This window comes from Burkholderia aenigmatica, from assembly GCF_902499175.1.
GTDB classification, from domain to species: domain Bacteria; phylum Pseudomonadota; class Gammaproteobacteria; order Burkholderiales; family Burkholderiaceae; genus Burkholderia; species Burkholderia aenigmatica.
Map to the genome: position 1 here is coordinate 57,672 of NZ_CABVQC010000011.1, position 56,460 is coordinate 114,131.

The window sequence follows — 56,460 nt, forward strand, 5'->3', positions numbered from 1 at the left end:
AGCAGGCGCGGCTCGCAATACAGCGCCCGCGCGATCAGGAGCCGCTGCATCTGCCCGGCCGACAGGAATTTCTGCGTATCGCCGAGCGGCGTGTCGTAGCGATGGTCGAGCCGCTCGATCTCGTCGTGGATGCACGCGAGCTTCGCCGCGTCGAACATCGCGCCGATCCGCGGCGCGGGCGCGAAGTTCGTGATGTTGTCGCGGATCGTCCCGCGAAACAGCTGGTCGGACTGCGTGACGGCCGCGAGATGCTTGCGGTACTGCCGCAAGTTCACTTCCGCGAGATCGACGCCGCCGACGAACAGCGTGCCGGGCTCGGGCCGCACGAGCCCGCAGATCAGGTTCAGCAGCGTCGTCTTGCCGCTGCCGGTGCGGCCGACGATCGCGATCTTGCTGCCTGCGGGCACGTCGAGCGCGATGTCGCGCAGGATGGGCCGGTGACCGCCCTTCGGCGTGTACGACAGCGCACGGATCGACAGTGCGCCGTCAAAACCGTCGACCGGCCGCACGACCGCGTCCGGCGCGGGCTCCTCGGTCTCGGTCTGCAACACGTCCGCGACACGGTCCATATGCACCTGCAACACCTTGCGGCGCACGTAGAGCTGGATCGAGTCGATGAACTTGTCGGCGAACAGGTTCTTGTACTGGATGAATGCGTAGATCACGCCGATCGTGCTCTGCCCATGCATCACGAGCCACGCGCCGTAGGTGACGATCACCAGCTGCTCGACGTGCACGATCCCTTTCGAGATCGCATCGAACAGCAACTGCAACCGCTCCTGCTGGCGCATCGCCTGCAGCTTCTGCGTGAACGCGTTGACCCACAGGCTGCTGCGCGCGGTCTCGGCCGACAGCAGCTTGATCGAGTGCGCGGAGCGGATGTTCTCGATCAGCAGCGCGTCGGCTTCGGCACCGCGTGTGAGAATCTGCGACATCGCGTCCTGCAGTTGCGGCTGGATCGCGAGCCGGCTCAGCGCGAACAGCACCATCCCGGCCAGGCTGATGCCGGCCAGCGCCGGGCTGTAGTACAGCATCAGCACGAGCGTCAGCGTGCAGGTGACGATATTGAGCAGCCCCCCGACCAGCCCGTCGACGAGAAAGCGCCCGACCTCCGACACCGACGACACGCGCGAGATCGAATCGCCGGTGTTGTGGAACAGGAAGTACCCGATCGGCAGCCGCGCGAGATGCCCGACCATGTTCGCCGACAACTGCTGCGACACGATGTTGCGCAGGTAGCTCTTGATGTTGCCGACGAGGTTCGCGTAGAGCGTGTCGAACAGGAACACGATCGCGAACAGGATCGTCAGCAGGTACAGGATGTCGACGTCGGTCTTCTTCAGCGCCTCGTCGATCGTCAGCTGCACGTACGACGGGCCGAGCAGCAGCAGGAGCTGCGCGGCGACGCCGCCCGCGATGCCGATCGCGAGGCTCTTGCGGATGCCGGTCAGCCCTTCGAGGTAGTCACGCAGACGGATCCGGTCGGCCTGCCCCGCCCGCGTGAAGCCGATGTCCGGATTCAGTTCGAGCGCATAGCCGGTGATGTGCGTGAGCGCCTGCGCGAGCGGCAGCTTCGTCTCGCCGAGTGCGGGGTCGACGATGTGCACGCTGCCATAGCCGACCTTCGTCAGCACGACATAGTGGTTCATCCCCCAGTGCAGGATGCACGGCGTCTTGAGCGCGTCGAGTTCGCCCGCATCGAACTGCAGCCCGCGCGCACGCAGGCCGAGATCGTTCGAGATCTCCATCAGGTCGAAGAACGACAGCCCGGAATCGATCCGGACGGGATAGCGGTTGCGCAGCGTGCGCAATGTCGTTTCGCGCCCGTGCCACGACGCGATCATCGCGAGGCAGGCCAGGCCGCACTCCGTCACCTCGTCCTGCAGGACCGGACGGACTTTACGCGTATTGAAGAGCATGGTCGGACACCCGGGGCGCGACGACGCGCCGCCCGGGCCTGCCGGTAGCGGGCCCGTGGCGGGTCGTGCGCGAGTCGCATGGGCGCAGCCGGCATGCTGCCGGCTGCGACGGAAGATCGGTGTTACCGGCCGCTTGGCGGGCCGCTCAGCGCGACGAGCCGAGCGACATCCGGAACTGTTCGACGGCGCGGGTCTGGTACTGGGTCATCAGGCCCTGGAGCGTGGACCCGATCGACTGATTGACGAGATCGACCGTATAGGCAGCCGAATTGGAGTAAAGCGACGCGCCGCCGCGAATCTGGCGGGCCTGTTCTTCCGTGATGTCTCGCATTTGTTGTGGCCTTTATATTTTCGGAATGCCGCCACCGTCAGCCAATTGCAATCAAAATGGCCGTTAACTTTATTACGGGGATAATCCGGCACTCCTGCCTCCTGATAATCGCCCGAACCGGAAATAATGCATTTCCGATTCGATTTTTCCACTGCGGCGATCGATTCTTTTCCTTCTGTTTCGCAGCATTTCGCGCGGGGGGCGCCTCCCCGCGCACGGCGGTTACTTGCCGGTGTTATTGAACGTCTTCGGGTTCTGCAGGTAATTGCCGAGGCTCGGCAGGAACTGGCCGAGCGCGGTCACCACCGGCGCGGCGTCAACAGCGAGGCTACCCAGCGAGCTGATCGCACCGCCGCCATGCACATTCCTGACCTGTTCCGTCGTCATGACCTTCATCATTCTCTCCTCGTAAAAAATAAAGATGATGCAAAGAACCTTCATTGAAAGACAAACGGCTTTTAATCCCTAGCGACTTGTTAATCTAATAATCACTGCGATTACGAGCCGAAATCAGGCTATCATGCGATCGCATCGGAATTCAATGGAGGACACACTCTTACAGGTGCGTTTTCCGATGCGTCACGGATGGCAGGCATTCACGCTGTTTGAATTTCAATTTCAAAACGTTTAAATCCCGCCGCAATGCGTTGCGGCACGGGCAGGAGACGGAGACGGCCATGTTTGAAACGAGGCGCGCGAATCGCGGATCGGCAACACCGAGTGCGGGTAATTCCCTATCAAGTTTTTCGACTAGGTGGAATCCCCGACTTGCAACCGTGACATTGTTCGCTGTAACGATAATCGGAGTGTCCGCAAACGCGCACGCGTTCTGCCTCGACACTGCCTTCCAGTACGCGGTCGTGCACGATCCGCGCTACCTGCAGGCGCGCAGCGAATACGACGCGGCGCGCCAGAAATTCCCGGAAGCACGCGCGCAGATGCTGCCGCAAGCCGCCGCGCAACTCGAATGGGGACGCTACGGCACGCACGCGAACCTGTTCGGCATCGATGTCAGCGGGTCGAGCAATGCCGCCTACGGTTCCGCGCAGGTCACGCAGGCGCTGTTCAACGTGCCCTACCTGTACGACATGCGGCGCGCGACCGAGTACGAGGAATCGTCGAAGCAGAAACTCGAGGTGGCGAGACAGGACCTGATCCTGCGCGTCGCGAATGCGTGCTTCGACCTGCTCAGCGCGCGCGAGAAACTGCAGTCGGCCGACGACGAAGTGAACGCGCTCACCCGGCTCGAAAGCGATACCCGACGCATGGCGCAGCTCGGGATGAAGACGATCGGCGATACGGCCGAAATCGAGGCGCGCCGCAGCCTCGCGCAATCCGACGAAGCCCTCGCGCAAACCGACGTCGACGCGCGCCGCGCGCGCTACGAGACGCTACTCGGTTCGACGATCGATTTCTCGCGCTGGCCGCGGCTCGCGATGCGCGGCTCGTCGCCGCGCATTCCGTCGGGCGAGTACGCGCCGCAGGACAACCCCGCGTACCGGCAGGCGTATCGCGACGTCCAGGTCGCGCGGCTCGCCGCGAAGCGCGTCAGCGCCGAGCACTTGCCGACCGTCGACCTGTTCGCGTCGTATTCGCGCGGGCTCAACCCGAACCTGCGCGGGCTCACCGATCGCTCGGACTTCCATCAGAGCGCGATCGGCGTGCAGGTGACGATCCCGATCTTCTCCGGCGGCAGCGTGTACTACCGGCAGGTGGAAGCCGAGCACGTGACCGAGCAGTACCGCAACCGGCTGCGCGAGGTCGAGGAGCAACTGGGCACCGATCATCGCGAGGCGCTGTCCGCGCTCGAATCGGTCGGCAAGCGCATCCGCGCGCTGCAGCAGTCGCTACAGGCTGCCCGGCTCGCGTACGATTCGTCGATGAAGGCGCATCAGGTCGGCTACAGCACGACGTACGAAACGCTGAACCTGCGGCGCGATATCTCGGGCATCCGGCAGAAGCTGTTCGACAGCTATCTCGATGCGCTGAAGCTGCAGTTGAAGCTGAAAAGCGTGCTCGGTACGCTCGACGAACAATCGCTGATCGCGGTGGACAGCTTCCTCGAAAGCAACGCGGCAAACGACCGTGGTTGAATGCGGTTCGATGCGCGTCGGCACGCGATAAAAGGTTGTATGCGCAACCTTTCTCGCTAATGCCGATGTTCCGGCCGGTCGATCCATCGACGCCATCGCGATGCGGTATCGTCCCGTCGTTCGAGCGAACTTGCGTCCGACCCCGCGCGATCGCCCGACGCAATGCACGATCCCGATCGCAAGCCGCGTCGGTCGCTGCTTGATCGCAACGTGCAGGGGTATACGCGATGTTGCGTCCAAAAGAAACTTTGCCTAGAGTGCATCCCATCGATCCGGCGGACAAAGACGTCCCACGATCGTGCGCAGCGCGTGCCCGCTAGCCCGCGCTTCGCCGGCCCGACATCGGGCCACCCATCCGCATTCCCGTTATCCGACAGCGTTGTCGGATGAACGGACCGGCAAAGAAGCCCTTGCCTCGCTCGTCGAGGCAAGGGCTTTTTTTTGCCTTTCAAAAACGCACGTCTTCACCCGAACCAGGAGCACACCATGCGTCATGGCGATATTTCCAGCAGCAACGACGCCGTCGGCGTCGCCGTCGTCCAGTACAAGATGCCGCGCCTGCACACGCGCGCCGATGTGATCGCGAACGCCCGTGAAATCGCGGAGCGCGTGGTCGGCATCAAGCGCGGCCTGCCCGGCATGGACCTCATCGTGTTTCCCGAATATTCGACGCACGGGATCATGTACGACGCGAAGGAGATGTACGACACGGCCTCGACGATCCCTGGCGAGGAAACCGACATCTTCGCGGCCGCGTGCCGCAAGGCCAACGTGTGGGGCGTGTTCTCGCTGACCGGCGAGCGCCATGAGGAACACCCGGACAAGGCGCCGTACAACACGCTCGTGCTGATCAACAACCAGGGCGAGATCGTGCAGAAGTACCGCAAGATCATGCCGTGGGTGCCGGTCGAAGGATGGTATCCGGGCGACTGCACGTATGTCGCCGAAGGGCCGAAGGGGCTCAAGATCAGCCTGATCATCTGCGACGACGGCAACTACCCGGAAATCTGGCGCGACTGCGCGATGCGCGGCGCCGAGCTCGTCGTGCGCTGCCAGGGCTACATGTACCCGGCAAAGGACCAGCAGGTGCTCGTGTCGAAGGCGATGGCGTTCATGAACAACTGCTACGTCGCGGTCGCGAATGCGTCCGGGTTCGACGGCGTGTATTCGTATTTCGGCCACTCGGCGATCGTCGGCTTCGACGGCCGCACGCTCGGCGAATGCGGCGAGGAAGAAAACGGCGTGCAGTATGCGGAGCTGTCGGTGAGCCTGATCCGCGACGCGCGCCGCAACATGCAGTCACAAAACCACCTGTACAAGCTGCTGCACCGCGGTTACACGGGCAAGATCGGTTCCGGCGAATCGCCGAACGGCGTCGCACAATGCCCGTTCGAGTTCTATGCGAACTGGGTGAACGACCCGGACGGCACGCGCCAGGCCGTCGAACGCCTCACGCGTGCAACACCCGGCACGCCCGAATGCCCGATCGAAGGCATTCCGTCCGAAGCGCCCGCGCACCGCTGAACCCGCGCCCCGCCCGGCCGTTCGCGCCGCATGCGCGAACGGCTCCGTCTCACTCTGGAGCCTTCATCATGCTCGGTGTCGCTCTCTTCTTCATCGGCGCGGTGCTGGTCGTCAACGGCGTCGCACTCACCGGCCGCATCGAACCGCGCGACGCGGCCGGCCTGAACCTGCTGGTCGGGCTGCTCGCGCTGCTGATCAACCTCGTCGGCCTCGTGCAGGCCTCGGAGCCGCAGCAATATTTCTCCAGCGCGGGCGGCCTGCTATTCGCATTCACGTACCTGTACCTCGCCGCCGTCCAGTGGCGCGGGCTGCAAGGCGCCGGCCTCGGCTGGTATTGCCTGTTCGTCGCGATCAGTGCGCTCGTCTATGCCGGCACGTCGCACGACGTGCGTTTCGGCGCGATGTGGCTGCTGTGGTCGAGCCTGTGGTTCCTGTTCTTCGTCGCGCTCGGGCTGAAGCGGCGCGTGCGCTTCCTGCCGGGCTACACGATCGCGATCGGCGTCGGCACCTGCTGGCTGCCCGGCATGTTGATGATGACGGGGAGGTGGTAATGAGCGCACGCGATACGCCGCTGGCCACCGATCCGCTCGCCGGGCACCGCATCGCCGACGCACCGTTCTACCAGGCGGCCGGCGCCGAGGCCGACTGGTTCGAGACGGCCTGTCGCCATCACCTGCCGGTCCTGCTGAAAGGGCCGACCGGTTGCGGCAAGACGCGTTTCGTCGAGTACATGGCGTGGCGCATGGGCCTGCCGCTGATCCAGGTCGCGTGCAACGACGACACGTCGGCGGCCGACCTGACCGGCCGCCACCTGCTCGACGCCGACGGCACCTACTGGGCCGACGGGCCGCTCACGCTCGCGGCGCGGCATGGCGCGATCTGCTATCTCGACGAGATCGTCGAGGCGCGCCCCGACGCAACGGTCGTGATCCATCCGCTGACCGACTCGCGGCGCGTGCTGCCGCTCGACCGGCTCGGCGAGGTCGTGCATGCGCATCCGGATTTCCATCTGGTGATCTCGTACAACCCTGGCTATCACGGCGAGCACCGACGGCTGAAGCCGTCGACGCGCCAACGTTTCGTTGCGATCGACTTCGGCTATCCGGATGCCGCGCATGAAGCCGACGTCGTCGTGCGCGAAAGCGGTGCCGACCCCGACACCGCGCGCCGGCTCGTCGATCTCGCGCAGCGCACGCGCGCGTTGGCACAGGCGGGCAACGGGCTCGACGAAGGTGCGTCGACGCGCCTGCTCGTCCACGCGGCCCGCCTGATCGTCGCCGGGCTCCCGCCGCTCGATGCGTGCCGGATCGCGATCAGCGACGCGGCGACCGACGACGCCGACACGCGTGTCGCGTTGCAGACGATGGCCGCCGCGCACTTCGCGACATGAGCGCACTGCAACTCGCCCGCTTCCTGCACGGGATGACCGCGCACGAGACCGACGTGCGGCTCGACGATGCGACACTGCGCACGACGCTCGGCCATGCCGCGCTGCGTGTGCCGCGCGCGTTGCCGCCCGAGGCGCGCATCGCGGCGGCCGCGCACGCGCTGGCACACTGGCTGCATTCGCCGCCGGGCGAACCGGCCGACACGCTGACGCCGATCGGCATCGCCGTCGCCGGGCTGATCGAGGATGCGCGCGTCGAAGCGCTGCTCGCGCGCAGATGGCCGGGACTCGCGACCTTCTGGGCACCCGCGTTCGCGCCGATCGACCGAGAAGGGCTCACGTTCGGCCGCCTGTGCGCGCGGCTCGCGAAAGCGCTGTTCGATCCGTCATATCGCGACGGCAATCCGTGGGTCGACAAGGGCGTGCAACTGTTCAACGAACGACGCGATATGCTCGACGACTACCGTGCGTTTCGCACGGTCGCATCGCGGCTCGCAAACGATCTCGGCCAGATGCGCGTGCGTTTCGAGCCTGACGACGGCGCATGGCTGCCCTATCGCGACGACAATGCGTGGCTGTGGGCACAACCGGCCGCCGTCGCGGCCGAACAGGCAGGCAACGAAGGCGTCGAGATGTCAGCCTCGACCGGCGGCCACAGCGACGAACCCGACGACGAACCGCCGCCCGCGCCCGATGCGCCGCGCTACCCCGAGTGGAATTGCCACACGCAGCGCGAACGCCGCGACTGGGCGACGATCGTCGAACGCGCGCCGGCCACGTCGGTGCCACCCCGTGCGCTTGCCGCGCTGATCGAAGCCGACCGGCGCACGGCGAAGCGGGTGCCGTCTCCTCGTGCAGCCGAGCCGATGCGACGCGTCGGCCGCCAGCTCGATGGCGACGCGCTCGACGTCGATGCCGTGATCGCCGCACGGATCTCACGTCGCGCCGGGCACGCGCCCGATCCACGCGTGTTCCGTCGCCGCGTGCCGCAAGACGCGCGCGGGCCCGTGCTGATCCTGCTCGACCTGTCGGCGTCGACGGCCGCGCAGGTTGCCACGCTCGAAAAGCGCGCGGCGTTCGTGCTCGGCGACCTGTTCGACCGGCAGCGGCGGCGCTGGGCCGTGCACGGCTACACGTCGGACGGCCGGCATCGCGTGTATTACGCGCGCTTCAAGGATTTCGGCGACGCGTTCGACGCCGGCCGCCGAGCGGCGCTGCTCGCAGCCGACAGCGGGATGAGCACGCGCACGGGCGCGGCATTGCGCCATGCGCTGGCGTTGCTGCGCTGCGAAGCCGCGAGCGCACGGGCCGCCGTGCTGATGATCGGCGACGGCGAAGCCGCCGACATCGACGTGTTCGACCCGCGCTACCTGGTCGAGGATGCGCGCCACGCGGCACGCCAGGGCCGGCAGCGCGGTGTCGCGATCGCCGGTTTGTCGTTCGGCGCGCCGCCCGGGTTGTCTACAATACTTGGCGTCGGCCCGAGCTGCGTCCACGCGGCGAACGGCGACGCCTTGCCGGCCGTCGTCGCACACGCGGCCGGGCACCTGACCGCGTGACGGCCCCACCCGGAAGAAACAGGAACGACCGAATGAACAGTGTGAAGGTTGGCGTATTGTTCTCGCAGAGCGGATGCACGTCGCACCTTGGCCAAAGCCAGTTGCGCGGCACCTTGCAGGCGATCGCCGAGATCAACGAAGCGGGCGGCGCGAACGGCTGCGAGATCGTGCCCGTCGTGCGCGATGCCTGCTCGGACCCGGCCGTCTACGCGCGGCTCGCCGAAGCGCTGATCGCCACCGAACGCGTGAATGTGCTGTTCGGCGGATACATGTCGAGCAGCCGCAAGGCGCTGATTCCGATCGTCGAGAAGTGGGACAAGCTGCTGTTCTACCCGACGCTCTACGAAGGCTTCGAGTTCTCGCCGAATGTGATCTACACGGGCGCGGCGCCCAACCAGAACAGCGTGCAGCTTGCCGCGTTCATGACCGCGCAGTTCGGCGCGCGCGTGTACCTGGTCGGATCCGACTACATCTATCCGTACGAGTCGAACCGCATCATGATCGACCTCGTCACGCAGCATCCGGAAGGCCAGATCCTCGGCGAGGTGTACATGCCGCTGGTTGCGTCCGAGCAGGATTTCGCGGCGGTGGTCGAGGACATCCGCGCGAAGGCGCCCGACTTCGTGTTCAGCACGCTGGTGGGCGACAGCACGGCCGCGTTCTACCGCGCGTATGCGCAAGCCGGCCTCGACGCACGCAAGATGCCGATCGCGAGCCTGACGACCTCCGAGATCGAGCTCGGTCAGATGGGCGCGGCCGCGGCTGGCCACTACACATCGTCGCCCTATTTCCAGACCATCGATTCGGACGTGAACCGGCGCTGCATCGCGCAGCTCAAGGCGCGCTTCGGCAATGACGCGAGCGCGTCCGCACCATGGGAAGCCGCGTATTTCCAGGTGCACCTGTTCGCCAATGCGCTCGCGCATGCCGGCACCGATCAGCGCGACCGGCTCGTCGAACATCTCGCGGATGCGGAATTCGATGCGCCGCAGGGGCGCGTCAAGATCGACCGGCTCACGCAGCACACGTGCCTCTACCCGCGCATCGGCTGCGCGACGGCCGACGGCAACTTCACGATCGTGCGCGAAGCGACGCGATGCGTGCATCCCGATCCGTACCTCGTCACGCATTCGCTCGGCGACCGCGTGCACGCGCCCGACGAACAGAAGGCGTAACCGACGATGCGCGCCCGCACCCCGATCCGTTCGACGCCGCGCCTGCTCGCCGAACTGCGCTCGCTCCGCGTGATGGTGTACTACCCGGACGACGACAACGGCCTGCTGCTCGTCGAGCAACTGTCGCGCATCGGCTGCCCGAGCGAACAGCGCTGGCCGCCGCCCACCGCGTTACCGGAGAGCGTCGACCTCGTGATTCTCGCGGTCCGGCCCGACCTGCTGCACCTGTCGATCCCGTGGCTGGAGGACGACGCACGACCGCCGCTCATCGCCGTCACGACCTATGAAAGCCCGACGATCCTCGAACTGATGCTACGCATCGATGCACAGAGCGCGGTGACGACGCCGGTGCGCTCGTTCGGCCTGTTGAGCGCGATGGCGCTCGCGTGCCACCAGAGCCGCCGGCACGACGAATACCGGCGCCGCATCGCGCAGCTCGAACAGCGCGTGATGTCCGTGCGCACGCTGCAGGAAGCGAAGACGCTGCTGATGCAGCACAACGCGATCAGCGAAGAAGAGGCCTATCAGCAGATCCGCTCGCAGGCGATGGAGCGGCGTATTTCGATCAACCAGCTCGCCGAGCAGATCGTGCAGGCGCATGCGCTGCTGAAGCGGTAACTCGAGCGCGATTGCCGGACGTCAGTCCGGCGGCGGCAACACGACCGTATCCTCCGGCCCAAGCACGCGCCCGTCCTGCGAACGCAGCTCGAGCTTCCTGACCGGCAGCCCGGTCTTCCGGTCGACGAGCAGCACGTGCGCCTCGTCCGGTTCGAAGAAGAAATCCTCCCCCCACTGCCGCAGCGCGACGAGCAGCGGAAACAGGCCGCGCCCTTTCTCGGTCAGCACGTATTCGCGATGCGCGCCGCCGTCCGCGGCCGGCACGATGTCCATGATCCCGTGTGCGACCAGATTGCGCAGGCGCGCGGCAAGGATGTTCTTGGCCAGCCCGAGATTCTTCTGGAATTCGCCGAAGCGGCTCAGCCCATCGAACGCGTCGCGGACGATCAGCAGCGACCACCAGTCGCCGATCGCGTCCAGCGGGCGGGCTACGCCGCAGGGGGAGTCTTCATGCGTGGTTCGTCTGTTCATCGATGCATGCGGTGACGCCGTACCGGGAATGCGGTCGGAACGGCGGTCGTTCCCGTTGAAATGAATGGTTGCAATATAAAACCCGTCACGCGAAAGATCAATCGCACGAAGCCCGACTGTTCGCGATCGACGAAAAGAACGATCGATTCGAGCCCGATTAGCAATCAAGCCTCTACGTTCGGCCTACAAAATCCGGTACTGCTCCGTTCCAGTGCGCCATCTCGCACCAATGACACAGTCATTCGGCAATTGGAACAGCCACTTTTTTGGTTGCAATTTGAAACCACATATCCTACGCTTCGATTCGGTTTCAACTTGAAACCAACCTATCCGAAGGAGCGTTCGATGATCCGGTCCGATGCCACGTTCGATGGCACCTTTCCATTCGCCCCGCATTTCTACGACGCATCCGGCTTCCGGATGCACTACGTGGACGAAGGCCCGCACGACGGCGAAACCATCCTGTGCCTGCATGGCGAACCCACGTGGGGCTATCTGTTCCGTCATCTGATTGCGGCGCTGAGTCCGACCCACCGCGTCGTCGTCCCCGATCACATGGGCTTCGGCAAAAGCGCGACGCCGCAGGACCGCAGTTACTGGCTGCAGGACCATATCGACAATCTGGAGCGTTTCGTGCTCGCGCTCGGCCTCGATCGCATCACGCTCGTGATGCACGATTTCGGTGGCCCGGTCGGCATGGGGCTCGCCGCACGGCATCCGGATCGCATTCGGCGCATCGTGTCCGCGAACGGGCCGACGCCGTTCGGCCAGCCCGATCTGGTCGAACGCCTGACCGCGAACGGTCGCGATGCGCCGTGGTTCCAGTGGATCATGCGCGCGGCGGCAGACGATACGCTGGAGACGGTGCTCGGCCAGCTCGGCTTCAACATCCTGAGCACGCTGAAGCTGAACGGGTTCGAAAATCACGCGATCGTCAACGACACCTGGATCGCCGCATACGGTGCGCCATTCGCGCAACCGGCGGACTGTCTCGGCGCGATCGGATGGGCCCGTGGATTTGCCGCCGGCGCGCACCGGTTCGAGGAGCCCGATGCGGCGGCGCTGCGCGCGATACGCGAAAAGCCCGCGCTCGCGATCTGGGGAGACGCCGATCGAACGCTCGGCGCCGAACACTTCCTGCCGCTCTTCACGGCACTGTTTCCGTCCGCGCCCGTCGAGCGGCTGACGGGCGTCGGACATTACTGCTTCGAGGATGCGCCCGACGCCATCGCGGCACGCATCGCCGAATTCATCCGGACCACCGGCTGAGTGTGTTCCGCAGCCGGCTGCACGACACCGGACTGCGGAACACGACGTGCGCGGCCGCCTTCGCAACCGCGCACGCCCCCCTTCACGTCAGTGGATGATCCGCGTCACGCCACGCCCGCGCGGATCGGCCATCGCCTCCGGCGTCTTGCCGTCGATCTTGATCACCTGGATGTCGCCGCTGAAATCCTGCCCCTTCAGCGTGTAGCCACGCGCCTCGATCTGCTTCGCGAGTTCGCCTTCGATCGGGTGGTACGGCTCCCAGAAGATCGTGTTCGGCGGCAGCAACTGGTGATGAAAGCGCATCGCGCCGACGGCCTCCTTCAACGGCATCTTGAAGTCGTAGATGTTGTTGATCACCTGGAAGATCGACGTGAAGATGCGCGAGCCGCCCGGTGTGCCGATCACGAGCGATACCTTGCCGTCCTTCGTCATGATCGTCGGCGACATCGACGACAGCGGGCGCTTCTTCGGTTCGATCGCGTTCGCGTCGCTGCCGACCACGCCGAACATGTTCGCGACGCCCGGCTTCGCGGAGAAGTCGTCCATCTCGTCGTTCAGCACGATGCCCGTGCCGTCGGCGATCACGCCCGAGCCGAAATAGCCGTTGATCGTGTACGTGTTCGACACCGCATTGCCCCACTTGTCGACCACCGAGAAGTGCGTCGTTTCAGCCTTCTCCGGCATCGTCGTGCCGAGGCCCGGCTGAACGCTCTTCGTATCCGACGGCTCCTTCGGGTTGACTTCGCCCGCGCGCTTCGCGATATACGCGTCGTCGGTCAGCTGCGCGATCGGCACCTTGTAGAAATCGGGATCGCCGAGATACTGCGCACGATCGGCGAACACGCGCTTCTCGATTTCCGCGACGAGGTGGATGTACTGCGGCGAGTTGAGCTTCACACCCTCGAAATCCTGCTTGAGGTCGGCCTTCATCTTCAGCAGTTGCACGAGGCCGATACCGCCCGAGCTCGGGGGCGGCGCGGTGATCACGTCATAGCCGTTCCACTTCGCCTGCACCGGCTGGCGCCACACCGCGCGGTACTGCGCAAGATCCTCGGTGGTGATCAGCCCGTTGCCGTCGCCGGTCTTCATCGATGCGGCGATCAGCTCGGCCGTCTTGCCCTTGTAGAAACCTTCCGCGCCATCGTTCGCGATGCGCGTCAGCACGTCGGCGAGATCCGGTTGCTTGAAGTTCACGCCGGCCTTCAGCCCGGAGAAATACTTGTCGAAGTTGGTCTTGCCGCCGAACTCCTTCGATGCGTCGACGCCGCGCTGCGCGAGCTGCTCGTCGACGACGAAGCCGTCGCGCGCATAGTGGATCGCCGGCGCGAGCACCTGCTTCCACTTCAGCTTGCCGAAGCGCTTCTGCGCTTCCCACATGCCCGCGACCGTGCCCGGCACGCCGACCGCGCGCGGGCCGTACAGGCTCATGCCCTTGACGACGTTGCCGTCCTTGTCGAGATACATGTCCTTCGTCGCGGCGAGCGGCGCACGCTCGCGGTAGTCGATGAAGTACGGCTTGCCGTCCTTGTAGATCGTCATGAAGCCGCCGCCGCCGATGTTGCCGGCTTCCGGATACGTGACGGCAAGCGTGAACGCGATCGCGACGGCCGCGTCGATCGCATTGCCGCCTTCCTTGAAGATCCGCTCCGCGGCATCCGCGCTGTACTTGTCGGCCACCGCGACTGCGGAGCTCGTCAGGACGGCCGGCTGCGGCCCCTTCGCATAGACGGGCGCGTTCGGCAGGAAACCGATGCCGGCCACCGTCGCGAGCACGACAGCGGATGTTTTGAAGCGATTCAGCGTAGTCATTGCATGTCCCCCATGTGGATCTCCTTCAGGCAGGAAAAGCACCTGTTCCGCTCATGGCCGCTGGCACGCCGACGGCCATCTCCGGTTTCGTAGTATAGGGGGACAAAAAGGGTCGAACACGTGACGTGCAACGAAAGCGCAGTCGTTATGTGCGCGCGGTCATGCCGCAGCTTTTCAACCTGCATGCGGATCGGTCGAAATTGCACGCAGTGCGCGTCCGCCGTGTCCATCCGCCGTGTCCGTTATCACGCAGCGCACAAAAAAACCGAAAGTTGCGAACTGCGCGGAAGGCCACGCGGCACGTGCAAAAAAATCTGCAAACGTCGCTCCCACTGCACGAGCCGATCTGCGAAGATAGCGCCCCGTTTTCGCGCTGCATCATTTTTTCTTGCACGCGCCGCTTCACGTTTCTTCATCTCGCTTCCTATGGCATCACGCAATGCACATCATGCGTCCGGCTTCGCAGCCGGCGTCACCGCCGCCGCCCTCGTCGCACAAACCGGCGCCACGGGTCCGTGGCATGTGGGCATGTTCGCCGCATTCGCGGCGGGCGTCGCGGGCGGCACCGCGCCCGACTGGCTCGAAGTCGCCTGGTGGCGCCGCAAGCGCCGCCTGTGGGTCACGCATCGCACGATCACGCACTGGGGCATCGGCTGGATCGCCCTGCTTGCGCTCGGGTGGCACGGGCTCATCCATCAACCGCATCCGCTGTGGGCCGCGCCGCTGTTCGGCTTCGCGTGCGGCGGCGTGATGCACCTGCTCGCCGACTGGCCGAACCCGCTCGGCGTGCCGTGGATCTGGCGGCGTCACTCGCTCAACCTGTGGAACAGCGGGAATTGCGACCTGATCGTCGTGGCCGCCGCATGGGGCGGCACGCTGTGGCTCGCGCAGTCGTTGTGCTCGCGTGCGCCGCTGCTCGAACACTGGCTCGGCTGGCTGCATCGCGTTTAGTGGCAATTCGGTGCAATTCGGCACGCTATCGGCGTACCGGCTCGCATGCAACTTTCTGTTCGTTGAAAGTGCGATGCGGGCCCCCATTTGAATCTGAATTCCCGACACACCTGCCCGGCACGCACGCGCGACGTCTGGCACACTGACGATTCGATTCGTGCGTGCGCCTTCTGCACTTGCCCCCCATTTCAACGCTCCGATGGACGTCACCGCTACCCGCCTTGCCGCCAGTGCGCTCGACGTGTTCCACCCGGCTGTCGCCGCGTGGTTCCGGCGCACGTTCGCCGCGCCCACCGGCGCGCAGGCGCTCGCGTGGCCGCACATCAAGGCTGGCCGCTCGACGCTCGTTGCTGCGCCGACCGGCTCAGGCAAGACGCTCACCGCGTTCCTGTGCGCGCTCGACGATCTGGTGCGCGATGCATTGGCGCACGACGGCACGCTGCCCGACGCGACACTCGTCGTGTACGTGTCGCCGCTGAAGGCGCTGTCGAACGACATCCACGTGAACCTCGACGCGCCGCTTGCCGGCATCGCCGAATCGCTCGCGCAACTCGGCCTGCCGGTGCCGGCGATCCGCACCGCCGTGCGCACCGGCGACACGACGCAGGCCGAGCGCGCCGCATTGCGCAAGCGCGCGCCGCACATCCTCGTGACGACACCCGAGTCGCTGTACGTGCTGCTGTCGTCCACGTCGGGGCGGCAGATGCTGTCGAACGTGCGCTCGGTCATCGTCGACGAAATCCATGCGCTCGCGTCGTCCAAGCGCGGCAGCCATCTCGCGTTGTCGCTCGAACGTCTCGACGCGCTGGCCGGCCGCGCGCTGCCGCGTATCGGGCTGTCGGCGACGCAGAAGCCGATCGACGCGGTCGCGCGCTTCCTGGTCGGCGGCCCGGCCGACGCGCCGCGCGACTGCACGATCGTCGACACGGGCCATACGCGCGAGCGCGACCTCGCGCTCGAACTGCCGAACGTGCCGCTCGAACCCGTGATGGCAACCGACGTGTGGGAACAGGTGTACGACCGCATTGCCGGGCTCGCGGCCGCGCATCGCACGACACTCGTGTTCGTCAACACGCGGCGCACCGCCGAGCGCATGGCGCGCCATCTCGCCGACCGGCTCGGCAAGGAAGCGATCGCCGCGCATCACGGCAGTCTCGCGAAGGAGCACCGCTTCGACGCCGAGCAGCGCCTGAAGCGCGGCGAACTGAAGCTGCTCGTCGCCACCGCATCGCTCGAACTCGGCATCGATATCGGCGACGTCGATCTCGTCTGCCAGGTCGGTTCACCCCGCGGGATTGCGCCGTTCCTGCAGCGCGTCGGCCGCTCCGGGCACCACGTGGGCGGCGTGCCGAAGGGCCGGCTGTTCCCGCTGTCGCGCGACGAGCTCGTCGAATGCGCGGCGCTGCTCGATTGCGTGCAACGCGGCGAGCTCGACACGCTGCGCATTCCCGAAGCACCGCTCGACGTGCTCGCGCAGCAGATCGTCGCCGAAGTCGCGTGCACGGAATGGCAGGAAGACGCGCTGTATGCGAGCGTCACGCGCGCGGCGCCGTACGCACGGCTGACGCGCGAGCGCTTCGACGAAGTGATGAAGATGCTCGCCGAAGGCTTCACGAGCCGGCGCGGCGTGCGCGGCGCGTACCTGCATCGCGACATGGTCGGCGGCACCGTGCGCGGGCGCCGCAACGCGATGATGACCGCGACCACGTCGGGCGGCACGATCCCCGACATGGCCGACTACGCGGTGCTGCTCGAACCGCAGGGCCTCCAGGTCGGCACAGTCAACGAGGATTTCGCGATCGAGAGCCTCTCGGGCGACGTGTTCCAGCTGGGCAACCAGTCGTACCGGATCATTCGCGTGGAAACAGGCCGCGTGCGCGTCGAGGACGCTCAAGGCCAGTCGCCGAACATTCCGTTCTGGCTCGGCGAGGCGCCGGGGCGCAGCGACGAGCTGTCGGCGGCGGTCGGCCGGCTGCGCGCACGGCTCGACGGACTGTTCGCCGACGGCGAGCGGCAAGAGCATGCCCGCGGCGGTAAACGCACCGACGACGATATTCGCGGGAAGACGGCGGCTGAAATCAAGGCGACGACCCAAGCCAGGACCAAGGGCGGTGCAACATCGACGCGACGTGTTGAAGCCGAGGCCGAGGCCGAAGCCGAAGCCGAAGCCGAAGCCGAAGCCGAAGCCGAAGCCGAAGCCGAAGCCGAAGCCGAAGCCGCGATCAGTGTACGAAACGACGTCGCCCGTGCAGCCCCTGCCAACCCGGCCGACAGCCGCCTCATGCCGGCGTTGCGCTGGCTCGTCGACGATCTGCGCCTGTCACCAGACGCCGCGCACCAGATCGCCGAGTATCTCGCCCGCACGCGCGCCGCACTCGGTGCGCTGCCGACGCAGGACACGCTCGTGATGGAGCGTTTCTTCGACGAATCGGGCGGCACGCAGCTCGTGATCCATTCGCCGTTCGGCAGCCGCATCAACCGCGCATGGGGGCTTGCGCTGCGCAAGCGCTTCTGCCGCAGCTTCAACTTCGAACTGCAGGCAGCCGCGACTGACGACGCGATCATCCTGTCGCTGTCGCTTGCGCACAGCTTCGCACTCGACGAAGTGTGGCGCTACCTGCGTTCGGCCAGCGCCGAGCACGTCCTGGTCCAGGCCCTGCTCGACGCACCGATGTTCGGCGTGCGCTGGCGCTGGAACGCGACGACCGCGCTCGCGCTGCCGCGCTTCACGGGCGGCAAGCGCACCGCGCCGCAACTGCAGCGGATGAAGAGCGAGGACCTGCTCGCGACCGTGTTTCCCGATCAGGTCGCGTGCCTCGAGAACATCGTCGGCGAGCGCGAGATTCCGCATCACCCGCTGGTCGACCAGACGCTCGACGATTGTCTGCACGACGCGATGGACACCGATGGCTGGCTTGCGCTGCTGCGCCGGATCGAAAGCGGTGCGATCGAACTGGTCGCGCGCGACCTGCCCGCACCGTCGCCGCTCGCCGCCGAGATCCTGAACGCGAAACCCTACGCGTTCCTCGACGATGCACCGCTCGAGGAGCGCCGCACGCAGGCCGTACAGTCGCGCCGCTGGAGCGATCCCGAATCGGCCGACGATCTCGGCGCGCTCGACGCCGACGCGATCGACGCAGTGCGCGACGAAGCCTGGCCGCTCGTGCGCGACGCCGACGAAATGCACGACGCGCTGCTCACGCTCGCGTGCGTCTCCGATAGCGAAGCACAAACCCGCGAAGGCTGGTCCGACCGGCTCGCGGAACTCGCCGAACGCCGCCGCGCAACGAAACTCGTCGCGCCGGGCGGCGCTGTACTGTGGGTGCCGGTCGAACGGCTCGTGTGCCTGCGTGCACTGCATCCCGACGCGCGTATCGCGCCGGCGCTCAAGGTGCCGGCAGCCTGCGCGCAGCCGTGGGAAGCGGATGCCGCACTTGTCGACGTGATCCGCGCACGGCTCACCGGTTTCGGCCCTCTTGCGCTCGACGCGATCGCGACACCGCTCGGCCTGCCGCCTGCGTCGATCGCGACAGCACTCGCGGCGCTGGAGCGCGAAGGCTATGTGATGCGCGGCCGGTTCACGCCAGGCACGACGACGGACGAATGGTGCGAACGCCATCTGCTGGCGCGCATTCATCGCTACACGGTGAAGCGGCTGCGTCGCGAGATCGAGCCGGTCGAGCGCGCCGATTTCATGCGCTTCCTGTTCCACTGGCAGCACCTGACGCCCGACACGCGCGGCACCGGCCGCGACGCACTCGCGGCCGTGGTCGAACAGCTCGAAGGCTACGAGGCCGCCGCAAGCGCATGGGAAGATGCACTGCTGCCCGCGCGGCTTACCGACTACACGGCAGGCAGGCTCGACGAGCTGTGCCGCTCCGGCAAGCTCGTGTGGACGCGCATCGGCGCGCCGGCGCGCGCGGCCGGCACGCCCGTGAAGACGACGCCGATCGTGCTGCTGCCGCGCCGCCACCTTTCCGCGTGGCAGGCGCTGCGCGACCCCGATGCGCAACCGGCACTGTCCGCGCGGGCCACCCAGGTGCGCGACGCCCTCGCCGCGCACGGCGCGATGTTCTTCGACGCGCTGCTCGACGAGCTGCGCATGCTGCCGGTCGAACTCGAACAGGCGCTCGGCGAACTCGTGTCCGCCGGCCTCGTGAATGCGGACAGCTACGCGGGCTTGCGCGCGCTGCTGAAACCGGTCGTCAAGCGCAGCGCGACCTATGCGCCGCGCACGCGGCGCGGCGGCGCACTGATCGGCGGCATGGACGACGCGGGTCGCTGGGCACTCGTGCAACGCCACGCGCCGCCGGACGATGCGCCGGCACCGAAACGCGGCCTGGCCGCGACCGACCCCGACGCGCTCGAACACATCGCGTGGACGCTGCTGCGCCGCTACGGCGTCGTGTTCTGGCGGCTGCTCGAACGCGAAGCCGACTGGTTGCCGAACTGGCGCGAGCTCGTGCGCGTGCTGCAACGCCTCGAAGCGCGCGGCGAGATTCGCGGCGGACGCTTCGTCGCCGGGCTCGCGGGCGAACAGTTCGCGCTGCCCGAAGCGATCCCGATCCTGCGCGAACTGCGGCGGCAACCGGGCGACGGACAGTACGTGTGCGTGACGGGCGCCGATCCGTTGAATCTTGCCGGCACGCTGCTGCCCGGCGACAAAGTGCCCGCGCTGGCCGGCAATCGCGTGCTGTTCCGCGACGGCGTGCCGGTCGCATCGCTGGTGTCGGGCACATTTCACTACGCCCCCGAACTGTCGCCCGCCGCGCGCGAGGATGCCCGCCTGCGGCTCGCACGCCACCACTGACATTGGCTGACACGCGGCACCGCCCGGACTACTGATCGCCGGGCTGCGCTACCGCCAGCGTTCGGGTAGCATCGAACGATTTTCCGCGCGGACGCTCGCGCTCGAACACGACAAGACTCCCGGAGACTGCTGTCCATGCCCTCGCATGCCGATTCGCCCGCCGCTCATCACGCGGGCTCACTGACGATTTTCCAGGGCGCCGCGCTCTATATCGGCGCGGTGCTCGGCACTGGCGTGATCGCGCTGCCCGCGCTGGCTGCCGAAGTCGCGGGCCCGGCCTCGCTGCTCGCATGGGCCGCGCTCGTCGTGCTGTCCGGGCCGCTCGCGGCCACCTTCGCCGCGCTCGGCGCACGCTATCCCGACGCAGGCGGCGTCTCGACCTACGCCCGGCGCGCATTCGGGCCGAAAGCCGCGGCGATCGTCGGCTGGTGCTTCTACTTCGCGGTACCGGCCGGCGCGCCGGCTGCCGCGATGTTCGGTGGCGCTTACGTCGCGGCCGTCACCGGCGGCGGGCACACGACCGTCGTCGTCACGGCTGCCGCGCTGATCGCGACCGTGTCGGCCGCGAATGCATTCGGCGTCACCGTGTCGGGCCGCATGCAGCTCGTGTTGTCGGCACTGCTCGTCACGCTGCTGCTGGCCGCGGTGCTCGCCTCCGCGCCACATGCGCGCACCGCGAACCTGCATCCGTTCGCGCCGCACGGCTGGCTCGCGGTCGGCCAGGCCGCCGCGCTGCTCGTGTGGAGTTTCGCCGGCTGGGAAGCGATCACGCATCTCGCAGCCGAATTCCGCCGGCCCGCGCACGACATGCCGCGCTCGGCCGGGATCGCGGTCGTGGTGGTCGGGTTCCTGTATCTGTCGGTCGCGGCCGCGAGCGTGACGGTGCTCGGGCCGTCCGCGGGCGCATCGGGTGCGCCGCTCGCCGAGCTGATCGCGGGCGGCATCGGTGGTCATGCGCAGGTGCTGGCCGCCGTGGCCGCGCTGCTGCTCACGCTCGGCACGATGAACGCGTATTTCGCGGGTGCGGCCAAGCTCGGCGCGGCGCTTGGGCGCGACGGCGCGTTGCCCGCGTGGCTCGCGCATGGCAGCCAGGTCGGCGGCGTCCCGCGCCACAGCCTCGGCGTGATCGCCGTGCTCGCAGCCGTCGCACTGGCCGCGACGACGCTGTCGGATGTCGGGCCGAAGCCGCTCGTGCTCGTTACGTCCGGATGCTTCGTGATGGTGTATGGACTCGGCGCGGCCGCCGCGCTGAAACTGCTGCCGCGCGGCGGGATCGCCTACCGCTGCGCATGGATTTCGCTGGTAGCGGTCGCCGGGCTGTTCCTGACGACCGGCTGGTACATCCTGTGTCCGCTGCTGCTCGCGGGCGGTGCGCTGCTCTATCTGCAAGTGGCCGCGCCGCGTCAGTGACGCGGCATGTGCGCGCGGGCCGACATTCGCCCGCTTGCGGCGACACGCCCGCGCGTCACGGCCGAGCCGCGGGCCGGATTGCCGGCCATTCCGCCGCACGCATTACGCGTAGCGATGCAGACTCGACCGCACGCCGCTTCTTCACGCCCGTCAGGCCGGCACCAGCTCGAAGCTGAGCCGTTTGCCGAGCGCGGCGGCCGCGCTCGCGAGCGTCGCCAGCGTGAGGCTCGTGTCGGTTTCGTCGAGCAGACGGTTGAGCGCGGCGCGGCTGGTTTTCATCCGTGCGGCCATCGCGGTTTTCGTGATGTGCTGCGCCTTCATTTCCTGCCCGATCTGCCAGGCGATCACGCGCTTGATCGCGGTGGCGGTGGCCGCTTCGAGAGTGCCATCCTCCTCGAGGAAGGAATCGAAATCGCTGCCGATATGCGGGTTGTTCGTGGTCGTCATGGGGTACTCCAGTGCATGGCGTTGCCGGCTGCCTGCCCGTCGGAGACGGTGCGTTCCAGCGCAACCGGGAAATTCAGATGGCGCGCGTCAGCGCTTTCAGGCGCGCGACGGTGATATCGAGATCATCCGACGGCGTGGCCCGCGACTGCTTGAAGAAACCGTGCAGCAGGACCATCGTTTCGCCGACGACCGTGAACAGCACGCGGGCGCTCCGCCCCGGCAGCATCACGCGAATCTCCCATAGATCCCGCGCCATCTTCCGGACCAGCGGCATGCCGAGCGGCCAGCCGAGTTGCACGGTCTTGATCTCTTCACCGATCGCTCTTCGCTCCGCTTGCCCGAGCGCCTTCAGCCATTCGCGCACCGGCTCGTTGCCACGGGCCGTCTGGAAGAACCGCACGCCGAGCGTGACCTGGATCTGCTGTCTCGTCATCGTCTTGACACCAATCGTACCAAAATCGGTACGATATGCCAAGCACCGCGAGGTCGGCTACTGACCGAATGGCCAATCCGGCAGCCGGGTACCGGGCCGGGCCGCGCTTGCAGCACGGCCCGATGGGTCAATTGTCGCGACGAGCCGGCTTGCGCGCCGCGCGTGACGTCCCGCGTGCGCGCGTCTCGCCGAACCGCGACCGCGCGATATCGCGCACGGCGTCGATCAGCGTCCGCGCGACCGGCGACGGCTGCGCATCGGTACGCAGCACCAGCCCGACCGGCTCGTCGGTGCCTGCCGCCGGCAGCGGCAGGCGTGCCAGCGCCCCGGCCGACAGGTCGTACTCGGCCGCATAGAGCGGCACGAACCAGACGGCATCGTTTTCGAGCGCGAGCGCGCGCGCGACCGATACCGACAGCACCTCGATGAACGAATCCAGCGGCGGCGCGCCGCAGGCACCGAGCAGTTGCTCGGCCGACTGGCGAATCAGCGTGCCGAACGGCGGCAGCACGACCGGATAGCGCGCGAGTTCGGCCGCCGGCGCCGCGCTCGACAGCAGCGGATGCCCGGCGCGCACGACCGCGACGAGCGGCTCGTTGTACAACTGCTCGAACGCGAGCCCGATCATCCGCTCCGGCTCCGACAGCCGCCCGATCGCGCACTCGATCGCACCGGATTTCAGGCGCTCGAGCAGATCGGCGTTCGCGGCCGTCGCGATCCTCACGACGACGCGCGGCCAGCGCTCGGCGAGCGCCTTCATCAACGCGGGCGCGAGCGATGCCGCGACGGTCGGCAGCATGCCGATTTCCAGCGTCGCCGCGGCAGCCCCGCCCTCGCGCGCGAGCAGCCCGACACCCTGCCGCAGCGCCAGCACACACGCGTTCGCGTGCGGCAGGAACAACTGCGCCTCACGGGTCGGCTGCGCGCCCTGCCGGCCGCGCTCGAACAGCTTCACGCCGAGGATCGCCTCCAGCTCGGCGATCGTCTTCGAAACGGCCGGCTGCGTAATCGACAGGCTTTCGGCCGCCTTCTGCACGCCGCCCAGCTGCGCGACCGCGAGAAAACACTGCAGGTGCCGGAACTTGACGCGGCCGTCGGCGATACGGTTATTCATAACGGGTGGTTATGCGATTGACGATGAAATGCCATTTTGCATAACTTTCCGAATAGCCCCAAGCACTCGACGCTGTGTCACGCGTGGCGCCGCAGCGCCTGGAAACCGGCCGGCTCCCACATCCGCTTCGCGATCAGCAAGCTGGTGCCGTGCTTCTGCGCGAGCGGTGCGGACGACGATTCCGCATGCAGCGCGGCCGCCTTGCTGCGCAGCCGGCGCAACTCCAGTTCGAGCTCCGCGGACGCGGCCTCCGTCAGCATCCCCTGCGAGAACGTCATCGTTTCGCCTTCCCCGTCGAAGCGGCTGTCGAGGAAATCGCCGAGCGCGTGCGCATGGAAATAACGGCGGATCGGCCCGCCCGGCAGCCAGTCGAAATCGCGCGCGACGCGCACGCGAATCCGGTCGCCCGGCAACAGCGCGACGACGTTCATCCGGTCGAGCATCAGCAGGTATTTCACGCATTCGGCCTTCGTCACCTGATAGGCCGACACGATGTCCTGCACGGTCCAGTAGTTGATTGCGCAGACGGCAACGAGCAGCAGCTTGTCGTCCGACACGAGCAGCGCCTCCTGCTGCTCGGTCAGCACGTGCAGCCTCGGCGCCGACGCGGACGCCTCCTGCACGAGCTCGGCCAGCGTATAGCCGAGCAGCTGAGAGATCTCCACGACGCGCTCCAGCGTAAAGCGGCCGCTGGCAAACAGCCGCTTCACGCTGGTCTCGGAAACGTCGAGCGCACGCGCGACGTCGCGGTAGGTCATGCCTTGCGCCTTCAATTGGCGCTTCAGCATTTCGATGAGTTGGGCGGTTTCGGTCATTTTGGTATCGAAAAATGATGCTCCAGGTCAGATATTAGGCTACCTGCGCACGCAGATGAACACTTTCGGGTACTTGTCTGCATAATCCGCTCCGTGCTGTCACTGAACGACGGAGCCGAAATGACCACCCGAACCGAAACCGCTGCCTACGAATCGCATCGCACCGCCCCGCGCGATGCCCGCGACACGGATCGCACGATGCCGCTCGCCACGGTCCGCACGCTGGCCGCCAGCGCGCACGTCGGGGATCTCGTGTTCATCCGCGTGCCGGCGCATGCGCCCCGCGACGCGGCCGGTGCGACGGGCTCGACGGGTGCATGGGCCAATCGCTTCGGCATCGTCGTCGACACATCGGGCGACGAGCCCGTGATCGCCGAATCCGCGTTTGCGTGGACGAAGCTCACGCCACTGTCGCGCTTCGTCGCCCGTACCGACGGCGGGCGCATCGCGCTGGCGCGCCGCGTCTCGGCACCGACCGCCGATGCGCAGCGTCAGGTGCACGCAACAGCGGAACAGCGGATCGACGCGCTGCTCGGCAACCGCTTCAACCTGCGGACACGGCGCGGGTTCTGCGCGGACTACGTGAGCGACGTGCTCGGTGCCGACCGCGACACGACGCCGGCCGCACTGCTGCGCAGCGGCACGCTGTCACTCGAATTCGACGGGATCGTGTTCGATCCCGGCCGGCAGTCATAACAGGCGCGCTCAGGGAGACCGGATAACAACAAGAACGACAACACAAAAAAGCAGCGACGGGCTGGCTGGAGGGCCGTGCACGGGGTCGTCACCGACGACGCGAAGCCCGATCGCTTTTTCCGCCGGACAGGCATCCTGTCCGGCGGAATTTTCATTGGCGCGTCGAACATAACGAATGGTTATACGATTCGTGAAAAAAGGTCATTTTGCATAACTTTCCGGATTGGCTAAAGTCCTGCCATCCCCTTCGCGAAATACCTATCAGGAGACGCCCGATGGATTCCCCCACGATCCTCACGCCGCGCGACTGGCCCTCGCATCCGGCCTATGTCCACCCCGAGTACCGTTCGTCCGTGAAGCGCGGCCCGACCCGCCCGCTGATCCCGCTGAAGGAGAAACTGCGCGACCAGTACGCGCCGGTCTACGGCGCCGAAGATCTCGGCGCGCTCGACCATGACCTGACGAAGAATGCCGTGAAGAACGGCGAGCCGCTCGGCGAGCGCATGGTCGTCACGGGCCGCGTGCTCGACGAAGGCGGCAAGCCCGTGCGCAACACGCTCGTCGAGGTGTGGCAGGCGAACGCGGCCGGCCGCTACGTGCACAAGGTCGACCAGCACGACGCGCCGCTCGACCCGAACTTCCTCGGCGCGGGCCGCTGCCTGACCGACAACGAAGGCCGCTACCGCTTCCTGACGATCAAGCCGGGCGCGTATCCGTGGGGCAACCATCCGAATGCGTGGCGCCCGAATCACATCCATTTCTCGCTGTTCGGCGATTACTTCGGTTCGCGTCTCGTCACGCAGATGTACTTCCCCGGCGACCCGCTGCTCGCGTACGACCCGATCTTCCAGGGCACGCCCGAGGCCGCGCGCGATCGCCTGATCTCGCGCTTCTCGATGGACATCACCGAAGAAGGCTATGCGCTCGGCTACGAATTCGACATCGTGCTGCGCGGCCGCGACGCTACCCCGATGGAGCGCTGAACCATGACGACGCTGAAACAAACCCCTTCGCAGACGGTCGGCCCGTACTTCGCGTACGGCCTGTGCCCGCAGCAATACGACTACGACCTGAAGAGCCTGTTCACGCCGACGATCGCCGCGGCCCACGCCGAAGGCGAGCACGTGCTGCTGGTCGGCCAGGTGTTCGACGGCGACGGCAACGTCGTCGGCGATGCGGTGCTCGAATTCACGCAGGTGGACGGCGCGGGCCGCTACCCCGCGTCGCGCGACGACATCGCGAAATCCGGCTTCACGGGCTTCGCGCGGGTCGGCACCGGCACCGATGCGCAGCAGCGCTTCGTTGTCGAGACGGTGAAGCCGGGCCGCCTCGCCGCCGACGAAGCGCCGCACATCAACGTGACCGTGATGATGCGCGGGATCCTCACCCATGCGTTCACGCGCGTGTACTTCGACGACGAAGCCGCCGCGAACGCGGCCGACCCCGTGCTGAACGCGGTGCCGGCCGAGCGCCGCGCGACGCTCGTCGCGAAACGCGACGCGCAGCCGGGCCGCCCGGTGGTCTACCGCTTCGACATCCGCATGCAGGGGCCGGACGAAACGGTGTTCTTCGACGTGTGACGCGCGAGCCGGCGCACGCCGGCATCGCCTGCTCCCGCACCGCCGTGTGGCGCGATTCCGACAGGTATCGCGCCACACGGCGTTTTTCGTGCTCCGTCGCCATCATTCGATGCTGCGGCGCATCGCGCCTGGTCATCAGCACCGACGCCCATTGCCAGGGGCTTCTGCCCCTGCATCGAACGCACGATTGAAACGCATGCTGCTGCAACCGCACATGAGTCGCGCGTCCCGCGGGATTTCGTTTGCGCGTTATGCGGCGTATTCTTCGCTATCCACAACGAGTCAACGAGATTGAATCGGAAGAAGCAACAATTACGCATGTAATGCGCGACACTGTCCGACAGGCCATGCGCGCATTTTTTCTGACCGAGTGCCTTTAAACGCGTCTGACCGAAATTGGCAGGCGCGTATTTTTTGGCGGCCACCCGCGCATCGGCGTGACGCGCGCGGATTCCGTCCGGTTAGCGCCGAATCTCAAGATACCGGCTCGGCGTATCGCCTAGGATGCGGCGAAACGCCGACGTGAACGCGCTTGCGCTCGCGTACCCGAGATCGAGTGCGACGCGCGTCACCGATTGCCCGTCGCTCAGGCGCGCGATCGCCGCGAGCATGCACACCTGCTGGCGCCATGCGGCAAAACTCACGCCTGTCTGCGCGCGGAACTGCCGCGTGAACGTGCGGCGGCTCAAGCCGGCGTCGGCGGCCACCTGGTCGAGATCGGCCGCGATCGACGGCGACGCGAGCAGGTGCCGGCATACCTTCGCCAGCCGTGCGTCGGCCGGCAGCGGCGCATGCAGCGACAGGCGCGGCATCGTCGCGATTTCCGCGACCAGCAGCGCCATCAGCTTGCCCGCGCGTCCGTCGACGTCATACAGGGCCGGCAGGTCGATTGCGTCGTCGATCAGTTGCCGCAGCAGCGCCGATACGCCGTACACGCCGCACTGCTCGGGCAGGCCCGCTTCCTGCGCGGCATCGCCGGACACGAAGGTGTTCAGCATCGTGACCGGCCCGGTCATCGTCATTTCGTGCGGCACGCCGGCCGGCACCCAGCACGCGCGCTGCGGCGGCACCAGCCAGCGCCCGTGCGGCGTCGACACGCTGATCGTGCCGCGCGACGCGAACGCGAATTGCCCGCGCCCGTGCGCGTGCGCCGGAAACGTCGTGCCGGCCGCATAGTCGTTTGCGGTCACGACCACGCTCCGGGGAATGTGTTCGTAGGGGTCTAGCAGCGTATTTCTCACGGCCCGAATTCCATCATCAATGACCCGATATCGAAGGCGGGTCTCCTTCGCTCGATTTACGATCCGCTCCACCCTTGCGCGACCAGACGGCCGCAAGACCCGTCGGCCTGATCGGCCGGATCACCACTGCATCGGAGCGGACATGCCGAATACGTTTCATCGCGTGGGGGACGGCCCCCACCCTGTTCTTGTACTGCCCGGCTGGTTCGGCGACGCCCACGCATTCGAACCCGTCGAAGCGTGGCTATCGCGCGAACACTTCAGCTATGTCTTCATGGACTACCGAGGTTACGGCCGCCTGCGCGACGCTGCGGGCGACTACACGATCGACGAGATCGCCGCCGACGCGCTTGCACTGGCCGACTCACTCGATTTCGCGACCTTCAGCATCGTCGGCCACTCGATGGGTGCGATGGCGGCCGAGAAAATCGCCGTCATGGCGCCCGAGCGCGTGCGCGCGCTGGCGCCGATCACGCCTGTGCCTAGCGGCGGCCTGCCGTTCGACGCGGAGAAACGCGCGCTATTCGAGCGCGCCGCCGACCACATCGCCGATCGCCGGACCATCATCGACCGCAGCACCGGCGGCCGGCTGCCAGCCGCCTGGGTCGAGTGGAAAGCCGCGTATTCGGCAGCCCGTTCGTCGCCGCCGGCGTTCGGCGCGTACTTCCGCGCGTGGGCCGATACGGATTTCAGCGACGAGATCGCGGGCATCCATCCGGTGAAAGTGCTGATCGGAGAGCACGATCCGGCGTTCGACACCGCGCTGATGGCCCGCACCTACCTGCGACGCTATCCGCTCGCCACCGTCGACGTGCTGCGCAATGCCGGCCACTACCCGATGAACGAGACGCCGCTCGCACTGGTCACGGCGATGGAAGCGTTCCTGCTCGCCGTGACGGCGAACCCTGTCGGCAACCACTGACGACGCGCGGCATGCAAGCGGCATGGCAGTAACGCGCATCACCGCAACATGAACGACATCGCCGACAAACTGTTCAGCGTGCGCACCACATGCTCGACCGAAGGCCCGTCGAAGCGCAGCGTCACCGCATCGACGCGCTCGAGCGACGGCAGCACGCAGAACAGGTCGGCCAGCGCCGCCGTCTGCACGCGCAGCGTGCACGCGGCCGGCGCGGGGCGATGGGCGCCCGCGCGCACACCGGCCGACACTGCCTGCGCCACCGCGCCGCGCGCCGCGGTTGCGATCCGCGCACAGGACGCGGCGGGCGTGAGCGTATCGCCGCTCGATGCGCCGCCGGCGGTCTTGACCGTCTCGAAATGCGCATCGGGAAACAGCGGCTGCGTTTCTTCCGCGAACACGTCGTCGCCCGTGGCCAGCGCGACGTGCGCACCGTATTCGCGTGCCAGCGCGCCGTACAGCCCGGCTTCGCCGAGCTCGACGCCATTCAGCCACACCTGTGTGAACGCGAAGCCGTTGATCGTGTGCGCGAGTACGCCGCGCGTCTGCGATTTCGCGTGATAGCCGATCATGAACACGAGGTCGGGCTGCTGTTCGAGGCCCGCCATCATCCCGAGCATGCGCGGCTTGCCGAGCACGACACGCGCACGCGCATCGAGCCCGTCGGGCAGCAGGTTGCGAAAGCCGCCGTGCGAATCGTTGACCCACACGGCCTGCGCGCCGCCCATGAACGCGCCTTCGATCGCCGCGTTCGCCTCGGCGGTCATCCAGCGGCGCGCGCGTTCGTATTCCGGATTGCCGGCGCGTGTCTGCTCGGTGGCGAATACGCCGGCGACGCCTTCGATGTCGGTCGAAATCAGGATCTTCATGACTGGGTAAGACGTCCTTCGTGGCCTACGTTGAACAGGCGATCGAGATCGGGCACCGCATCGCGCAGCGATTGCCGCACGTGGCCGTCGCGCCCGGCCACCGTCACGGCCTGCAGCAACGCGTCGGCGATCGCGTGCTCGACGCTTTCGGCCGCGGCCATGAACAGCGGATCGAGCGCCGCATCCGCGACGAGGGCCGGCAGCGCGATGGTCGATGCGTCGTGCGCGATCGTGTATGCGGTGGAAAATGCGAGCGCGATGTCGCCGCTGCCGTGCCCGTAGACCGAGCCCGTGCGGGCCAGCCCCGCGCCCGCACGGCGCGCGAGCCGCGACAGTTGCCGTGCATCGAGCGGCGCATCGGTGGCCAGCAACAGGATGATCGAGCCCTGCTCGGGCGGTGCCGCGTGCGCGGCCTCGGCCGCACGCCGTTGCGCGACGATGCGCCCGAGCGGCACGCCGCCGAGCGTCAGCATCGGCAGCCGGCCGAAATTCGCAAGTACAAGTGCGCCGACCGTATAGGGCCGCCCGGCCGCGACAGCAACGCGCGACGCCGAACCGATTCCGCCCTTCAGGTCGAAACACGACATCCCGCGCCCGGCGCCCACCGCGCCGCGTGCGACGTCACGCGATGCCGCGCGGCACGCGTCGTCGTAATGCGCGGCCGTGACCGCGAACGCCTGGATATCGTTCAGGTAGCCGTCGTTGCACTCGAACACGAGCGGGTTGACGGTCGACCAGTCGCGGCCGATTGACGGATTCGCCGCGATCGCCGCGCGAATCTGTGCCTGCGCGACCGCGCCGACACCGAACGTATTGGTCAGCGCGATCGGCGTATCGAGCGTGCCGAGCTCGTCGACCTGCACGAGCCCGACGCTCTTGCCGAAACCGTTGATCACGGCAGCCCCGGCCGGCACCTTGCTGCGGTATACGTCGCCCGGATGCGGCTTCACGACGGTCACGCCCGTCTGCACGTTGTCCGCATCGATCGTGCAATGGCCGACCGTCACGCCCGGCACGTCGGCGATCGTGCCGCGCGGCCCGGCCGGCAGCGTCGCCGTCCACATCGGTGCGATGCGCATCAGCGGCGCTCCAGCTTCGGATCGAGCGCGTCGCGCAGCCCGTCGCCGAGCAGGTTGAACGCGAGCACGGTCAGGAAGATCGCGAGGCTCGGGAAGATCGCGATGTGCGGCGCCGTCACCATGTCCGCGCGCGCTTCGTTGAGCATCGCGCCCCACTCCGGCGTCGGCGGCTGCGCGCCGAGCCCGAGGAACGACAGGCTCGCGGCCGTGATGATCGACGTGCCGATCCGCATCGTGAAGTAGACGACGACCGACGACACCGTGCCCGGCAGGATGTGCCGCATGATGATCGTCCAGTCCGATGCGCCGATGCTGCGCGCGGCCTCGACATAGGTCATGTGCTTGAGCATCAGCGTGTTGCCGCGCACGAGCCGCGCGAACGCCGGGATGCTGAAGATCGCGACCGCGCAGATCACGTTGATCATCCCGTTGCCGAGGATCGCGACCACGCCGATCGCGAGCAGGATGCCCGGGAACGCGAACAGCACGTCGGCCACGCGCATCGTGATGCGGTCCCACCAGCCTTCGTAGTAGCCGGCGAGCAGCCCGAAGAACGTGCCGATCACCGCGCCGAGCGCGACCGAGAAGAAGCCGGCCGCGAGCGAGATGCGCGTGCCCGCGATGATCCGGCTGAAGATGTCGCGGCCCAGCGAATCGACACCGAACCAGTGCACGGCCGACGGCCCCGCGTTCAGCGCATCGTAGTCGAAATAGTTTTCCGGATCGAACGGCGCGATGTGCGGGCCGACGAACGCCAGCACGACGAGCGCCAGCACGAAGCCGCCCGCGACGAGCGCGACGGTCTGCTTGCGGAACTTGCGCCAGAATTCGCGCCACGGTGTGCGGATCGCAGTCGTTGCGGCCGGCGCCGCGGGCTGGACAGTCGCGTTCATGCGCGCCTCACTTGAACCGGATGGTCGGGTTGATGACCGCGTACAGCACGTCGACGGTCAGGTTGATCAGGATGAACTCGAGCGAAAACAGCAACACGATCGCCTGGATCACCGGGTAGTCGCGCATCGTCACCGCGTCGACGAGCAGGCGCCCGAGCCCCGGCCAGTTGAACACGACCTCGACGACGATCGAGCCGCCGAGCAGGAAGCCGAACTGCAGCCCCATCATCGTGACGACCGGGATCATCGCGTTGCGCAGGCAGTGCTTGAGCACCACCGTCGGCTCGCGCACGCCCTTCGCGCGCGCGGTGCGCACGAAATCCTCGTTCAGCACCTCGACGAACGACGCCCGCGTGAAGCGCGCCATCACGGCCGCGACCGCGGCGCCGAGCGTCAGCGACGGCAGCACGTAGCTCTTCCACGAGCCGTCCGGCACGACCGGCAGCCAGCCGAGCTTCACCGAGAAAATTTCCATCAGCAGCATGCCCAGCGCGAACGCCGGGAACGAGATGCCCGACACCGCGAGCGTCATGCCGAGGCGGTCGGGCCAGCGGTTGCGCCACACCGCCGACGCGATGCCGATCGCCATCCCGAAGGCCGTCGCCCACACCATGCTGACGAGCGTCAGCAGCAGCGTCGGCATGAAGCGCTCGCCGATCTCGGTCGAGACCGGCCGCTTGCTGCGGGTCGACAGGCCGAAATCGCCGTGCGCGATCTTCACGAAGAAGTTCACGAACTGCGCGGGCAGCGGCTGGTCGAGGCCGAGATCGGTACGCACCAGCGCGACCGTCGCATCGTCGGCTTCGGGCCCGGCCGCGAGCCGCGCCGGATCGCCCGGCAGCAGGTGGACGAACAGAAACACCAGCACCGCGACGATCGCGAGCGTGGGCAGCAGGCCGAACAGGCGTTTGACGAGAAAATTCAGCATGGGGCACCGATCGAATCAGCATGCCGGCGGCTGGCGCCGCCGGCACCGCGTGGCGGACGAGCCGCCGTCATCACCACTGTCATTTCAGCGAGATTTCGTCGAAGTTGAACGAACCGTCCGGCATCACGTAAGCACCCTGCAGCCGCTTGCTGCGCGCGTACACGATCTTCTCCTGCACGAGGAAGATCCACGGCGCATCGGTCCAGATCTGCTTCTGCGCATCGGTGTAGAGCTCGGTCTTCTTCGCGCGGTCGACCGTCTCCAGTGCCTTCGAGAGATCGCCATCGACCGTGTCGTTCTTGTAGTACGCGGTGTTCAGGAGCTTCGGCGGCGCCGACGTGCCGGCGAGCAGCGGCGTGATCGCCCAGTTCGCCTCGCCGGTCGACGACGACCAGCCGAGGTAGTACATCCGCACCGGCGCCTTCGCCGGATCCGGCGCGCTCTCGACCTTCGCGACGCGCTCGCCGGCTTCCAGCGCCTGCACCTGCACCTTCACGCCGACCTGCGCGAGCTGCTGCTGCACGAACTGGATCGCCTTCTGCGACGTCGAGTTGTTATACGCGGACCACAGTGTCGTCTCGAAGCCGTTCGGATAACCGGCCTCCTTCAGCAGCGCGCGCGCCTTCGCCGGGTCGTACGGCCACGGGCCCAGCTTCGTCGCGTAGTCGACACCCTGCGGCACCACGCCGGTGGACGGCGTCGCGAAGCCGGCAAACGCGACCTTCGCGAGCGCTTCCTTGTTCACCGCGTAGTTCAGCGCCTGGCGTACCTTCGGGTTGTCGAGCGGCTTCTGCTGCATGTTCAGCGACACGTAGCGCTGCACGATCGACGGCCGCTCCACGACGTCGACCTTCGGGTTGCCCTTCAGGTCGGCCGCCTGCTCGAACGGGATGCGGAACGCGAAATCGGCTTCGCCCGTCTTGATCAGCGCCGCACGCGTGTTGTTGTCGACCACCGGCTTCCAGTCGATCGCGTCGATCTTCGGATAGCCCTTCTTCCAGTAGCCGGCGAACTTCTTCACCTTCAGGTCGTCGGTCTGCTTCCATTCGACGAACTCGAACGGGCCGGTGCCGACCGGATGCAGCGCGATGTCGCGGCCCCACTTCTTCAGCGCGGCCGGCGAGATCATCACGGCCGACGGGTGCGCGAGCGTGTTGATCAGCGCCGAGAACGGCTCGCGCAGCGTGATCTTCACCGTGTACGGATCGACCACTTCGGTCTTCTCGATCACGCGGAACATGTTGTAGCGCTTCAGGTGGTTCGCGGGATCGGTCACGCGGTCGAAGTTCGCCTTCACGGCCGCCGCGTTGAAATCGGTGCCGTCGTGGAACTTCACGCCCTGGCGCAGCTTGATCGTGTAGGTCTTCGCATCCGGGCTCGCGTCGTAGCTCGTCGCCAGCACGTTGACGAGCTTCATGTCCTTGTCGAAGCCGAACAGCCCCTGGTAGAACGACTTGACGACGGCCTGCGACACCGTGTCGTTCGCGTCGTACGGGTCCATCGTCGTGAAGGTCGAATCCACTGCCATCACCGCGGTCTGCTGCGCGAACGCGGGCACCGCGGCCGACAGCGCGAACGCGCTCGCGGCGGTGGCGAACAGCGCGCGCGAGCGGAACATCGGAAATGAAAGCGACTTGCTCATGTGACCTGACTCCTGTGCATGATTCGGTAACGTGTGGTTGGATACGCGGAACGACTGCCCCCGCTCGGGAAAAAACCGTCTCTGCCTCGCACGTGCGCAACTGCGATCCATCGCCGCCTCCGCGCGTTCAATACGCGCCGCCGACGCGGTGCGTCGCGACGTAATGATCGGGGCCGACCGCGACGAGCGGTGCGACGACCGGTTCGTCGCCGGCCGCGCGAATCGGGCTCGGGATCTCGTCCGCCGCGAGCTGGCGCGGCGCATGCCGGCGCGCGGGGTCGGCCACCGGCACCGCGCTCATCAGCTTCTTCGTGTAGGGATGCTGCGGCGCCTCGAACACCGCGCGGCGCGGGCCGATCTCGACGATCTGGCCGAGATACATCACCGCGACGCGATGGCTGATGCGCTCGACCACGGCCATGTCGTGCGAGATGAACAGGTATGCGACACCGAGCTCGCGCTGCAGGTCGAGCATCAGGTTGACGATCTGCGCCTGCACCGACACGTCGAGCGCCGACACCGATTCGTCGGCGATCACGACCTTCGGGTTCAGCGCGAGCGCACGCGCGATCGCGATCCGCTGGCGCTGCCCGCCCGAGAATTCATGCGGATAGCGACGCGCGGCCTCGGGCGGCAGGCCGACCTTGTCGAGCAGCCAGTCGACGCGCGCCTGCGCTTCGCGGCCGCTCGCGACGCCGTGCACGAGCAGCGGCTCCATGATCGAGAAGCCGACGGTCAGGCGCGGGTTCAGCGACGCGAACGGATCCTGGAAGATGAACTGGATGTTCCGGCGCAGCGCCTGCAGGTCCGGGCCTTTCAGCGCACTGATGTCGCGGCCGTCGAACTCGATCGAGCCGCTCTGCGATTCGACGAGGCGCAACAGCGAGCGGCCGGTGGTCGACTTGCCGCAGCCCGATTCGCCGACCAGCGCGAGTGTCTCGCCCGCGCGCAATTCGAAGCTCACGCGCTCGACCGCATGCACGTACTGCGATACGCGGCCGAATACGCCGCTCTTCACCGGGAAGCGCGTCACGAGATCGCGCACGCGCAGGATCGGCGACGCAGACTGATCGACGGGCGGTTGCGTAGCGTCGTTCGCCGCGGGTGCGGGCGACGGTGCTTCCGCGTTTGTCCCCTCCACCTTCAGCAGCGGGAATTTCTCGGGCGCATCGGTGCCCTGCATCGAGCCGAGCTTCGGCACGGCCGCGAGCAGCGCGCGCGTGTAGCGATGCGCGGGCGCCGCGAAGATGCGATCCGATTCGCCCTCCTCGACCTTCTCGCCGCGATACATCACGAGCACGCGGTCGGCCACTTCGGCCACCACGCCCATGTCGTGCGTGATGAAGATCACGCCCATGTTCATCTCGTCCTGCAGCCCGCGCACGAGTTGCAGGATCTGCGCCTGGATCGTCACGTCGAGCGCGGTGGTCGGCTCGTCGGCAATCAGCAGCGCGGGCCGGCACGACAGCGCCATCGCGATCATCACGCGCTGCCGCATCCCGCCAGACAACTGGTGCGGATAGCGCGCGAACACGCGACGCGCCTCCGGGATGCGCACGAGCTCGAGCAGCCGCAGCGTTTCCGCGCGCGCTTCCGACATGCTTTTCGACTGATGCAGCGCGATCGCCTCGCTGATCTGGTCGCCGACCGTGAACACCGGGTTCAGCGACGTCATCGGCTCCTGGAAGATCATCGCGATGTCCGCGCCGCGAATGCCGCGCATCGTCGCGCCGCTTGCCTGCGCAAGATCGACGAGCGCGCCGCCGCGCCGGCGGAATGCGATCCGGCCATTCGTGATCGCGCCGCCGCCGTGCTCGACGAGCCGCATCAGCGAGAGCGACGTGACCGACTTGCCCGAGCCCGATTCGCCGACGATCGCGAGCGTCTCGCCGCGATCGACGTGAAACGACACGTTGCGCACCGCGTCGAACGTCGCGCCTTCCCGGCGGAACGTGACCGACAGGTCGTCGACGGCCACCACGCGCTGCTCGGGCAGCACCAGGCCGGACGGGTTACGGCTCGAAGTCATCGTGGGTCTCCTCCTCGTGCGGTCCGGGATCAGGCCGTGTCGTCGTCGCGATAGATGCCGACCACCGGCGCTTCGCCGACACGCGCGTAGCCGCGGTACATCCCTTCGGTGTTGAACGGCATCGCGACGTTGCCCTGCGCGTCGACCGCGATGATCCCGCCGCGGCCCGCGAGGCGCGGCAGCTTGTTCATCACGACGTCGTGCGCGGCGTCGGCGAGCGACGCGCCGCGATACGCGATCTGCGCGGCGACGTCATGCGCGGTCGCGAGCCGGATGAACATCTCGCCGGTGCCCGTCGACGACACCGCGCACGTTGCGTCGTCCGCATAGCAGCCCGCGCCGATGATCGGCGAATCGCCGACACGCCCCGGCTGCTTGTTGGTGATGCCGCCCGTCGATGTCGCCGCCGCGATGTGGCCGTGCCGGTCGCACGCGACCGCGCCGACCGTGCCGTGCTTGCGGTCCGGATCGAGCGGTTCGGCCGGCTGCGGCTGCGATGGTGATGCGCCGAAGGTGAACGTCGCCGCGTCGTGGTCGAGCATCGCACCCGCCGCTGCGCGCGCCTTGACCCACTGCGCGCGACGCGCGTCGGTGTCGAAGTAGCCCGGTTCCGCGAGTTCGAGCCCCTGCGCGGCCGCGAACGCATCGGCGCCCTCACCGGCGAACAGCACGTGCTCGCTCGCTTCCATCACGCGCCGCGCGGCCAGCACCGGATTGCGCACGCGCGTCGCGCAGCAGATCGCACCAGCGCCGAGCGTCGCGCCATCCATGACCGCCGCGTCGAGTTCGTGCTTGCCTTCCGCTGTATAGACGGCGCCGCGTCCGGCGTTGAACAGCGGACAGTCCTCCAGCATCCGCACCGCGACAGTGACGGCGTCGAGCGCGCTGCCGCCGTCGGCCAGCACCTGCTGCGCGGCCGTCAGGATCGCGGTCAGTTCGGCACGGTACTGACGTTCGGTGTCGGAATCCATCGCATCGCGCAGGATCGTGCCTGCGCCGCCGTGAATCGCAACGATCGCGGGTGAAGTCATGTTTTTTTCGGACGGTGAGAAGAAGGGTTGGCGGCCGGCAGCGCCGCTTGCGGCTGCACGAGCCACGGCAGCAGAAATTCGGTCATCTCGGCGGCGGATTTCGCGGAGCGGTGCGTGCGCAGCGCGACCGCGTCGATCAGCGCCTCGATCATCGCGAGCACGGCCGCTTCCGACGTGGCCGCGAAGCGCCGTTCGGCCTTGACGTACAGGTTCAGCGATGCGATCGGCGCAAGCGGCGATTGCGGGCCGTCGGAGATACCCAGCACGCGTGCACCGCGCGCCGCCGCCCGGCGGGCCAGCTCGATCGTGTCCGTCACGTAGCGCGGAAACGCGAGCGCGATCACGAGATCGCGCGAATCGGCCGTGTACAAACGCCGCGCCGCATGCGACGGGCCGCCGAGCAGCGCAAGCGACTGCACGTTGTCGTGACAGACGGACAGCCCGTGCTCCATCAGCCCGGTGAGAAACGCGCTCGACCCCGCGCCGAGGATCAGCACGCGCCGCGCGCCGACGATCGCCTCGACCGCGGTTTCGACATCGGCCGCGTCCAGTTGCGCGCGCGTGTTCTCGATGTTCGCGACGGCCTGGTCGAAGACCGCGTCGATCCATGCGGCGCCACGCACGCCGGACTCCTGTTCCTGCGCGGAACGCAGCCGCTCGACCGGCCCGAGCGTCGCCTCGAAGCCACGCACGAGCGCCGCGCGCATCGCCGGATAGCCGTCGAAACCGAGCGCCTTCGCGAAACGGTTCGCGGTCGCGATCGACGCATTCACGGCCTGCGCGAGTTCGTCGATACGCATCGTCGCCGCGCGGAACGGATTCGCGAGCACGAACTCGCCCATGCGTCGGTGGATCGGCGTCATCAACGGCATCGCCGACGCGATCCGCTCGGCGATCGCGGGTTCATCTTGACTGGCGTCGTGCGGAACGAGAGGCGTCATGCGAAGGGTTGTTGCAAGGATGATGAAAATCAATTTACACAATCCTGATCATGAAAAGAAATAAATTTTCATCAGGGTTGTCACGCCCCATCCTGTGCCCGGCGATCGCCCGATCGCTCGCACAGCCCTGCCGCACGGGCTTTGGCACGTGGTCGCCGTGCGTCGTCATGTGTACTGCACGTCCTCGCCTATCGGGAAAACCCCGAGCAGATTCGTTCGAATGCCCCGTCGGCGATTCGCAGCAGCTCGCGCCATCGGCGACGCATGGCCAGTTCGTCGGCATGGCCGGGATCGCCGTCACCTTCCGATCCATCGCGGCGGCGCCTTCGGCGCGCTGCCGCCGCCCCGGGCGACGCGCCGTTCGCGCATGCCGCGCGTGCTGTCCGGGCGCCCGATATACGGCCGCCGCGGCTTTTCAAGCGCCTCGTCTGCTCGCGGCGCGAGCCGCGCGGGTTTTCTCGATCGCATCGATACCTTACAATTCGTCAGGTTTTCCCTTCTGCATGCCCCCTTCTTGCAGTCCTGACACCGCGGTACACTCGACGCACGCCGTATCAGGGTCCGACGCGCGACGCGCGCGCCGGGCGGCGTCGCGCCTCGTTGCGCCCACAACTGGATGCCTGCCATGCCAGACTCCCGTCCCTCGCCCCGCACGACATTCAAGCCACAGGTCGTCCTGCCCGCGCTCGCGGTCATCGGCGCGCTGCTCGTCGTGTGCGCGCTGCACCCGAGCGAAGCCGGCGCGCTGTTCTCCGCCGGCCAGCAATGGGTCATCGCGCGTTTCGACTGGTTCTACGTGCTCGCCGTCACCGGCTTCCTCGTATTTCTCGTGCTGATCGCCGCGAGCGACTTCGGCAACATCCGGCTCGGCCCCGACGATGCCCAACCCGAATTCAGCTTCGTGTCGTGGACAGCCATGCTGTTCGCGGCCGGCATGGGCATCGGCCTCATGTACTTCGGCGTCGGCGAGCCGATGCAGCACTTCCTGAAACCGCCGACCGTCGACCCCGGCACGCCCGCCGCCGCGCGCGAGGCGATGCTGATGACCTTCTTCCACTGGGGCTTCCACGCGTGGGCGATCTACGGGCTGATGGGGCTCGTGCTCGCGTACTTCGGCTTCCGCTACAACCTGCCGCTGACGCTGCGATCGGGGCTGTATCCGGTGCTGCGCGAGCGCATCAACGGCTGGATCGGCCACACGGTCGACGCGTTCGCGCTGGTCGGCACGGTCGCCGGCATCGCGACGACGCTCGGCTACGGCGTGATGCAGCTGAGCGCGGGCCTGCATACCGTCGCCGGCTGGGACACCGGCAGCAACGTGTTCCGCATCGGGCTCGTCGCGGTCGTCGTGATCCTCGCGGGCGTATCGGCCGCGACCGGCCTCGACAAGGGCGTGCGGCGGCTGTCCGAGCTGAACCTGCTGCTCGCGTTCCTGCTGCTCGCCTTCGTGGTCGTTGCGGGCCCGACGGCCTTCCTGTTGCGCGCGCTCGGCGACAACATCGGCCAGTACCTGTCGAGCCTCGTCGACCTGTCGTTCCGCACGTACGCGTATGCGCCGCCGCGCGAGGAAGGCTGGTTCGGCGGCTGGACGATCCTCTACTGGGCGTGGTGGGTGTCGTGGTCGCCGTTCGTCGGCATGTTCATCGCACGCATCTCGCGTGGCCGCACGATCCGTCAGTTCGTGATCGGCGTGCTGCTCGTGCCGACCGCGTTCAATCTCGTGTGGATGACCGTGTTCGGCAACAGCGCGATCTGGCTCGATACGCACGGCGCGGCCGGCGCGCTCGCGCAGACGGCCACCAATGTCGACGCACTGCTGTTCCGCTTCTTCGATTTCCTGCCGATGCCGCAACTGCTGTCGATCGTCGCGATCGTGCTGATCGCGGTGTTCTTCGTCACGTCCGCCGATTCGGGCGCGTTCGTGATCGACCAGATCGCGACGCGCGGCAACGCGCACTCGCCCGTCTGGCAACGGCTGTTCTGGGCCGCGCTGCTCGGCGTGACGGCCGCGGTGCTGCTCGTCGCCGGCGGGCTCGGCGCGTTGCAGGCGATGACGCTGATCGCCGCGCTGCCGGTCGCGATCATCATGATCGCGCTCTGTTACGGGCTGTGGCGCGGGCTCGCGGCCGACCGCGTGCACTATTCGCAGGACGTTGCGCCCGCGACGAGCTTCTGGACCGGCCAGCACTGGCGCCACCGCCTGACCCACATCCTGCGGCAGACGACCGAAGCCGAAGCGCGCCAGTTCATCACGGAGACGGTCGAGCCTGCACTGCGCAAAGTCGCCGACGAACTGCGCTCGAGCGGCGTCGATGCGAACGTGCAGCGCGACAGCGACGACGCGATGCGGCTCACGGTACCGACCGCCGACCATCGCGATTTCGTGTACGGCGTGCGCGTGACGGTGAAATCAGCGGCCGCGTTCCTGGTGCGCGAGGCGGCCGAGCCGGAAGCGGAACGGGCACACGTGTACGGGATCGTTACCTTCTTCGAGGACGGCCGGCTCGGTTACGACGTCGAATACCTGCGTGGCGACGAAGTGATTGCCGACGTGTTGCGCCAGTACGAACGCTACGTGTCGCTCGCGGCCGACAAGCGCACGCATCTGCTGAGCCGCGCGCCGGGACACGCGACGGAGGCCGAATGAACTCCGCCTTTGCTGTGCTGTGGCGGTCTGCCACGCCTGCCGGAGACGCACGATGACCAGCCTCCTGCAAAGCCGCGCCTCCGACGTCATCGCGCTCGGCACGCTCGCCCTGCTCTACCTCGGCGGCGCAGGCATCGCGCTTTGGCGGATCCGGGCCGCGGCGCCGCGCGGCAAGGTCTACTGGGTCGTCTGCGCGGCGCTGCTCGCCGGCGGCGCCATCGCGATGGGCATCAACCTGTCGCCGATGCCGGACACCGGGGATATGCCGCCCGGGTTTGCGCTCGGCGTCGAGGCCGTCCTGCTCGGCCTCGCTTTGGTCGCCGGCGGTTGCGCGTGGCTGATGCTGCGCGCGCGGCGACGCTGACGCGCGTACGTCACACGCCCCGGCTTCGTCCCGGCTTCGTCCCGCGCGAACGGCAATACGCGGGGCGAATCGGCCGCCCCTTCCGTGATCCGCCTTTTTACCGCACGGCGTTACGCGGACGGTGCGCGCGCCGTCACGAGCCAGCATGCCGCGTCGAAGCGCACATCCGCACCATCTGCGTAGGGTTCGAACGCGGCACGCATCGTGTCGACCACGCGCCGCCGCGTCGCCTCGTCCACCTCCAGCAACGCCAGCCCGACCGGGCCCAGCCGCGTGATGTAGTCGTCCAGCGCGGCCGCGGGCAGCGCGCACGCCAGATCGACCGGCTCGATCGCAATGTCGGCCCAGCCGCTGTCCGACAGCACCGACGCGATCCGCTGCCGGTCGCCGAACGCGAATTGCCCCGGCGCGCCGGGCCGCCGTGCGGGCAGGTTCGGCAGCAACGGCGCGGCGGCCCGCTCGGCGATCGTCATGAACGGATTGTCGGCCGCGCCGCGCCACGCGACGAACCGCATCTGCGCCTTCGGCCGCGCCGCATGCCGCAGATTCGCAAAAGCACGAACCGGATCGTCGAAAAACATCACGCCGAGGCGCGACACGATCAGGTCGACGCTCGCGGGCTCGAACGCGTGCGTCTGCACATCCGCGCGCACGAAGCGGACGTGAACGCCGCTGCGCTCGGCACGCGCCTGCGCGGCATCGATCATCCGTGCCGAGATATCGATGCCCGTGCATTGCGCGTTCGCACCGAGCCGCCGCGCGAGCGCGAGCGTGACCGCGCCCGTGCCGCAGCCGACGTCGAGCACGCTGCGCGCGGACGACGTGGCCGCCGCATCCACCAGCAACTTCTCCAGCGGTTCGAACATCCGGTCGATCGGCGCCTGCGTATCGACCCACGCGCGCCCCGACGGGCCGTTCCACAGCGCGGATTGTTCGTCGTTGGGCCGGCTGGTTTCCATGGTCGATTCCCCTTCTGGTTCATTGATCGTGCATCGCACTGTGCTGCCTCAAGCCGGCTTGAGGTCAAGGCCGCGATCCGCCGCCGCCATGCCGACGCCCGGCCCGCGTCCAAGCCCCCTCGTCGCGCGCCGTTTTGTTCACATTTCTTACATTCGCGCTGCGTATCGTTGACGACTTTCCTACGGTGCCTCCCATGCGACGACTCCTCCCGCGCGCCCTGCTCGTGCGCTGCGCTCCCCTTGTTGCCCTCGCCGCGCTGTCCGCGTGCTCGAACCACATCGATTCGCCGGACGATCCGGCGAGCGCGTCGGCCAACGTCCAGGCCGCATGGGTCGAGATCGGCGAGTCGAACCAGGCGATCGCGCGCGTCATCACGAACTACACGCCCGCGTCGGCCAGCGATCCGCTGTGCCCGCAACTGACCGTCGACGGCAAGCTGTCGCGCATGTCCCTGCGCGCGGGCGCCGCGACCATCGCCCTGCGGCCGACCGCCAGCGACCCGTCCGATTCGAAGCCGTCGAGCTTTCCGGTGTCGGTCTGCGAGGCGACGCTGCCGGCCGACGCGCAGGCGGCGAGCGTCGCGGGCCGCACGCTGCCGCTGCCGAAGGCGCAGCCGCAACGCATCGCGATCATCGCCGACACCGGCTGCCGCATGAAGAAAGCCGACAACGCGTGGCAAGCGTGCAACGACGCGACGGTGTGGCCGCTCGACACGATCGCGGCCAGCGTCGCGAAGCTGTCGCCCGATCTGGTGATGCACATCGGCGACTACCACTATCGCGAAAACGCATGCCCGCCGGACATCGCCGGCTGCAAGGACAGCCCGTGGGGCTATGGCTGGGATACGTGGCAGGCCGACCTGTTCCGCCCGGCCGCCCCGCTGCTCGCGAAGGCGCCGTGGGTCGTCGTGCGCGGCAACCACGAGGAATGCGCGCGGGCGGGCCAGGGCTGGTTCCGCTTCCTCGATCCGCGTCCGTATTCGGCCGCGCGCTCGTGCGACGATCCGGCCAACGACAACAACGCGAACTATTCGGAACCCTATGCGGTGTCGCTCGGCGGCGGCTCGCAGGTGATCGTGTTCGACACCGCGAAGGTCGGCCGCACGCCGCTCAAGACGACCGATGCGCAATTCGGCATCTACCAGAAGCAGTTCCAGACGGTCGCCGCGCTCGCGTCGAAGGCCGGCATGACGACGACGATCTTCACGAACCATCATCCGATCCTCGCGTTCGCGCCGATCGCCGGCAGCACGCCCGCGCCGGGCAACCTCGCGCTGCAGTCGGTGATGTCGAGCCTCAACGCGCAGGCGTACTACCCGCCCGGCGTGCACGTCGCGCTGCACGGGCACGTGCACGACTTCCAGGCGATCAACTTCTCGTCCGGGCATCCGGCGACGATCGTGTCCGGCAATGGCGGCGACAATCTCGACGTCGCGCTGCCCGACCCGTTCCCGGCCGGCCTGACGCCCGCACCGGGTGCCGTGATCGAGCGGCTGTCGCACAACAACAGCTTCGGTTTCCTGATCATGGAACGCCGCCCCGCCCCGGCGACCGGCTGGGTATTCCACGCGTATTCGGCAGCCGGCAAGCTGCTCGCGTCGTGCAACCAGTCGGGTACGACGCTCGCTTGCGACAAGACGGGGTTCATTGCGCCGTGAGTGAAGCAGTTCGATGTGACGGCCGCCAGGCACGCGGCCGGCAAACGCTGCGCGCGCTGGCCGCGGCCATGCTCGCCGGCCTGGCGCTCGCAGCTCACGCAGCGCCGGCCGATACGGTCCTGCTTCCCGGCGCACCGCCATCGCGGGTCGTCGACACGATCGGCAACGGCACGCCGCAGGTGACGGGCAAGATCGATGCGGCGACCGCGCGCTTTGCGCCCGACCCAACGCTCGTCGCACTCGGCCGCCGGATCTTCTTCGATCCGCGGTTATCCGAGCCGCGCGGCATGTCGTGCGCGGGCTGCCACGACCCGGGCCGCGCGTTCGCGCCGACGCTGTCGGCCGCGTCGCTCGCGGGGCCCGGCGTGCCGGAAGGCAGCCGACGCGGGCACTTCAGCCAGCGCAACGCGCCGTCGCTGCTCTATGTGCGCTACGTGCCGCGCCGCCACTTCTACCAGGACGACGACGCACCCGCGCCGTCGCCGTTCGGCGGGCTGTTCAGCGACGGCCGCGCGGATACGCTCGCCGAGCAGATCCGCGGGCCGCTGTTCGATCCGAACGAGATGAACAACCGGTCGCCGGCCGCACTGCTGCGCAAGGTCGATGCGACCGACCTCGCGCCCGATCTCGCCGCGCGCTTCGGCGCGCCGGTGCGGCGCGATCCCGAGCAACTGGTGCGCGCGCTGGGCCTGGCCGTCGAGGCCTATCTGCAGAGCGACGAGATGGCGCCGTTCACGTCCCGCTTCGACGTGTTCCTACGCACGCGCAAGCCGCTCGCGCCGGCCGAGATGCGTGGCCTCGCGCTGTTCCGGAATCCCGACAAGGGCAACTGCATGAGCTGCCACACGCTGTCGGAAACGTCGAGCCGCCCGGAGCGTTCGCTGTTCACCGATTTCGGCTACGACGCGATCGCGGTACCGCGCAACCGCGCGCTGCCGGCGAACCGCGATCCGCGCCATTTCGACAACGGGCTGTGCGACACGGCGCGGCGGCTGCGCTGGCCCGAGCCGACGCAATGGTGCGGCTACCTGCGCACGCCGGGGCTGCGCAACGTCGCAATCAAGCAGACCTTCATGCACAACGGCGTGTTCACGACGCTGCGCGATGCGGTTGCTTTCTACAACACGCGCTCGACCGACCCGGGCTTCTGGTATCACGGGGCCAGAACGTTCGACGACGTGCCGGCCGCCTACCGCGGCAACATCAACGTCAACTCGACGCCGATGAACCGCCGGCCCGGTACGCCGCCCGCGCTGACCGACGCGGAAATCGACGATATCGTCGCGTTTCTCGGCACGCTGACCGATGCGCGTTATACGAAGGTTGCTGCTCCCGTGGCGCCTGCTGCCCCGGCTGCCCGGATCACGCGAGCCGCCGCGCCGGCTCGCTGACACTGGCCGAACGGCCAGCCCCACGCGCACCCGCTTGCGGCCGCCGCGAACACTGGTTATATTTACAGTACTGTATTTATGAACAGTGAGGTGCGCGATGGAACATCTGGTCCGTATCGTCAACGAAGCCGATCGCCAAGTGCTGGCATGGCTCCGCGCCCAGGTCGGCGATGCCCGCGTCGAGCGCGCGGCTCGCCAGCTCGGGCATACGCGCAAGCCGTTTCCATCGGCCGTTTGCCGCTATCTGGGCATGAGCGCACCGGCTACGCTGCGGCAGGCCGAACGGCCCCGCGCCGCGCGCGATTTCTCGGTCGGCGATCGTTACCTGTCGCTGATCCGCCAGCACCTCGCCACGCACTCGGCCAGCCGATGAAATGGCGGCGACTCGCCTCGTCGGTGGCTCGGAAAGCCGGGGGGCTTGCGAATTCGCAAGCCTGGCCAGCCGCCACCGCGCTTACGTGGCCGCGATGGCTTCCCGTACGAGGCGGCCGAGCGTTTCGAATGCCGCTTCGTGCGCCGCATCGGACACGCGCGTGCACGCGAGCCGGATATAGCCGTCGAAGCGGTCGGAATTCGAGAAGATCGAACCGGGCGCGATTCTGACCCCTTGCGCCAGCGCGGCGTCGAACAACGCCTCGGAGCGCACGCCGTCCGGCAACGCGATCCACAGCAGCATCCCGCCCGGCGGCTGGTTCATCCGCGTTCCGGACGGGAAATGCCGTGCAATCGCGTCGATCGTCACGTCGCGCTGCACGCGCAACTGTTCGCGAAACCGGTGCAGATGGCGATCGAACGCGCCCGAGCCGACGAATTCGGCCGCAACGGCCTGCAGCAACGCGGCGTTGTGCCGGCTGTGCGCGAACTTCAGCATTTTCACGCGTGCGTGCCAGCGCCCCGCGCTTATCCAGCCCAGCCGCATCCCGGGCGCCAGCACCTTGTTGAACGACGGGCAGTAAATCACCGTGCCGTCGCGATCCCACGCCTTCACCGGCTTGACCGCCTGCGGCGCCTCGACGAGCTCGCGATAAGGCTCGTCCTCGATCACGGCCACGCCGTGGCGCGAACAAAGCGAGACGAGCGCGGCCTTGCGCTCGTCGGGCATTACGCAGCCGAGCGGGTTCTGCAGGTTCGGCACGACGACCACGGCCCGAATGTCCGGATATGCGGTCAGCGCCACTTCGAGCGCCTCGATCGACAGGCCGGTCGTCGGGCTGGCCGGAATTTCGAGCGCGCGCAAGCCGAGGCTTTCGAGCAACTGGATCAAGCCGAAGAACGCCGGCGATTCGATCGCGATCGTGTCGCCGGGGCGCGCCACCGCGCGCAACGCGAGATTCACGGCATCGACGCCGCCGCTCGTCGACATCACGTCGTCCGGCGTCACCGTCACGCCGTAAGACAGCGCGCGCTTGGCCATCGTCTGCCGGAATTCGGGCGAACCGCCAACGGGCCCCGCATCGGTCAACAACGTAGGCTTGCGCCGCAACAGCCGGATCGCAAGCGCCTGCAGGCGCTCGGCCGGATACAGCGTGGCCAGCGCGGACGCACCGCCGAGATTCAGTGCATCGGGCGCCGCATTTGCGCGATCGATCACGCGCGACACACGTTCGTGCAGGCCCGCGAACGGCGGCTCGACGCTTAGCGGCGGCCCGTCGCTTTCCGGCAGGGTTTCGAGTGCGACCGCCGCGCGGCGCCGCACGAAGTAGCCGGAGCGCGGCTTCGCCTCGCACCAGCCCGTATCCTCGAGCCGCCGGAACGACTGGATCGCGGTCGACAGGCTCACGCCGTGCTGTGCCATGAACGCGCGCACCGACGGCATCCGGTCGCCGGGCGACAGCGTGCCGGCCGCGATGATGCGGCGGTAATGCTCGGCGAGCCGTTCGTAAAGCGGCTCGCCGTCCATCGGCAAAGGTGGGCGGGATGATTCGGCGAAAGGCGTCATGCAGGCGATCGTGCCCGCGCGGCCGATCGCACGCCAGATACAGATTCCGGGGAAACCCACCGATACAGCGGTGCAAAATCGTCGTCTGCACCGCAACAGATTCCCGCCCCCTGAATCTGTCGTGCCGGTGCCCGTTTCCCTAACCTGACTGCACGCTGTCGCCTCGCCGTCGCGAGGCCGCGCAACCGGGAAAGGGAATCGCCATGCAAACGCATCACATCCGGCTCGACGCCGGGCAAAGCCACTTTGCGTGGTTCGACAAGGGCAGCCAGGTGATCGTGCTGGACGGCGCGCTCGCGGTCACGCTGCGTCACGGTGGGCTCGACTGGCTGCCTGACGCGCCGCAGCACATTCGCCGCTTGCTCGACGAAGGCGAATGCCTGACGCTCGAGACGGCCGGCCACGTGGCGCTGTCGGCCGGCGGCACGGGCGCGGTCAGCACGACGGTCGTGGAGCCGGACGAACGGCCCGGCGTGCTCGCGGCATGGCGTGCGGCGCTGCGCCGGTTGTCCGGACGGATACGCGGCGGCCATCGCGTGAGCGAGCCCTCCTGACATGGCGATTCGACGCGTCACGGAAAGCGTCAGGCTGCCGCCGCCTCATCCGGCGGAGATCGGGCGCGATCCGGTTCGGCCGTGCGGATGCGGATCGACCGCCTCGACCTGATCAATCGCCGCCGCCCGCCTGGCACGCAGCGGTCACGACGTCACCGCACGCGCCTGCGACGCTCGCCCCACTCGAATACACCCATCCCTGCCAGCATCGCGACGACGAATACGATCCCCTTCGCCGACCCGAAGCCGATCGACACGATCGCGGGCCCCGGGCAGAACCCGGCGATCCCCCAGCCGATACCGAACACGGCACTTCCGGCAACCAGGCGCACGGTGATCGCCCGCAGGGCCGGCAACTGCATCGGCAAGCCGAGCCACGACCGCGTCCGGCGCTTCGCCCATGCGAACGCGAACACGGCCACGCCCGTCGCGCCGGCCATCACGAACGCGAGCGACGGATCCCAGCGGCCCGCCAGGTCAAGAAAGCCGAGCACCTTCTGCGGATTGGCCATGCCCGACACGATGAGGCCTACGCCGAACAGCAGCCCCGCCAGAAACGCGAATCCTGCCTGCATGTCAGCCTCCCAGCACGTGCTGTCGCACGAAGACGGTCACGAAGCCTGCGACCATGAAGACCGCCGTCGCGACCACCGAACGCAGCGCACCGCGCGACATCCCGCACACGCCGTGGCCGCTCGTGCAACCGCCCGCGTACCGCGTGCCGACGCCGACCAGCAGCCCGGCTGCCACCAATTCGACCCAGCCGGCATCGATCTGCGGTGTCAGGCGGTTCCCGGCGACGTACATCACGAGCGGTGCGGCGATCAGCCCGGCGACGAACGCGGCGCGCCAGTCGCGCTCGCCCGCACGTGCCGTGAGCAGACCGCCGACGATGCCGCTGATACCGGCAATCCGGCCGTTGAACGCGACGAGCCACGCGGCCGCGAGCCCGATCAGCACGCCGCCGGCCAGCGACAGCCACGGCGTGAAATGAAGCGCATCAAGCTGCATCGCGCCGCCCCTTCGCGGCCGGGCCGCAGAACTGCTCGTACAGCACGCCCATCACCGCGATCGCGGCCGGGCTGTCGAGCGAATAGTGGATGTTCTTGCCGTCACGGCGCGTGCGAACCAGCGCGTTGTCCCGCAACACGCCCAGCTGCTGCGACAGCGTCGGCTGGCGGATGTCCAGCGAGGTCTCGAGATCGCTCACGCAGCGCTCGCCCTGGGACAGTTCACAGAGCAGCAGCAGCCGGTCGGGATTCGACAGCACCTTGAGCAGCGCGCAGGCCGATTCGGCAGCCGCGCGCATCTGGTCGGGTTCCGGCAACCCGGCGGAAAGATCGTCGTTCATCGGCGCAAGGAGACAATTAAAGCATCAATATTATATTAATTTATATAATGATGCTTCCCGCAGTTTGCCGGCGGGTGGCCTTGCGCCGCCCCCTTCGCTCAGGCCTGCTCGCCTGCCATCGTCTTTGCAGCATGTATGCGCGCCGCATCGGCACGCACGACGCCGAGCGCCAGCACCGCAATCCCCGCGATCACGCACGGCGCCGCGACGACGGCAAACGCAGTCGACAACGGCACGCCCATCGCCAGCATCGCGCCGCCCGCCATCGATCCGACGACCGAGCCGCCGCGGCCGATCCCGTTCGCCCAGCTCACGCCGGTGGTGCGGCACTCAGTCGGATAGAACGCGGCGGACAGCGCGTTCGCGCCAACCTGCGAACCCGACACGCAGAAACCGGCCGCGAACACGGCGAGCGCGGCGCCCCACGGCGACGCGGCAAACATGCCGATCGAGGCAACGAATACGCCGGCCGCCGCATAGCTGCACGCCAGTACGCGATGCGGGTCGAAACGGTCCATCAGCCCGCCGAGGACGATCGCGCCGAACGTGCCGCCGACCTGGAACATCGCGGTCACGCGAGCGGCCGTCTGCAGCGTCGCGCCGGTCGTGCGCAGCAGCGTCGGCAGCCAGCTCGACAACAGGTAGATCACGAGCAGGCTCATGAAGAACGTGAGCCACAGCAGCAGCGTGCCGCGCAGCAGGTCGGCGCCGAACAGCCGGCCGAGCGGCGACCCGGCCGGCTTGCCGGCGGGCGCGCTGAACGACGCGCTTGCAAGATGCGGATCCGGCGCGATACGACCGAGCATCGCCGCGATCCGTTCGCGCGCCGCGCCTGTGTTGACGAGATAGCGCACCGATTCCGGCAACCGCCACGCAAGCACCGGCAGCAGCAGCAACGGCGCGGCGCCGCCGACCACGAGCACCGCACGCCAGCCGTGGTGCTCGATCAGCGATGCGGCCGCGAGCCCGCCGAGCGCGGAACCGATCGTGAAGCCGCAGAACATCGTCGTCACCAGCACCGAGCGGCGCCGGGCCGGGCAATATTCGGATGTCAGCGTGATCGCATTGGGCATCGCGCCGCCGAGGCCGAGCCCGGTCACGAAGCGCCACGCGATCAGCTCGGTCAGGCCGCCCGCGCTCGCCGACGCGGCGCTCGCGATGCCGAAGCACGCCACGCACGCGAGCAGCAGGCGCTTGCGGCCGAACCGGTCGCCGAACGGCCCGAACACGAGCGCGCCGGCCATCAGCCCGGCGAGCCCCGCGCCGAACACCGGTGCGAGCTGCGCGGGCGACAGGCCCCATTCCGCGCGGATGACGGGGGCAATGAAACCGATCGACGCGGTGTCGAAACCGTCGATCGCGACGATCAGAAAGCACAGGGCGACGATCGCGGCCTGAAACGGCGCAACGCGATGCCGGTCGATCCATTCGCTGACGTCGATGGACAGCGTATCGGCCATGATGGTGTCTCCTCCAGGAAGGCGGTCGCGCGTCGTATCGTCGAATGCGCGCCGCTGGAATCGGGCTGACCGTGCCGCGTTACGCCACGGACTTCAGGCAATCCTCCGCGCGCCACCCGTGCAGCCAGTCGAGCGCGTCGTAGAACTGCGCCTGCGTGCGGCCGACCCAGAGCCCGTTGCGCACCTGCCGCTCGACGCCCTTCGCGTGATAGATCCGCCCCATCTCGCGTGCCGAATACAGCACGCGTGCGGTGCGCGGAATCCGCACACGCTCGTACAGAGCGAACGCAGCTTCAAAATCCCCCTCGGTCCGGGCAACGGCCGCGCCGAGCGTCACTGCGTCCTCGAGCGCCTGGCACGCGCCCTGCGCGATGTATTGCGTCATCGGATGCGCGGCGTCGCCGAGCACCGTCGCGCGGCCCGCGCTCCAGCGTTCGACCGGATCGCGATCGGCGGTCGCCCAGCGCTTCCACGACGTCGGCCGGTCGAGCATCTGCTTCGGCAGCGGATGAACGCCGTCGAAGTACGACAGCACTTCTTCCTTGCTCCCTTCGCGCACGCCCCAGGTTTCCTGTTCGCGGCTGTGGAACGTGACGACGAGGTTGTACTGCCGCCCGCCGCGCAGCGGATAGTGGACGAGATGGCAATGCGGGCCGGCCCACACGACCGGCGCGTTGATCTGCAGATCCTTCGGCATGTTGTCGACGTCGACCACCGCGCGATACACGACGTGGCCCGTCACACGATGCGCGTCGCCGATCAGTGCATGACGGATCGCGGATTTCACGCCGTCGCAGCCGATCACGGCATCGGCGCGATAACGTTCGCCGTGCTGGTCGGTCACGGTCACGCCGTTGCCGTCCTGCTCGAAGCCGCACACCTGCGTGCTCGTCCGGAATTCGATCAGCGGGTGATCCTTGACCGCCTCGTAGATCGACAGGTGAATGTCCGCGCGATGAATCACCGCATACGGATTGCCGAAGCGCTCGCGGTACGCGGCGCCCGTATCGATGTGCGCGACCTCGCGTGCATCGATCGCGTCCATCAGTTGCAGCCAGTCGGTGAACACGGCGCGGCTACGCGCGGCCTCGCCGACACCCAGCGCGTCGAGCGCGTTGAACGCGTTGGCCGCGAGCTGGATCCCCGCGCCGATCTCGCCAATCTGATCCGCCTGTTCGAGCAGCTTCACGCGAATGCCCTGGCGCGCGAGCGCGAGCGCCGTCGCGAGCCCGCCGATGCCGCCGCCGATCACCAGCACGCGCCGGCCGTTGTGTTGTGTCTCGCCCATGTCTGTCTCCTGCTTCGTGTTACGCGACGTAATCCGGTTGCCGCCGCGGCTGTGCGGCCTCGAAAGCCGGCTCGCGCCGCGCGTGCTCGAACACCGCGAGGCTGCGCGGATACGCGCTCAAGTCGCAATCCATCCGCAACGCGTTCGCGACCTGCGGCACGAGGCACACGTCGGCCAGCGTCGGCGTGTCGCCGAAGCACCACGGGCCCGTAACCGCGCGGGCGAGCAGCCGCTCCACGCCGGCCATCCCATCCGCGATCCAGTGCCGGTACCACGCGGTCTTCTGCTGCGGCGTGACCTTCAGTTCGGTGTCGAGATAGCGCAGCACGCGCAGGTTGTTGAGCGGATGGATGTCGCAAGCGATCAGCGTCGCGAGCTCCAGCACGCGGGCGCGGTGCTGCCGTTCCAGCGGAATCAGCCGGGGTTCCGGATGCAACTGGTCGAGGTAATCGAGGATCGCGAGCGACTGCCCGAGCCGGAAATCCCCATCGACCAGCGCCGGCACCGCCGCCGACGGGTTCACGTCCGCGACGTAGGCCGCGTCGCGATGCTCGCCGGTGCGGATGTTCACCGGCAGCGTGTCGTACGGCAGCCCTTTCAGCGCGAGCGCGATGCGCACCCGGTAGGACGTCGAACTGTTGAAGAAGCTATGCAGTTGCACGATGTCGCCTTTCGAGGAGGATGCGTCAAACCACGCGCACGGTCAGTTCGCCGAGCCGTTCGACGCCGACCTTCATCACGTCGCCCGCAACCACCGCGCCGACGCCTTCGGGCGTGCCGGTGAAGATCACGTCGCCCGGTTCCAGGCGGAAGAACTTCGACAGGTCGGCCACCGTTTCCGCGACCGACCAGATCAGGTGCGACACGTCGCTCTTCTGCTTCGTCGCGCCGTTGACGGTCAGCCACAGGCCGCCCTGCTCGAAATGACCGACGTCGCTTGCCGGATGCACGGGCCCGATCGGTGCCGAGCGGTCGAACGCCTTGCCGATTTCCCACGGCCGGCCCATTTCGCGCATCTTCATCTGCAGGTCGCGGCGCGTCATGTCGAGGCCGACTGCGTAGCCCCACACGTGTTCGAGCGCGCGCTCGAGCGGAATGTCGGAACCGCCCTCGCCGATCACCGCGACGAGTTCGGCTTCGTAGTGATAGTTCTGCGTCTGCGACGGGTACGCGAGATCGAGCGTTTCGTCGTATGCGACCGGCACGATCGAATCGGCCGGCTTGCAGAAGAAGAACGGCGGCTCGCGATCGGGATCGAAGCCCATTTCGCGCGCATGGGCCGCGTAGTTGCGGCCGACGCAATAGACGCGGCGAACCGCGAACTGCGCATCGCTGCCGGCAACGGGGAGCGCCACGGGCGCTTCGGGCGGGAAAACGAAAGTCATGAATGGCTCCAGCGTAAATACGAATGAAGGGAGCGCGCCGCCGCAGCGACGCACAGGAAACAGGAATCGGGAAACGAATCGTCGAAACCGACCGGCGTCAGTCGCGCGCTTCGCGCAGCAGGTTCAGCGCAGACAGCACGGGCCGGTCGGAGTAGCTGAACAGCACGCTGTCGGACGACGCCGACAGCCGCACGGGCGCCCACGACGGCGCGACGAAGATGTCGTGCGGCTCGAATTCGAATGCGTTGCCGCCGATGTGCGCGGTGCCGCTGCCTTCGACGACGCAGTAGATCGTCGCGTCGGTGCTGCGATACGTGCGGCCGTCGAAACCGGCGGGCAGGAACTGCATGAAGGTGGCGATCGTCGGCATCGGCCAGCCGCCCGTCGCGGGGTTCACATAGCGCAGCTTCACGCCGTCCCACGCGTCGAGCTCGCCGTTCCGGTACAGCGCGTCGAGCGCCTCGCGGGTGCGCGCATACGGATAGCTGAAGATCGGCGACGTCGGATCGCTTGCGCGATGCCGCACCGGCACCATGTTGTGACCGAAGCGCGCAAAGCTGTCGCCTTCCGGGCGGCTGATCGGCTGCACGGCTTCCGGGTAGTTCTCCGCGAAGCCCGCGTCGAGGTTTGCGAGCAGCGGAATGTCGAGCCCGTCGAGCCATACGACCGGTTCGCCGCCCGCTTCCTCCGACGGGTTGCCGTGGTCGTGCCACGCCCACGACGGCGTGATGATGAAGTCGCCCGGATGCATCGTCGTGCGTTCGCCGTTCACGGCCGTCCATGCGCCGCGCCCTTCGACGATGAAACGCAGCGCCGACTGCGTATGCCGGTGGCTCGGCGCGATCTCGCCCGGCAGGATCAGCTGCAGCCCCGCGTACAGGGTCGGCGTCATGCTCGACTTGCCGGGCAGCCCCGGGTTCTCCAGCACCAGCACGCGGCGCACGGCCTCCTCCGCGCTGATCACGCTGCCGGCCTGCATCACGAGGTCACGCACCTGCGCGTACTTCCAGATCGCGGCCTGCGCGGCCGGCTGCGGGGATTTCGGCACGAGGTTGTGCAGCGATTCCCACAGCGGCGCCAGGCGCTGCTCGGCGATCCGTGCGTAGTAGGCGGCGCGCGACGCGTCCGGATGGGTCGTCATGATGTCTCCTTGGAGTCGGCCGATCGGCGTCGGCGCTATGTCGGGGCGGGGACCATGCTGCAGTCCATTAGCAGAGTTATATTCGACCCAGACATACCCGGTAAAATGGTCAAATCATCTGATCCATATACTTTCGGATATACCTACTCGCGACGAGGCATGCGATGGACTGGACCCACCGGCTGCGACTGCGGCATCTGCAGGTACTGTTGAGCCTTGCCGGCACCGGCAATCTGAGCCAGTCGGCGGTGGCGCTCGCGACCACGCAGCCCGCGCTGTCGAAATGGCTGAAGGAACTGGAAGAGGATGTCGGGCTGCCGCTGTTCGAGCGGCATGCGCGCGGCCTGCGGCCGACGCCCTACGGCGAAGCGCTGATCGAGCATGCGCGCCGCGTCGAGGCGCAGCTCGACGTCGCGCGCGACGACATGGCCGCGCTGCGGGAAGGCGGCAGCGGTCTCGTGACGATCGGCACGTCGGGCGTCGCGGCGGCCGATACGGTGCCGCTCGCGGTATCGCAACTGCTGAAACGCATGCCGCGCGCACAGGTTCGGATGACCGAAAGCACGATGAACCAGCTGATGCCGCAGCTCGCGCGCAGCGAACTGGATATCGTCGTGGGCCGTTCGGGGTCGACATCCGTCGATCCGCTGCTTCACGCCGAAGCGCTGTATGTCGATCCGGTCGTGTTCGTCGCACGGCCCGGCCATGCGCTCACCGGCGCGGCGTCGGTCGGCTGGGACGACGTGCTCGCCTATTCGTGGATCGTGTGGCCGTCGGGCACGCCGGTGCACAACGCGCTGGAGGCCGCGCTGACGGCCGCCGGCCGCGTGCGGCCGCCGCACTGCGTCGAATCGAATTCGTCGATCCTCAACCTCACGCTGCTGAACAACACCGACCTGCTCGGTGTGGCGTCGCATCGTGCCGCGCAGCGCTTCGCGCAATTGAACGCGATCCGGATCCTGCCGATGCAGCTCGAAGGCCAGGGCGCGGTGTCGATGTACTGGCACCCCGATAGTGCGAATCGCGCGGCCGTGGCCGCGACAATCGAGTGCCTGCGCGCCTGCGCGGCGCCGCAGGTCGGTGGGTGGGAGAAAGTGAAGGTGGAATGAATGGCGCGGCCCGGCGTCACCCGGGCCGCGTTGCCGCGTTACCGCGACGACGCGAAGCGTCACATCACGCGCCGTCGCAGGATGCCGTGCCGTCCAGCATCAGCGTGCCGACCCGCGCGGGCACGAGCGGCGTGCGCGGCACCGGCGGGGTCCAGCCGAACAGTGCCTGCGCGGCCGCGCCGCACACGCGGCCCTGACACGCGCCCATCCCGCAACGGGACTGCAGTTTCGCCGCCGTCCAGCCCGGTGCTTGCGCGACCGCATCGAAACGCACGTCTTCGCAGCGACACAGCAGCGTATCGGGCCGCGCAAGCCGGCGGATCGGCTCGCGGATCGCAAAGCGCTCGCGCACGGCATCGGCAAACGCCTGCCAGTGTGCTCGCTGCGTCACCAGCGCAGCCAACGGCGCCGTCTGCCCGGTCGCCGCCAAGCCGGCGATTTCGCCTTCGACCATCGCCAGTTCGCTGCCGCCGACGCCCGTACACTCACCAGCCGCGAAAACCCCGTCGCGGCTCGTGCGCTGATGCGCATCGACCGCCACCGCGCCATTGTCGATCCGGCAGCCGAGATGGCTCGGCAGCGCGGTATTCGGCACGAGGCCGAAGCCGCACGCGAGCCGGTCGCAATCGACGTCGAACTCGCGATCGCCCTGACGAATCCGCACGCGTTCGAGCCGCTTGTCGCCGAACGCTTCGACGACGTGCGCATCCGGCCGATAAGCGGCCGTGACGAGCTTCGCCGCCTGCGCGAGCTTCGACGGCCAGCGCCACAGCCCCGCCCCGAAACCGGCAACGCTGCCCCATGCGGCCTGTTCGAGCACATGCGACACGCGCGCGCCGGCCTGACGGGCCGTCGCGGCGCTCGCCAGCAGCAGCGGCCCGCTGCCCGCGATCACCGTGCGCTGCCCGCGCACGTCGAGGCCATACTTGATCAGCGCCTGCAAGCCGCCCGCACCGGTGACACCCGGCAACGTCCAGCCCGGAAACGGCAGCAGCAGCTCGCGTGCGCCGCAGCAGAGAATCAGCGTCCGGAAATCGAGCAGCAGCCCGCGCTCGTCGTCTTCGAGCAGCAGCGTGCCCGGCTGCGTTTCGGCGACGATGCGCGTTGCCGCGAGATGCGTGACGTTCGGCTGCCGCAATACGGCGAGCCGCTCGGCGGCCGCCGGCGCCGGCGTCGCCGCTGCGCCTTGCCGCCAGATCTGCCCACCCGCGCGCGGGTTGTCGTCGACGAT

Annotated in this window: 52 protein-coding genes (2 of these 52 running past the window's edge); 22 read left to right on the forward strand and 30 right to left on the reverse strand. The window is 67.7% G+C overall.

The genetic code is table 11. From position 1 onward, the window contains the following. The 3 genes from BDO18943_RS10460 to BDO18943_RS10470 all read right to left on the reverse strand — a co-directional run. Positions 1–1,919: the 5' portion of a peptidase domain-containing ABC transporter gene (locus tag BDO18943_RS10460; RefSeq protein WP_175022220.1), read on the reverse strand. The gene continues 202 nt to the left of window position 1, outside the view; only the first 1,919 of its 2,121 coding nucleotides appear in the window; its start codon is at positions 1,917–1,919; its stop codon lies beyond the left edge, outside the window. Positions 1,920–2,064: 145 nt separating this feature from the next. Beyond that, positions 2,065–2,250, reverse strand: a complete 186-nt coding sequence (locus BDO18943_RS10465; protein ID WP_031396799.1) for a hypothetical protein — start codon at positions 2,248–2,250, stop codon at positions 2,065–2,067. Between the two features lie 222 nt (positions 2,251–2,472). Further along, complete coding sequence (locus tag BDO18943_RS10470) at positions 2,473–2,646, reverse strand: hypothetical protein (RefSeq protein ID WP_006495012.1); 174 nt, start codon at positions 2,644–2,646, stop codon at positions 2,473–2,475. 281 nt (positions 2,647–2,927) lie between these two features. On the opposite strand from BDO18943_RS10470, the gene BDO18943_RS10475 reads away from it, so the two are divergent. The 7 genes from BDO18943_RS10475 to BDO18943_RS10505 all read left to right on the forward strand — a co-directional run bounded on the left by BDO18943_RS10475 (position 2,928) and on the right by BDO18943_RS10505 (position 10,606). Further along, positions 2,928–4,343 (forward strand): TolC family protein, encoded by a 1,416-nt coding sequence (locus tag BDO18943_RS10475; protein WP_175022221.1) that lies wholly within the window; start codon positions 2,928–2,930, stop codon positions 4,341–4,343. A gap of 486 nt (positions 4,344–4,829) precedes the next feature. Beyond that, entirely contained in the window at positions 4,830–5,867 is a 1,038-nt protein-coding gene (locus BDO18943_RS10480; protein ID WP_175022222.1) for an aliphatic amidase, read from the forward strand. Positions 5,868–5,935: 68 nt separating this feature from the next. Continuing rightward, the gene (locus BDO18943_RS10485) at positions 5,936–6,418 is read left to right on the forward strand and encodes an AmiS/UreI family transporter (RefSeq protein WP_175022223.1); all 483 of its coding nucleotides are present in this window, start codon (positions 5,936–5,938) and stop codon (positions 6,416–6,418) included. Next, complete coding sequence (locus BDO18943_RS10490; RefSeq protein ID WP_175022224.1) at positions 6,418–7,257, forward strand: CbbQ/NirQ/NorQ/GpvN family protein; 840 nt, start codon at positions 6,418–6,420, stop codon at positions 7,255–7,257. Before BDO18943_RS10485 ends, BDO18943_RS10490 begins: the two co-directional genes overlap by 1 nt. Continuing rightward, complete coding sequence (locus tag BDO18943_RS10495) at positions 7,254–8,813, forward strand: nitric oxide reductase activation protein (RefSeq protein WP_175022225.1); 1,560 nt, start codon at positions 7,254–7,256, stop codon at positions 8,811–8,813. Before BDO18943_RS10490 ends, BDO18943_RS10495 begins: the two co-directional genes overlap by 4 nt. Positions 8,814–8,845: 32 nt before the next feature. Next, a complete protein-coding gene (locus tag BDO18943_RS10500; protein ID WP_175022226.1) occupies positions 8,846–9,988 on the forward strand; it encodes a transporter substrate-binding domain-containing protein in 1,143 nt (380 codons plus the stop codon). Positions 9,989–9,994: 6 nt separating this feature from the next. After that, on the forward strand, positions 9,995–10,606 hold the full coding sequence (locus BDO18943_RS10505; RefSeq protein ID WP_175022227.1) for an ANTAR domain-containing response regulator: 612 nt from the start codon (positions 9,995–9,997) through the stop codon (positions 10,604–10,606). A gap of 21 nt (positions 10,607–10,627) precedes the next feature. Here BDO18943_RS10505 and BDO18943_RS10510 read toward each other — a convergent pair whose 3' ends face one another. After that, positions 10,628–11,077 (reverse strand): winged helix-turn-helix transcriptional regulator, encoded by a 450-nt coding sequence (locus BDO18943_RS10510; RefSeq protein WP_175022228.1) that lies wholly within the window; start codon positions 11,075–11,077, stop codon positions 10,628–10,630. A gap of 345 nt (positions 11,078–11,422) precedes the next feature. Between BDO18943_RS10510 and BDO18943_RS10515 the strand changes: the two genes are divergently transcribed. Continuing rightward, complete coding sequence (locus BDO18943_RS10515) at positions 11,423–12,346, forward strand: alpha/beta fold hydrolase (protein WP_175022229.1); 924 nt, start codon at positions 11,423–11,425, stop codon at positions 12,344–12,346. A gap of 87 nt (positions 12,347–12,433) precedes the next feature. On the opposite strand, the gene ggt is transcribed toward BDO18943_RS10515, so the two are convergent. Together ggt and BDO18943_RS10525 are read right to left on the reverse strand one after the other, a co-directional pair. Beyond that, a complete protein-coding gene (gene ggt, locus BDO18943_RS10520) occupies positions 12,434–14,155 on the reverse strand; it encodes a gamma-glutamyltransferase (RefSeq protein WP_043183407.1) in 1,722 nt (573 codons plus the stop codon). A gap of 245 nt (positions 14,156–14,400) precedes the next feature. Then, a complete protein-coding gene (locus BDO18943_RS10525) occupies positions 14,401–14,571 on the reverse strand; it encodes a hypothetical protein (RefSeq protein ID WP_175022230.1) in 171 nt (56 codons plus the stop codon). A 10-nt stretch (positions 14,572–14,581) separates the two neighbouring features. On the opposite strand from BDO18943_RS10525, the gene BDO18943_RS10530 reads away from it, so the two are divergent. The 3 genes from BDO18943_RS10530 to BDO18943_RS10540 all read left to right on the forward strand — a co-directional run bounded on the left by BDO18943_RS10530 (position 14,582) and on the right by BDO18943_RS10540 (position 21,326). Next, positions 14,582–15,106, forward strand: coding sequence for a metal-dependent hydrolase (locus BDO18943_RS10530; RefSeq protein WP_175022231.1), 525 nt, complete (start codon positions 14,582–14,584; stop codon positions 15,104–15,106). A gap of 199 nt (positions 15,107–15,305) precedes the next feature. Beyond that, positions 15,306–19,916: a DEAD/DEAH box helicase gene (locus BDO18943_RS10535; protein WP_175022232.1), complete on the forward strand. Its 4,611-nt coding sequence runs from the start codon at positions 15,306–15,308 to the stop codon at positions 19,914–19,916. Positions 19,917–20,051: 135 nt separating this feature from the next. After that, positions 20,052–21,326: an APC family permease gene (locus BDO18943_RS10540; protein WP_175022233.1), complete on the forward strand. Its 1,275-nt coding sequence runs from the start codon at positions 20,052–20,054 to the stop codon at positions 21,324–21,326. A gap of 150 nt (positions 21,327–21,476) precedes the next feature. Here the strand turns inward: BDO18943_RS10540 and BDO18943_RS10545 are convergent, their stop codons facing one another. The 4 genes from BDO18943_RS10545 to BDO18943_RS10560 form a co-directional block, all read right to left on the reverse strand. Further along, the gene (locus BDO18943_RS10545) at positions 21,477–21,773 is read right to left on the reverse strand and encodes an XRE family transcriptional regulator (protein ID WP_175022234.1); all 297 of its coding nucleotides are present in this window, start codon (positions 21,771–21,773) and stop codon (positions 21,477–21,479) included. A gap of 73 nt (positions 21,774–21,846) precedes the next feature. Next, positions 21,847–22,206 carry a type II toxin-antitoxin system RelE/ParE family toxin gene (locus tag BDO18943_RS10550; RefSeq protein ID WP_043183397.1) on the reverse strand — a complete coding sequence of 120 codons (360 nt, stop codon included), beginning with the start codon at positions 22,204–22,206 and terminating at the stop codon, positions 21,847–21,849. Positions 22,207–22,333: 127 nt separating this feature from the next. Then, positions 22,334–23,320 (reverse strand): pca operon transcription factor PcaQ, encoded by a 987-nt coding sequence (gene pcaQ, locus BDO18943_RS10555; protein WP_175022235.1) that lies wholly within the window; start codon positions 23,318–23,320, stop codon positions 22,334–22,336. Positions 23,321–23,397: 77 nt separating this feature from the next. Then, on the reverse strand, positions 23,398–24,135 hold the full coding sequence (locus tag BDO18943_RS10560; RefSeq protein WP_043183393.1) for a helix-turn-helix domain-containing protein: 738 nt from the start codon (positions 24,133–24,135) through the stop codon (positions 23,398–23,400). Between the two features lie 120 nt (positions 24,136–24,255). Between BDO18943_RS10560 and BDO18943_RS10565 the strand changes: the two genes are divergently transcribed. The 3 genes from BDO18943_RS10565 to pcaG all read left to right on the forward strand — a co-directional run bounded on the left by BDO18943_RS10565 (position 24,256) and on the right by pcaG (position 26,411). Further along, positions 24,256–24,831 carry a YiiX/YebB-like N1pC/P60 family cysteine hydrolase gene (locus BDO18943_RS10565; RefSeq protein ID WP_175022236.1) on the forward strand — a complete coding sequence of 192 codons (576 nt, stop codon included), beginning with the start codon at positions 24,256–24,258 and terminating at the stop codon, positions 24,829–24,831. A gap of 275 nt (positions 24,832–25,106) precedes the next feature. Continuing rightward, complete coding sequence (pcaH, locus tag BDO18943_RS10570; protein ID WP_175022237.1) at positions 25,107–25,814, forward strand: protocatechuate 3,4-dioxygenase subunit beta; 708 nt, start codon at positions 25,107–25,109, stop codon at positions 25,812–25,814. A 3-nt stretch (positions 25,815–25,817) separates the two neighbouring features. Further along, positions 25,818–26,411: a protocatechuate 3,4-dioxygenase subunit alpha gene (pcaG, locus tag BDO18943_RS10575; protein WP_011355460.1), complete on the forward strand. Its 594-nt coding sequence runs from the start codon at positions 25,818–25,820 to the stop codon at positions 26,409–26,411. A 461-nt stretch (positions 26,412–26,872) separates the two neighbouring features. Here the strand turns inward: pcaG and BDO18943_RS10580 are convergent, their stop codons facing one another. Continuing rightward, complete coding sequence (locus BDO18943_RS10580) at positions 26,873–27,652, reverse strand: AraC family transcriptional regulator (protein WP_175022238.1); 780 nt, start codon at positions 27,650–27,652, stop codon at positions 26,873–26,875. Positions 27,653–27,794: 142 nt separating this feature from the next. Between BDO18943_RS10580 and BDO18943_RS10585 the strand changes: the two genes are divergently transcribed. Next, a complete protein-coding gene (locus BDO18943_RS10585; protein WP_175022239.1) occupies positions 27,795–28,574 on the forward strand; it encodes an alpha/beta fold hydrolase in 780 nt (259 codons plus the stop codon). Positions 28,575–28,612: 38 nt separating this feature from the next. Here the strand turns inward: BDO18943_RS10585 and BDO18943_RS10590 are convergent, their stop codons facing one another. The 8 genes from BDO18943_RS10590 to BDO18943_RS10625 all read right to left on the reverse strand — a co-directional run bounded on the left by BDO18943_RS10590 (position 28,613) and on the right by BDO18943_RS10625 (position 37,983). After that, positions 28,613–29,440 (reverse strand): M55 family metallopeptidase, encoded by an 828-nt coding sequence (locus BDO18943_RS10590; RefSeq protein ID WP_175022240.1) that lies wholly within the window; start codon positions 29,438–29,440, stop codon positions 28,613–28,615. Continuing rightward, complete coding sequence (locus BDO18943_RS10595; RefSeq protein WP_175022241.1) at positions 29,437–30,519, reverse strand: DmpA family aminopeptidase; 1,083 nt, start codon at positions 30,517–30,519, stop codon at positions 29,437–29,439. Before BDO18943_RS10595 ends, BDO18943_RS10590 begins: the two co-directional genes overlap by 4 nt. Then, complete coding sequence (gene gsiD / locus BDO18943_RS10600; RefSeq protein WP_175022242.1) at positions 30,519–31,412, reverse strand: glutathione ABC transporter permease GsiD; 894 nt, start codon at positions 31,410–31,412, stop codon at positions 30,519–30,521. The genes BDO18943_RS10595 and gsiD overlap by 1 nt, the downstream gene beginning before the upstream one ends. Before the next feature lie 7 nt (positions 31,413–31,419). Next, a complete protein-coding gene (gsiC, locus tag BDO18943_RS10605; RefSeq protein ID WP_175022243.1) occupies positions 31,420–32,340 on the reverse strand; it encodes a glutathione ABC transporter permease GsiC in 921 nt (306 codons plus the stop codon). 79 nt (positions 32,341–32,419) lie between these two features. Continuing rightward, on the reverse strand, positions 32,420–33,982 hold the full coding sequence (gene gsiB, locus BDO18943_RS10610) for a glutathione ABC transporter substrate-binding protein GsiB (RefSeq protein ID WP_043183382.1): 1,563 nt from the start codon (positions 33,980–33,982) through the stop codon (positions 32,420–32,422). A gap of 127 nt (positions 33,983–34,109) precedes the next feature. Then, entirely contained in the window at positions 34,110–36,011 is a 1,902-nt protein-coding gene (locus tag BDO18943_RS10615; protein ID WP_175022244.1) for a dipeptide ABC transporter ATP-binding protein, read from the reverse strand. A 29-nt stretch (positions 36,012–36,040) separates the two neighbouring features. Then, a complete protein-coding gene (locus BDO18943_RS10620; RefSeq protein ID WP_175022245.1) occupies positions 36,041–37,042 on the reverse strand; it encodes an isoaspartyl peptidase/L-asparaginase family protein in 1,002 nt (333 codons plus the stop codon). Next, a complete protein-coding gene (locus BDO18943_RS10625) occupies positions 37,039–37,983 on the reverse strand; it encodes a MurR/RpiR family transcriptional regulator (protein WP_089453179.1) in 945 nt (314 codons plus the stop codon). The genes BDO18943_RS10620 and BDO18943_RS10625 overlap by 4 nt, the downstream gene beginning before the upstream one ends. 625 nt (positions 37,984–38,608) lie before the next feature. Here BDO18943_RS10625 and BDO18943_RS10630 point away from each other — a divergent pair. Both BDO18943_RS10630 and BDO18943_RS10635 read left to right on the forward strand, forming a co-directional pair. Beyond that, complete coding sequence (locus tag BDO18943_RS10630) at positions 38,609–40,630, forward strand: BCCT family transporter (RefSeq protein ID WP_175022246.1); 2,022 nt, start codon at positions 38,609–38,611, stop codon at positions 40,628–40,630. A 52-nt stretch (positions 40,631–40,682) separates the two neighbouring features. Further along, positions 40,683–40,994, forward strand: a complete 312-nt coding sequence (locus BDO18943_RS10635; protein ID WP_043183372.1) for a hypothetical protein — start codon at positions 40,683–40,685, stop codon at positions 40,992–40,994. A gap of 110 nt (positions 40,995–41,104) precedes the next feature. On the opposite strand, the gene BDO18943_RS10640 is transcribed toward BDO18943_RS10635, so the two are convergent. Next, positions 41,105–41,953 carry a class I SAM-dependent methyltransferase gene (locus tag BDO18943_RS10640; RefSeq protein ID WP_175022247.1) on the reverse strand — a complete coding sequence of 283 codons (849 nt, stop codon included), beginning with the start codon at positions 41,951–41,953 and terminating at the stop codon, positions 41,105–41,107. 194 nt (positions 41,954–42,147) lie between these two features. On the opposite strand from BDO18943_RS10640, the gene BDO18943_RS10645 reads away from it, so the two are divergent. From BDO18943_RS10645 to BDO18943_RS10655, 3 genes are all read left to right on the forward strand, one after another. Further along, a complete protein-coding gene (locus BDO18943_RS10645) occupies positions 42,148–43,611 on the forward strand; it encodes a metallophosphoesterase family protein (protein ID WP_175022248.1) in 1,464 nt (487 codons plus the stop codon). Further along, the gene (locus BDO18943_RS10650; RefSeq protein ID WP_175022249.1) at positions 43,608–45,002 is read left to right on the forward strand and encodes a cytochrome-c peroxidase; all 1,395 of its coding nucleotides are present in this window, start codon (positions 43,608–43,610) and stop codon (positions 45,000–45,002) included. Before BDO18943_RS10645 ends, BDO18943_RS10650 begins: the two co-directional genes overlap by 4 nt. Positions 45,003–45,099: 97 nt before the next feature. Next, a complete protein-coding gene (locus BDO18943_RS10655) occupies positions 45,100–45,375 on the forward strand; it encodes a hypothetical protein (RefSeq protein WP_011355479.1) in 276 nt (91 codons plus the stop codon). An 81-nt stretch (positions 45,376–45,456) separates the two neighbouring features. On the opposite strand, the gene BDO18943_RS10660 is transcribed toward BDO18943_RS10655, so the two are convergent. Beyond that, positions 45,457–46,941 (reverse strand): aminotransferase-like domain-containing protein, encoded by a 1,485-nt coding sequence (locus tag BDO18943_RS10660; RefSeq protein ID WP_175022250.1) that lies wholly within the window; start codon positions 46,939–46,941, stop codon positions 45,457–45,459. A 203-nt stretch (positions 46,942–47,144) separates the two neighbouring features. Here BDO18943_RS10660 and BDO18943_RS10665 point away from each other — a divergent pair, with 203 nt between their 5' ends. Further along, the gene (locus BDO18943_RS10665) at positions 47,145–47,495 is read left to right on the forward strand and encodes a hypothetical protein (protein WP_175022251.1); all 351 of its coding nucleotides are present in this window, start codon (positions 47,145–47,147) and stop codon (positions 47,493–47,495) included. Between the two features lie 152 nt (positions 47,496–47,647). Here BDO18943_RS10665 and BDO18943_RS10670 read toward each other — a convergent pair whose 3' ends face one another. From BDO18943_RS10670 to gtdA, 8 genes are all read right to left on the reverse strand, one after another. Beyond that, the gene (locus BDO18943_RS10670) at positions 47,648–48,070 is read right to left on the reverse strand and encodes a DUF6691 family protein (protein WP_175022252.1); all 423 of its coding nucleotides are present in this window, start codon (positions 48,068–48,070) and stop codon (positions 47,648–47,650) included. Position 48,071: 1 nt separating this feature from the next. Next, positions 48,072–48,506, reverse strand: coding sequence for a YeeE/YedE family protein (locus BDO18943_RS10675; RefSeq protein WP_175022253.1), 435 nt, complete (start codon positions 48,504–48,506; stop codon positions 48,072–48,074). Then, positions 48,496–48,846 carry an ArsR/SmtB family transcription factor gene (locus BDO18943_RS10680; RefSeq protein ID WP_089453189.1) on the reverse strand — a complete coding sequence of 117 codons (351 nt, stop codon included), beginning with the start codon at positions 48,844–48,846 and terminating at the stop codon, positions 48,496–48,498. The genes BDO18943_RS10675 and BDO18943_RS10680 overlap by 11 nt, the downstream gene beginning before the upstream one ends. A 98-nt stretch (positions 48,847–48,944) precedes the next feature. Further along, positions 48,945–50,306, reverse strand: a complete 1,362-nt coding sequence (locus BDO18943_RS10685; RefSeq protein WP_175022254.1) for an MFS transporter — start codon at positions 50,304–50,306, stop codon at positions 48,945–48,947. 79 nt (positions 50,307–50,385) lie between these two features. Then, positions 50,386–51,594, reverse strand: coding sequence for a 3-hydroxybenzoate 6-monooxygenase (locus tag BDO18943_RS10690; protein ID WP_175022255.1), 1,209 nt, complete (start codon positions 51,592–51,594; stop codon positions 50,386–50,388). 19 nt (positions 51,595–51,613) lie between these two features. After that, positions 51,614–52,255 (reverse strand): maleylacetoacetate isomerase, encoded by a 642-nt coding sequence (maiA, locus tag BDO18943_RS10695; RefSeq protein WP_175022256.1) that lies wholly within the window; start codon positions 52,253–52,255, stop codon positions 51,614–51,616. Positions 52,256–52,280: 25 nt separating this feature from the next. Next, positions 52,281–52,979, reverse strand: a complete 699-nt coding sequence (locus BDO18943_RS10700) for a fumarylacetoacetate hydrolase family protein (protein WP_175022257.1) — start codon at positions 52,977–52,979, stop codon at positions 52,281–52,283. A gap of 97 nt (positions 52,980–53,076) precedes the next feature. Next, positions 53,077–54,120, reverse strand: coding sequence for a gentisate 1,2-dioxygenase (gene gtdA / locus BDO18943_RS10705; protein WP_175022258.1), 1,044 nt, complete (start codon positions 54,118–54,120; stop codon positions 53,077–53,079). Between the two features lie 164 nt (positions 54,121–54,284). Here gtdA and BDO18943_RS10710 point away from each other — a divergent pair, with 164 nt between their 5' ends. Next, complete coding sequence (locus BDO18943_RS10710; protein ID WP_175022259.1) at positions 54,285–55,229, forward strand: LysR substrate-binding domain-containing protein; 945 nt, start codon at positions 54,285–54,287, stop codon at positions 55,227–55,229. Between the two features lie 64 nt (positions 55,230–55,293). On the opposite strand, the gene BDO18943_RS10715 is transcribed toward BDO18943_RS10710, so the two are convergent. After that, positions 55,294–56,460: the 3' portion of an NAD(P)/FAD-dependent oxidoreductase gene (locus BDO18943_RS10715; RefSeq protein ID WP_175022260.1), read on the reverse strand. Its footprint extends 102 nt past the window's final position; 1,167 of the gene's 1,269 nt are visible here — the last part of the coding sequence; its start codon lies beyond the right edge, outside the window; it ends in the stop codon at positions 55,294–55,296.

Excerpts from the sequence above, each read along its gene's own strand:
- BDO18943_RS10465 (WP_031396799.1), bottom strand. The coding sequence starts at position 2,250 with ATGCGAGACATCACGGAAGAACAGGCCCGCCAGATTCGCGGCGGCGCG.
- BDO18943_RS10470 (WP_006495012.1), bottom strand. The coding sequence starts at position 2,646 with ATGAAGGTCATGACGACGGAACAGGTCAGGAATGTGCATGGCGGCGGT.
- BDO18943_RS10475 (WP_175022221.1), top strand. The coding sequence starts at position 2,928 with ATGTTTGAAACGAGGCGCGCGAATCGCGGATCGGCAACACCGAGTGCG.
- BDO18943_RS10480 (WP_175022222.1), top strand. The coding sequence starts at position 4,830 with ATGCGTCATGGCGATATTTCCAGCAGCAACGACGCCGTCGGCGTCGCC.
- BDO18943_RS10485 (WP_175022223.1), top strand. The coding sequence starts at position 5,936 with ATGCTCGGTGTCGCTCTCTTCTTCATCGGCGCGGTGCTGGTCGTCAAC.
- BDO18943_RS10490 (WP_175022224.1), top strand. The coding sequence starts at position 6,418 with ATGAGCGCACGCGATACGCCGCTGGCCACCGATCCGCTCGCCGGGCAC.
- BDO18943_RS10495 (WP_175022225.1), top strand. The coding sequence starts at position 7,254 with ATGAGCGCACTGCAACTCGCCCGCTTCCTGCACGGGATGACCGCGCAC.
- BDO18943_RS10500 (WP_175022226.1), top strand. The coding sequence starts at position 8,846 with ATGAACAGTGTGAAGGTTGGCGTATTGTTCTCGCAGAGCGGATGCACG.
- BDO18943_RS10505 (WP_175022227.1), top strand. The coding sequence starts at position 9,995 with ATGCGCGCCCGCACCCCGATCCGTTCGACGCCGCGCCTGCTCGCCGAA.
- BDO18943_RS10510 (WP_175022228.1), bottom strand. The coding sequence starts at position 11,077 with ATGAACAGACGAACCACGCATGAAGACTCCCCCTGCGGCGTAGCCCGC.
- BDO18943_RS10515 (WP_175022229.1), top strand. The coding sequence starts at position 11,423 with ATGATCCGGTCCGATGCCACGTTCGATGGCACCTTTCCATTCGCCCCG.
- ggt (WP_043183407.1), bottom strand. The coding sequence starts at position 14,155 with ATGACTACGCTGAATCGCTTCAAAACATCCGCTGTCGTGCTCGCGACG.
- BDO18943_RS10525 (WP_175022230.1), bottom strand. The coding sequence starts at position 14,571 with ATGAAGAAACGTGAAGCGGCGCGTGCAAGAAAAAATGATGCAGCGCGA.
- BDO18943_RS10530 (WP_175022231.1), top strand. The coding sequence starts at position 14,582 with ATGGCATCACGCAATGCACATCATGCGTCCGGCTTCGCAGCCGGCGTC.
- BDO18943_RS10535 (WP_175022232.1), top strand. The coding sequence starts at position 15,306 with ATGGACGTCACCGCTACCCGCCTTGCCGCCAGTGCGCTCGACGTGTTC.
- BDO18943_RS10540 (WP_175022233.1), top strand. The coding sequence starts at position 20,052 with ATGCCCTCGCATGCCGATTCGCCCGCCGCTCATCACGCGGGCTCACTG.
- BDO18943_RS10545 (WP_175022234.1), bottom strand. The coding sequence starts at position 21,773 with ATGACGACCACGAACAACCCGCATATCGGCAGCGATTTCGATTCCTTC.
- BDO18943_RS10550 (WP_043183397.1), bottom strand. The coding sequence starts at position 22,206 with ATGACGAGACAGCAGATCCAGGTCACGCTCGGCGTGCGGTTCTTCCAG.
- pcaQ (WP_175022235.1), bottom strand. The coding sequence starts at position 23,320 with ATGAATAACCGTATCGCCGACGGCCGCGTCAAGTTCCGGCACCTGCAG.
- BDO18943_RS10560 (WP_043183393.1), bottom strand. The coding sequence starts at position 24,135 with ATGACCGAAACCGCCCAACTCATCGAAATGCTGAAGCGCCAATTGAAG.
- BDO18943_RS10565 (WP_175022236.1), top strand. The coding sequence starts at position 24,256 with ATGACCACCCGAACCGAAACCGCTGCCTACGAATCGCATCGCACCGCC.
- pcaH (WP_175022237.1), top strand. The coding sequence starts at position 25,107 with ATGGATTCCCCCACGATCCTCACGCCGCGCGACTGGCCCTCGCATCCG.
- pcaG (WP_011355460.1), top strand. The coding sequence starts at position 25,818 with ATGACGACGCTGAAACAAACCCCTTCGCAGACGGTCGGCCCGTACTTC.
- BDO18943_RS10585 (WP_175022239.1), top strand. The coding sequence starts at position 27,795 with ATGCCGAATACGTTTCATCGCGTGGGGGACGGCCCCCACCCTGTTCTT.
- BDO18943_RS10590 (WP_175022240.1), bottom strand. The coding sequence starts at position 29,440 with ATGAAGATCCTGATTTCGACCGACATCGAAGGCGTCGCCGGCGTATTC.
- BDO18943_RS10595 (WP_175022241.1), bottom strand. The coding sequence starts at position 30,519 with ATGCGCATCGCACCGATGTGGACGGCGACGCTGCCGGCCGGGCCGCGC.
- gsiD (WP_175022242.1), bottom strand. The coding sequence starts at position 31,412 with ATGAACGCGACTGTCCAGCCCGCGGCGCCGGCCGCAACGACTGCGATC.
- gsiC (WP_175022243.1), bottom strand. The coding sequence starts at position 32,340 with ATGCTGAATTTTCTCGTCAAACGCCTGTTCGGCCTGCTGCCCACGCTC.
- gsiB (WP_043183382.1), bottom strand. The coding sequence starts at position 33,982 with ATGAGCAAGTCGCTTTCATTTCCGATGTTCCGCTCGCGCGCGCTGTTC.
- BDO18943_RS10615 (WP_175022244.1), bottom strand. The coding sequence starts at position 36,011 with ATGACTTCGAGCCGTAACCCGTCCGGCCTGGTGCTGCCCGAGCAGCGC.
- BDO18943_RS10620 (WP_175022245.1), bottom strand. The coding sequence starts at position 37,042 with ATGACTTCACCCGCGATCGTTGCGATTCACGGCGGCGCAGGCACGATC.
- BDO18943_RS10625 (WP_089453179.1), bottom strand. The coding sequence starts at position 37,983 with ATGACGCCTCTCGTTCCGCACGACGCCAGTCAAGATGAACCCGCGATC.
- BDO18943_RS10630 (WP_175022246.1), top strand. The coding sequence starts at position 38,609 with ATGCCAGACTCCCGTCCCTCGCCCCGCACGACATTCAAGCCACAGGTC.
- BDO18943_RS10635 (WP_043183372.1), top strand. The coding sequence starts at position 40,683 with ATGACCAGCCTCCTGCAAAGCCGCGCCTCCGACGTCATCGCGCTCGGC.
- BDO18943_RS10640 (WP_175022247.1), bottom strand. The coding sequence starts at position 41,953 with ATGGAAACCAGCCGGCCCAACGACGAACAATCCGCGCTGTGGAACGGC.
- BDO18943_RS10645 (WP_175022248.1), top strand. The coding sequence starts at position 42,148 with ATGCGACGACTCCTCCCGCGCGCCCTGCTCGTGCGCTGCGCTCCCCTT.
- BDO18943_RS10655 (WP_011355479.1), top strand. The coding sequence starts at position 45,100 with ATGGAACATCTGGTCCGTATCGTCAACGAAGCCGATCGCCAAGTGCTG.
- BDO18943_RS10660 (WP_175022250.1), bottom strand. The coding sequence starts at position 46,941 with ATGACGCCTTTCGCCGAATCATCCCGCCCACCTTTGCCGATGGACGGC.
- BDO18943_RS10665 (WP_175022251.1), top strand. The coding sequence starts at position 47,145 with ATGCAAACGCATCACATCCGGCTCGACGCCGGGCAAAGCCACTTTGCG.
- BDO18943_RS10670 (WP_175022252.1), bottom strand. The coding sequence starts at position 48,070 with ATGCAGGCAGGATTCGCGTTTCTGGCGGGGCTGCTGTTCGGCGTAGGC.
- BDO18943_RS10675 (WP_175022253.1), bottom strand. The coding sequence starts at position 48,506 with ATGCAGCTTGATGCGCTTCATTTCACGCCGTGGCTGTCGCTGGCCGGC.
- BDO18943_RS10680 (WP_089453189.1), bottom strand. The coding sequence starts at position 48,846 with ATGAACGACGATCTTTCCGCCGGGTTGCCGGAACCCGACCAGATGCGC.
- BDO18943_RS10685 (WP_175022254.1), bottom strand. The coding sequence starts at position 50,306 with ATGGCCGATACGCTGTCCATCGACGTCAGCGAATGGATCGACCGGCAT.
- BDO18943_RS10690 (WP_175022255.1), bottom strand. The coding sequence starts at position 51,594 with ATGGGCGAGACACAACACAACGGCCGGCGCGTGCTGGTGATCGGCGGC.
- BDO18943_RS10700 (WP_175022257.1), bottom strand. The coding sequence starts at position 52,979 with ATGACTTTCGTTTTCCCGCCCGAAGCGCCCGTGGCGCTCCCCGTTGCC.
- gtdA (WP_175022258.1), bottom strand. The coding sequence starts at position 54,120 with ATGACGACCCATCCGGACGCGTCGCGCGCCGCCTACTACGCACGGATC.
- BDO18943_RS10710 (WP_175022259.1), top strand. The coding sequence starts at position 54,285 with ATGGACTGGACCCACCGGCTGCGACTGCGGCATCTGCAGGTACTGTTG.